At 48.6% G+C, this 40,912-nt stretch carries 39 protein-coding genes and 1 pseudogene; 5 read left to right on the top strand and 35 right to left on the bottom strand.

Translation table 11 applies throughout. From position 1 onward, the window contains the following. Positions 1-106: 106 nt before the first annotated feature. The 31 genes from IT084_RS15780 to IT084_RS15630 all read right to left on the bottom strand — a co-directional run bounded on the left by IT084_RS15780 (position 107) and on the right by IT084_RS15630 (position 30,288). Complete coding sequence (locus tag IT084_RS15780; protein ID WP_195713853.1) at positions 107-823, bottom strand: reverse transcriptase domain-containing protein; 717 nt, start codon at positions 821-823, stop codon at positions 107-109. A 1,103-nt stretch (positions 824-1,926) separates the two neighbouring features. After that, on the bottom strand, positions 1,927-2,592 hold the full coding sequence (locus IT084_RS15775; RefSeq protein ID WP_195713852.1) for a hypothetical protein: 666 nt from the start codon (positions 2,590-2,592) through the stop codon (positions 1,927-1,929). A 104-nt stretch (positions 2,593-2,696) separates the two neighbouring features. Beyond that, a complete protein-coding gene (locus IT084_RS15770) occupies positions 2,697-3,227 on the bottom strand; it encodes a hypothetical protein (RefSeq protein ID WP_195713851.1) in 531 nt (176 codons plus the stop codon). A 106-nt stretch (positions 3,228-3,333) separates the two neighbouring features. Next, the gene (locus tag IT084_RS15765) at positions 3,334-3,618 is read right to left on the bottom strand and encodes a hypothetical protein (protein WP_195713850.1); all 285 of its coding nucleotides are present in this window, start codon (positions 3,616-3,618) and stop codon (positions 3,334-3,336) included. A 46-nt stretch (positions 3,619-3,664) separates the two neighbouring features. After that, complete coding sequence (locus tag IT084_RS15760) at positions 3,665-4,078, bottom strand: hypothetical protein (protein ID WP_195713849.1); 414 nt, start codon at positions 4,076-4,078, stop codon at positions 3,665-3,667. 73 nt (positions 4,079-4,151) lie between these two features. Next, positions 4,152-4,490 (bottom strand): hypothetical protein, encoded by a 339-nt coding sequence (locus IT084_RS15755; protein WP_195713848.1) that lies wholly within the window; start codon positions 4,488-4,490, stop codon positions 4,152-4,154. Continuing rightward, positions 4,490-5,101 carry a hypothetical protein gene (locus IT084_RS15750; RefSeq protein WP_195713847.1) on the bottom strand — a complete coding sequence of 204 codons (612 nt, stop codon included), beginning with the start codon at positions 5,099-5,101 and terminating at the stop codon, positions 4,490-4,492. Before IT084_RS15750 ends, IT084_RS15755 begins: the two co-directional genes overlap by 1 nt. A 423-nt stretch (positions 5,102-5,524) precedes the next feature. Next, positions 5,525-5,776, bottom strand: a complete 252-nt coding sequence (locus tag IT084_RS15745) for a hypothetical protein (RefSeq protein WP_195713846.1) — start codon at positions 5,774-5,776, stop codon at positions 5,525-5,527. A 418-nt stretch (positions 5,777-6,194) separates the two neighbouring features. Continuing rightward, the gene (locus tag IT084_RS15740) at positions 6,195-6,833 is read right to left on the bottom strand and encodes a hypothetical protein (RefSeq protein WP_195713845.1); all 639 of its coding nucleotides are present in this window, start codon (positions 6,831-6,833) and stop codon (positions 6,195-6,197) included. A gap of 32 nt (positions 6,834-6,865) precedes the next feature. Then, the gene (locus IT084_RS15735) at positions 6,866-7,360 is read right to left on the bottom strand and encodes a hypothetical protein (RefSeq protein WP_195713844.1); all 495 of its coding nucleotides are present in this window, start codon (positions 7,358-7,360) and stop codon (positions 6,866-6,868) included. A gap of 33 nt (positions 7,361-7,393) precedes the next feature. Continuing rightward, complete coding sequence (nrdG, locus tag IT084_RS15730) at positions 7,394-8,191, bottom strand: anaerobic ribonucleoside-triphosphate reductase activating protein (RefSeq protein WP_195713843.1); 798 nt, start codon at positions 8,189-8,191, stop codon at positions 7,394-7,396. 291 nt (positions 8,192-8,482) lie between these two features. After that, a complete protein-coding gene (locus IT084_RS15725; RefSeq protein WP_195713842.1) occupies positions 8,483-10,189 on the bottom strand; it encodes an IS200/IS605 family accessory protein TnpB-related protein in 1,707 nt (568 codons plus the stop codon). A gap of 170 nt (positions 10,190-10,359) precedes the next feature. Beyond that, entirely contained in the window at positions 10,360-11,415 is a 1,056-nt protein-coding gene (locus IT084_RS15720) for a DUF3854 domain-containing protein (RefSeq protein ID WP_313885503.1), read from the bottom strand. Positions 11,416-11,507: 92 nt separating this feature from the next. Further along, complete coding sequence (locus tag IT084_RS15715) at positions 11,508-12,620, bottom strand: PD-(D/E)XK nuclease family protein (protein WP_195713840.1); 1,113 nt, start codon at positions 12,618-12,620, stop codon at positions 11,508-11,510. 12 nt (positions 12,621-12,632) lie between these two features. After that, entirely contained in the window at positions 12,633-15,041 is a 2,409-nt protein-coding gene (locus IT084_RS15710; protein WP_195713839.1) for a cobaltochelatase CobT-related protein, read from the bottom strand. Between the two features lie 13 nt (positions 15,042-15,054). Then, positions 15,055-16,473: an AAA family ATPase gene (locus IT084_RS15705; protein ID WP_195713838.1), complete on the bottom strand. Its 1,419-nt coding sequence runs from the start codon at positions 16,471-16,473 to the stop codon at positions 15,055-15,057. Between the two features lie 64 nt (positions 16,474-16,537). After that, positions 16,538-17,806, bottom strand: a complete 1,269-nt coding sequence (gene bet / locus IT084_RS15700) for a phage recombination protein Bet (RefSeq protein ID WP_195713837.1) — start codon at positions 17,804-17,806, stop codon at positions 16,538-16,540. Positions 17,807-18,023: 217 nt separating this feature from the next. Continuing rightward, on the bottom strand, positions 18,024-18,377 hold the full coding sequence (locus IT084_RS15695) for a hypothetical protein (protein WP_195713836.1): 354 nt from the start codon (positions 18,375-18,377) through the stop codon (positions 18,024-18,026). Between the two features lie 56 nt (positions 18,378-18,433). After that, on the bottom strand, positions 18,434-18,859 hold the full coding sequence (locus tag IT084_RS15690; protein ID WP_195713835.1) for a single-stranded DNA-binding protein: 426 nt from the start codon (positions 18,857-18,859) through the stop codon (positions 18,434-18,436). 43 nt (positions 18,860-18,902) lie between these two features. Then, entirely contained in the window at positions 18,903-19,172 is a 270-nt protein-coding gene (locus tag IT084_RS15685; RefSeq protein WP_195713834.1) for a hypothetical protein, read from the bottom strand. Positions 19,173-19,653: 481 nt separating this feature from the next. Next, the gene (gene iscB / locus IT084_RS15680; protein WP_195713833.1) at positions 19,654-20,907 is read right to left on the bottom strand and encodes an RNA-guided endonuclease IscB; all 1,254 of its coding nucleotides are present in this window, start codon (positions 20,905-20,907) and stop codon (positions 19,654-19,656) included. 347 nt (positions 20,908-21,254) lie between these two features. Then, positions 21,255-21,458 carry a hypothetical protein gene (locus IT084_RS15675; RefSeq protein ID WP_195713832.1) on the bottom strand — a complete coding sequence of 68 codons (204 nt, stop codon included), beginning with the start codon at positions 21,456-21,458 and terminating at the stop codon, positions 21,255-21,257. A 1,017-nt stretch (positions 21,459-22,475) separates the two neighbouring features. Continuing rightward, the gene (locus IT084_RS15670) at positions 22,476-23,141 is read right to left on the bottom strand and encodes a hypothetical protein (RefSeq protein ID WP_195713831.1); all 666 of its coding nucleotides are present in this window, start codon (positions 23,139-23,141) and stop codon (positions 22,476-22,478) included. A 43-nt stretch (positions 23,142-23,184) separates the two neighbouring features. Next, positions 23,185-24,030, bottom strand: a complete 846-nt coding sequence (locus IT084_RS15665) for a S1 RNA-binding domain-containing protein (RefSeq protein WP_195713830.1) — start codon at positions 24,028-24,030, stop codon at positions 23,185-23,187. A 101-nt stretch (positions 24,031-24,131) separates the two neighbouring features. Further along, positions 24,132-24,401 (bottom strand): stage V sporulation protein S, encoded by a 270-nt coding sequence (locus IT084_RS15660; protein WP_195713829.1) that lies wholly within the window; start codon positions 24,399-24,401, stop codon positions 24,132-24,134. A gap of 217 nt (positions 24,402-24,618) precedes the next feature. Then, positions 24,619-26,547 (bottom strand): VirD4-like conjugal transfer protein, CD1115 family, encoded by a 1,929-nt coding sequence (locus tag IT084_RS15655; protein WP_243277022.1) that lies wholly within the window; start codon positions 26,545-26,547, stop codon positions 24,619-24,621. Further along, entirely contained in the window at positions 26,528-27,448 is a 921-nt protein-coding gene (locus IT084_RS15650; protein ID WP_195713828.1) for a hypothetical protein, read from the bottom strand. The genes IT084_RS15655 and IT084_RS15650 overlap by 20 nt, the downstream gene beginning before the upstream one ends. A 316-nt stretch (positions 27,449-27,764) precedes the next feature. Beyond that, the gene (locus IT084_RS15645; protein WP_195713827.1) at positions 27,765-28,283 is read right to left on the bottom strand and encodes a hypothetical protein; all 519 of its coding nucleotides are present in this window, start codon (positions 28,281-28,283) and stop codon (positions 27,765-27,767) included. After that, a complete protein-coding gene (locus IT084_RS15640) occupies positions 28,216-28,710 on the bottom strand; it encodes a transcription termination/antitermination protein NusG (protein WP_195713826.1) in 495 nt (164 codons plus the stop codon). The genes IT084_RS15645 and IT084_RS15640 overlap by 68 nt, the downstream gene beginning before the upstream one ends. Then, the gene (locus IT084_RS15635) at positions 28,703-29,008 is read right to left on the bottom strand and encodes a hypothetical protein (RefSeq protein WP_195713825.1); all 306 of its coding nucleotides are present in this window, start codon (positions 29,006-29,008) and stop codon (positions 28,703-28,705) included. The genes IT084_RS15640 and IT084_RS15635 overlap by 8 nt, the downstream gene beginning before the upstream one ends. A 227-nt stretch (positions 29,009-29,235) precedes the next feature. Then, the gene (locus IT084_RS15630; protein WP_195713824.1) at positions 29,236-30,288 is read right to left on the bottom strand and encodes a ParM/StbA family protein; all 1,053 of its coding nucleotides are present in this window, start codon (positions 30,286-30,288) and stop codon (positions 29,236-29,238) included. An 804-nt stretch (positions 30,289-31,092) separates the two neighbouring features. On the opposite strand from IT084_RS15630, the gene IT084_RS19095 reads away from it, so the two are divergent. Then, on the top strand, positions 31,093-31,263 hold the full coding sequence (locus tag IT084_RS19095) for a DUF2892 domain-containing protein (RefSeq protein WP_195713823.1): 171 nt from the start codon (positions 31,093-31,095) through the stop codon (positions 31,261-31,263). Positions 31,264-31,287: 24 nt separating this feature from the next. On the opposite strand, the gene IT084_RS15620 is transcribed toward IT084_RS19095, so the two are convergent. Beyond that, positions 31,288-31,767 carry a ParM/StbA family protein gene (locus tag IT084_RS15620; RefSeq protein ID WP_313885502.1) on the bottom strand — a complete coding sequence of 160 codons (480 nt, stop codon included), beginning with the start codon at positions 31,765-31,767 and terminating at the stop codon, positions 31,288-31,290. A 651-nt stretch (positions 31,768-32,418) separates the two neighbouring features. On the opposite strand from IT084_RS15620, the pseudogene IT084_RS19090 reads away from it, so the two are divergent. The 3 genes and pseudogenes from IT084_RS19090 to IT084_RS15610 all read left to right on the top strand — a co-directional run. Further along, positions 32,419-33,912 (top strand): annotated as a pseudogene (locus tag IT084_RS19090) (DUF6531 domain-containing protein); the annotation flags it as partial. Between the two features lie 33 nt (positions 33,913-33,945). Next, the gene (locus IT084_RS15615) at positions 33,946-37,326 is read left to right on the top strand and encodes an RHS repeat-associated core domain-containing protein (protein ID WP_243277021.1); all 3,381 of its coding nucleotides are present in this window, start codon (positions 33,946-33,948) and stop codon (positions 37,324-37,326) included. 29 nt (positions 37,327-37,355) lie between these two features. Next, the gene (locus tag IT084_RS15610; RefSeq protein ID WP_195713821.1) at positions 37,356-37,622 is read left to right on the top strand and encodes a hypothetical protein; all 267 of its coding nucleotides are present in this window, start codon (positions 37,356-37,358) and stop codon (positions 37,620-37,622) included. 817 nt (positions 37,623-38,439) lie between these two features. Here the strand turns inward: IT084_RS15610 and IT084_RS15605 are convergent. The 3 genes from IT084_RS15605 to IT084_RS15595 all read right to left on the bottom strand — a co-directional run bounded on the left by IT084_RS15605 (position 38,440) and on the right by IT084_RS15595 (position 40,053). Continuing rightward, the gene (locus tag IT084_RS15605) at positions 38,440-39,609 is read right to left on the bottom strand and encodes an MBL fold metallo-hydrolase (protein ID WP_195713820.1); all 1,170 of its coding nucleotides are present in this window, start codon (positions 39,607-39,609) and stop codon (positions 38,440-38,442) included. A 12-nt stretch (positions 39,610-39,621) separates the two neighbouring features. Next, positions 39,622-39,822, bottom strand: coding sequence for a DUF3006 domain-containing protein (locus IT084_RS15600; protein WP_195713819.1), 201 nt, complete (start codon positions 39,820-39,822; stop codon positions 39,622-39,624). A gap of 81 nt (positions 39,823-39,903) precedes the next feature. Next, positions 39,904-40,053, bottom strand: a complete 150-nt coding sequence (locus IT084_RS15595) for an aspartyl-phosphate phosphatase Spo0E family protein (RefSeq protein ID WP_243277020.1) — start codon at positions 40,051-40,053, stop codon at positions 39,904-39,906. A 188-nt stretch (positions 40,054-40,241) separates the two neighbouring features. Here IT084_RS15595 and IT084_RS15590 point away from each other — a divergent pair. Next, a partial coding sequence (locus tag IT084_RS15590; protein WP_243277019.1) for a stalk domain-containing protein occupies positions 40,242-40,912 on the top strand: 671 nt, incomplete at its 3' end.

The raw sequence follows: 40,912 nt of genomic DNA, 5'->3' as shown, positions 1-40,912 counted from the left end.
GAAGTCTCAAAGATTATGCAAAGTAAATGAGACAGAAATCCTTATATTTAATGGTCTGTACGAGTTTACTTTGCATAATCATCTACTTTGCATAAGGAGGATTATGCTAAGCTTTGCATAATCCACCTTGTGGTGTGCCTAGTTCCGTGGTTGTTAGTTCGTCCATTACTCCAGCTTTGAGCATTTTCTTAATTATCATCAAAATTCTTCTGTCATGTATGCCCATATGCCAGAGTTGTTTGATTAATTTGGTGTGATTAATGTTGTCGAAGCAGCCTTTAATGTCCCCTTCAATTATCCAGTGGTATCCTGTTTTGTGGCATATATTAGTTGTTCTTTCAAGTGCCATGTGTGCGTCTCTCATAGGTCGGAATCCGTATGAGTGTTTAAAGAATTGTGCTTCCATGATTGGTTCAATGATGATACGCAGGATTTCCTGGACAATTCTATCAATGACCGCAGGTATGCTCAATGGTCTCTTTTCATTTTTTCCTGGTTTGGGTATCCACACTCTTCTGAGAAGGTGCGGTTTGTAGTCATCAAGTGCGTTTCTGACCATCTGAATGACTTCTGGATATTGTTGTTGCAGGATGTCTGGTATGATGACGCCGTCGGTTCCCGCTGTTTTACTGCCGTGGTTGGATTTAATGTTGTGTATGGCAGTGATGATTATTATTTCGGATTTTGCTAGTTCTAGTAGGTTTTTGAATTTAGGTAGTTTACCTTCTTCAAGTGCCTGTTTGGTTGTTGCGTATAGGTAGTCCAGGATAGATTGCATGTCTGATTCAGATTCCAGTTTCGGGTAGACTGATTCGTGAGCCATCGGCATCCCTCCTTTCGGAAGATGTCGTGGGTTAACCAGGTGTGCGCAACGGCTTCCCAGTCAGGCTCAATCATGTTACCGTCTGTTGCTTGACTATGCCCCTTGGCTCCACATTGGTTAGACGTTTCATTGCTACTACGGGCTGCTGCCCCCTGCATTCACCGGCCATTTCCTGCGCGGTTAGACTTCACTGCTTCGATTGGCTCCGTCTTGCAGGTTTCGTTGTACCGTGTTTCCTAGCCTTACATACGACTTTAGCCGCCTGCTCTGGTCCGGAGTTCAGCCTTTATCCACGGTTGGAGGATTAGGCACGTTTCCATATTGGAGAACGTCAGTTATGATAGCGGGCATTTCATAACTGTTCCCTCGCACTCTTTCGAGTGTGATAAGGTTCAATTTCCTTATCCGAATGTTTCGAACCGTACAAACGCAGGTTCCTATGATGAGTCGGCATGGTCGTTTTGTGGCGGCCCGGCTACTTCCCTAACCGCTTCTCAGGTCCGGTTTTCGCCGTCTTCACCGAGCTTCATACCCTGAATCACTTTCACCATCGAATTATCAGGGCATGTCGGAGTATTAGCCTTTCTACGTCGCCAACCTTCGACGCATCCGGGAGTTTCACCCGGCGATTCGGAAACACAGTTCATCAGGTTTGCACCTAATGCCTACTTTTATTCAGGCATTACTGCCTGCGTTGTGTAGGAACAACGCACACGCCCGCCCCATCCCCCCTTCGATTGGAATGGTTTGGGCCGCAAAGCCCGGTTAGTTTTTTATTCTAAAATTTTGCACATTTTGATTGGAATATGCAGTTATTTGAAGTCAATAGTTATTGGCTCACCGTTTGATATAGCATTTTTTACCAAGTTATCAAAGCAATGAAGGCAGAATCGTTTACCGGTTTTTCCTTTCTGTAAATAAACCGTCTCTTTCGTGCCAAACCTAATATCCCTACCACAAATATCACAACTTACCCAACTACGGGTTATTCTTTTTGTATATATTGCCTCTCCAATAGTTATCCGGTATATTTCGCCAGATGTAATGCTTTTAAAAAGAGCTATAGGGTCAATGATTGTAACCGCCCCCTTTTATTACGCATTTTAAACAGAATGGGCTATAGCTTTTTTGATCGCTTCCGCCGCTTCCCGGGGTGGCAAGAGTTCTTCCACGCCGGTACCTTTGATTCCGGGGGCAACATTGAAATCCACAGCATACAGTCTGTTGCCGGCCGGAACAAAATCCACGGCATATAGCGGGTGCCTGATTTTATCATTATAACTGTCTTTTTCTCTGGATAACACCTTGATTTCAACATCACCGCAGTTAGACCGCCAATCTGAGTGGCTGGTGCACTTAAGCCAAAATATCTTGTCCCCAACCTGGAGATAACGCCAGGTCAGGCCATGGCCGGAAGGTAATGCCGGAATATATTCAGTGGCCAGGTGGTCAGGGTACTGCTCCATGGCGTCACGCAGTGAGAGCAAGACCTTCCCTTCGCCGCGGTGCGCCCTTTCGTCAAGATAGACCACTACTGATGTAATATCAACATATCCTTGCCACACCTGTCGCTCGCGGTCGTATAAATCACGTACCCGACCGAAGGCCGGTACCCGCAAGCCCAATGACTTCAGGTATTCCAACATCTGAAGCCGGTCCATTCCACCAGTGGACCTGCGCTCAAAGACTATCTCGGCGTCGGAACCATCAAACCAGTGATCGTAGTAATCCCAAAAGTCTGAAACCAATTTAATTTTGGGTAATTCCATTTGGTTTTAGCCCCCAATAACGCACGGCCCCCTGGTGGGCCGCTGTGCCTTTCCTCCTTTTGGAAAAATTTTAGCGACCCGACCAGGCGGGTTAATCTCAATCATCAATAGTGGTAATCCAAGAACACCAGCGCGAACCGTTCAGGGTGTTCCGTGGCTTCCTTGAGTGTTCTCTGGGTGATTTTGGTGGAGTAGTCCGGCACGCTGTAAAAACAGCTGTCGGGACAGTATCTGCCGTACGCCAGTTGAACAGCGCTTGTGATAAGATAAACCCATGGACCGTTATTTTCCCATAACAGTCTGATCAGTTTTTCGCTCAGGTGCATGGTTGTCTCGGGTTTTTCTGTTAATTCGAGGTTCTTTAAATTTTCGAGGGCCGCCCGCAAGGGCATTTCCCTCCACTTGTTCAAAAGTTTGAGAAACAGTTCCCGGTCGTTGAGACCGAGGACAACGCCCCGGTTGGGAAATTCGTCGGCCCACCTGCCGGCGTCTTCTTCACGCCAGTCGTAAACCTGATCCTGGAAATATTCGGTTGCATATATTGCTTCACTTCTGGCTTCTTCAACCAGGTCTTCGACGTTTTCGACCGATGTTGTTTCCTCAAGTTCTACCAAGATACAGTGCAAATAGTGCATTTGCAGGAAGGCGGGCCCCGGTAACCCGCCTTCCCTCACCTCCTTTGGTTTGGTGAATTGGGGCGGACCGGGCCGCCTAAATTTTTAAATCTTGCTTTTGCTTAATCTATGAGCGGCTTTTTTGACCGCTTTTTTCAGCAACCTCTTCCCAATAAACCAGTAATTTATCCAAGTTTTTATTTAGTCCCAGTTTGTCTATGAAATCTGTGTTTTCGAGTTCTGGTACATAATGAACATGAATATATGATTGGTTCCAGCAACTCTCACCACGTAACTTCTCCAGGCGTTTTTCTTTATTATAGTATTCCTGAATCAACGTTTTGTTTTGTTCGGCAAGTTCTTTGGTCGCCACTACCGCAATCGGGTAGTCGTTTTTGCAAATTACGTACATTTTAGTTGCCCTCCCTAAACTTTATTGGATTTTGCTGTTTTTTGGGTTAAGCGCCCAGGTGCTTGGCGCACGCCATTGCAACCTGTGCCGCAAATTCAAATCCCCGGAATGTTTTGCCGAGGAATATTATTTCGCGCTCACCTTCGGGACTGATTATCTCAACATGAATGTAATGCCCCTCGTTGCTCCCGGTCACAGGAAAGCAGGCAATCCATCGGTATTGTGGAAATTCCTGCTCAGCACTGCGTCCTCTGTTGGTAAAAGAAATGCTGAAATACTCGTCGGGATAGCAGTTTTCTTCTTTGAGTCTTTCCTCCAGTTCATCGAAAATTTGCTGGATAGTTTTGTTGCCCACATAGCGCAAATAACCAGGTGTTTCATCAGGTTCGTAGATCGCAATCTCGATGGGTTCAACTGGCGGATTTTGAGCCAGATCAACGTATCTCGCGTATTTGATCATTTTTAGGGCGGCCACCGGCGCCGCCCCTTTTCACCTCCTTGGTGATTGGGCGGGCCGGGCCGCCTGCTGAATGTTATTCTTTTAACCGAGCTGCATTAATGTCCGGCCCCATATCCACCCAGGCGTCAAAGGCGCCGGGAAGAAACCGCATTTCTTCCACAGGCGCGGAGCGATAGGTGTTAACAACGGATAACAGCCCGGTTTTTTTGTCCCAGAAGACATTCGCCCCGGAGGGTAGAAGCCTCTGGTACTCTTCCAGGGAACTGAACAGTTCCCGTTTTTTCCCGGCGTCATATGCTGCATTGTCTGCAACTACTGATAACTGATACAGCGAAACAACGCTTTTGGAAGAATCCTTAAAATATTTATCAATGGCCCGCCGTGCTATTTTTTGGTACTTTGTCAGTGCCATTACATGCCACCTCCTGCAGCTTGCCGTTCGGGGCCGGCAAGCCTTTGCAGTTCGTCGATCACACCCTGCGACTGCCAACGCAGGATGCTTTGCCAGGCCCTGTCCAAACGCTCTGCGACAGCCTGCTTGAACAGCTTTGGAGACTTCAGCCGTTTTAAGGCCAAAGCCTTTCTTTCGGGGTCTTTGTCGTACCGGGCGAATTCCCGTTCCCGATTGAGGACCGCCCAGTATGCCACTTCGGGGATGGCATACTCCAGCACCGCCCAGTTGCAGTCCTCCTCGAAGCGGTACACGGCGTATCCTTTAACTGAGGTGTAGTAGTAATCGCTCCATGTTGCAGCTCCGTCAACGGCAAATTTGTCGTTGAACAGCTTCGGCACTGCCGACATGGGGGCCACCAGGATGTAACCGCCGTGTCCGGAGCAGCCGAACCACCAGGCGTGCCCGGGCAGGTCGGCCCGCACTTTTTTTTGATGATTAACGTCTCCCCACTGCAGCGCCCAGTGCCGAGCCCATTTCTGTGCGCTTTCGGGGGTGATTTTGTCTTCGGTAAATTTTAATTTTAGGTGGCGTACCCGACCCATACGGTCGTAGTACCCTACTCTCGTCATTTTCAAAACCGCGGCACGCGCGGCCCTCTGGCGGGGGCCGCCGTGCCTTCCCTCCTTTTAAGGTGAGTTTGGCGGCCTGACCAGGCGGGCAGCCCAGGATTCGCAATTCCTTTATTTTGGCCTTATCCCCAGCTTGGCCAACAAGTCCTCCAGATCATGGACATATCAATAGGGGCACTCCGGGCATCTGCGGCCGCGCTTTAGCCAGGCGCTGCAGTCGATGTGCGGGTTGAACTCCCCGCACGAGCCTTTTGCTTGGCGAACGGTCAACCACGCCGCCTCGGCCAGCTCGGTTAGAGCCGTTTCCAGCTCTTTAATAATTTCATTCTTTAGAAGGCACAGCAGGCCCCCGACGGCCTACTGCATCAATCACCTCCTGCGATTGATTTACAGGCCGGTCGGGCGGCCTTTGTTTTTTGTATTTTACAAACCGCTTTGCGCGCTGAATTTAACTGGCCTGTTGTTGACCTTGACATACCAGGTCAGGCCGCTTCTTGAGTCCCGGTAAGGGTGACTAACGGTTTTTACGAATCCTTCGGGAACTACGGTTGAAGCCTTCATCTTGGTGCCGAAAGGGTTGTTAAACACAATATCAACCTTACCGCCGGACCGGTGCGCAAGCTCCATGCCGTTAACCATTTCTTTCAGAAGCAAGTTATTTAGTTTTTGGGTCATTGAAACCACTCCTTAAATACTTCCCCCTGGGCAGGGGAAGTTAATTTCTCCCCTGCGGGGGACGTACCAAGGAACAACTGGACGGCTCCGGCCGCCCGAATCACCTCCTTTAAGTAGTTGATTAGAGCGGCCAGAAGCCACTGTATGTATTTTTGAACCCTTTGCGAGGGCGGAACAATGATTTTAACAGCACTATTAATGTGCCATAATTAAATCCTTTGCCCGGCGTACTTAAAAGCGCTGGTAATAGATAACTTTTGCCCGGCGTGCTTAGAAGCGCCGGTAATAGATAACTTACGTCCGGCGTACTTAGAAGCGCCGGCAATACATGACTAACAAACTTATAAAAATTGTTGTCTTGGTTAGATGGAGCCGTGCTCCAGCCTGCCCACTCAGGGAGTGGGCAGAAGCAACACAGCTACGAAGCATCTGTAGCGAGATTCTCGGACTTGCTTTCCGCATTAAGCTGCTCTCCAAGTTTGAAAAGCAGGTCCCAAAAATGATGGTATTCGCCTTCGTTGGAATAACCCGCGTCATATGTGTATGTCCTTGGCTCTTTAAGGTTATGGCCTTGATATTTGATGTATCTTCTGGCCTCTTCGAGGATGAAGAAGAAGGCAACATCCTCGTAATCTTCTTCTTCCCAGGCAAATACTACCGGCTCAACGCCGTAAACCTTGAAATAATCGCTGTAATCGCAAATCCAAACAGCATTTCCGTCTTTATCATGTACCTCGGTGTATTGTATTTCCCCGAATGGCTTAACGGGAATCGGTGGATCTTCTCCCCTGTCCTCGTAATACTGCTTGACAAGCTCTTCTTCATTTTTGAACCAAAGCTGGTAGTCGTCGGTATTATAAGTGAATACAAGCGGAAGATGATCATAAAAATCAGCAATATCGGGGCTGTATGGGATATGCCTGATTCTTTTTGTTTGGACAATGTGTATTGGGTGATGAGTTGCAAGATTATCCTTTGCGCCAGGGTAATGATTGGCGGCAAAAAGTTTAAGGAACTTTTCTTGTTCATCAGTTATTTGAACAGTGATTTTTTTCATACTTGGACCTCCCTTTTGGCTTTTTGCGTTTCTTAAGCTATTTTCCCCTGCTTGGCCAGAAAGTCAGCCTTTAACCTTATAAATTCAGTTTTTGGGATAGTTTTTAGAAAGCCTTTGTCCAGCTCCACCTCAGACTCAATGATAAATTTAGAGCCGAGCAGATAAAAAATCTTTTTGCCCGGGTACTCAATGAGTCCGAAGTCGTAATCCATAATTATGCTAGGACGAATAAATTTTAGATCGTTCTCTCTGCAAAACCTAACCCATTTATTATTAAGGTCCGAATCAATGAGTGCCGTGTACTGACCATATTCATTCGGCCCATCAAAATATTTTTTTAAGTGGTCCGGGGGGTTGTCCATGATCAGGCGACCAGGGACAAAGTGGATACCCTCAACGCTCTCTATAGACAGCAGGCGGCGAATTTGTTCCTGAATAGAATCGTCAAACCATTTCAGGTAGTCTCTGAGGCAGTCGCAGATCTTCCGGTAAGCGGCTGAACCCGATTGAATTTCGTAATAAAACATGTTTTTTACAAACCTCCTTTTGGTATTTGCTGTTTACCGGCATCTCCATAAAATTACTCTTCCTGCTTGTAAAGACGCTTGCACATCAATTAGCTGCTGGTTTGCGCTCCCCCTGAACGGCAGGGAAAGGTCGGCTTTGTCCTGTTCAAACCGCCCGTCCACCACCACGTCGGTAAGGGCGAGCAGTTGATTTACCGCCGGGTCCGGGTGGGTGAGCAGTTCTGCCCAAGTGTAACCGGTATAGACCCAGAGGTTGAGCCCTCTGTCTTTGATATATTGGGCCACTTCCAACAAATTCACAGCCTGGCAGAACGGCTCCCCGCCGGAGATGGTGATCCCGGAAACTAGGGGGCTCGACGGTATTGAAGCAACGACGTCCGCTATGTCCACTACAGTGCCTCCCTCGAAGTCCCAGGAGCCGGGGTTATGGCAGCCGGGACAACGGTGCGGGCACCCCTGTACGAAGATTACGTCCCGGAGGCCGGGGCCCTCGACAACCGATTCGTACACCAGCCCGTTGACCCGCAGCGTAACGCCGGTTTTTACGGGTGTGGTGTCGGTCATTGCATTGACGTTCGTGTGCATGACCCGATCCCGCAGTTCGGCCAGTTTGGCCGCGCCCCAGTTGTCGGTATTGGCGAGGTATCCGGTGATACGTCTTACCCTGCGAATAGGGGATTTTTCGTAGCTCTTAATTTCTATTTCACTCCCGCATTCGGTGAGGATAATTTTGGCGATTTTCTTTCCCTGCTGGGCGAAGGATTCTTTTTCCTCGGTTACCAGCTGTTCGACAAATTTGGGCTCAATTTTACCGTTAACGACTATTTGCAACTTTTACCAGGTTCAAAAAACTTAACTGTTTTAACCCAGTTAAGCGGCCCACCCCATGACCTGGATTTCGCTCCTTTCTGGATTGGATTTGTCTGCTCCTGAGGGTAGACTTTGCGACAGGGGGACCTCGGCCCCGGGAGTCCCACCCGGACGGGAGATGGAAAAATCCTGCTCCAGATAGGCGCAAGAACGCAAAGTTCTTGCGTAGACCATCTGGGGGGAGGTTAACCCCGCCTCCCGCGACCTGTTAGATACGGCCTACCGGTTTGTCCGTACTCCGGCTAAACGGGGTCACCTACTCAGCAAAGCTAACTGCTTCAAGTCGTGCCATGCGGAATAAAAAGATTCCTGCTTGAAACGGGTCAGCCCATTATAAACGGGAACCTTTCCGTCCAGCCGCTTAAAGAGCCACTTCACCTTTCGGGTCATTCCTTTTCCTTCCCCAGGTAAGGATTTGACTTTCAAGATAAGCTTTTCTTTAACCGCTTGAACCTTTTGCATTAACTCTTTTGTGATACGTTCTTTAAAACCGATGGCTCGCCGGGCTATGACTAATGCCGCAGCGTGGTGGACGATTATACCATAACGCTCCATGTACTTCCAGTAACCAATGGTTGACGTGTGCGCCGGCCAAACCAGCTTTACTCCTACGCCTTCTTTGCAGGCTTTACGCATAACAGCCTCGACCATCTTTCTGTACGGGAAGTTGGCCGCCATGCGGTTGAATCTTTTGTCCGTGTCCAGCCGGTCTTTGCCGAAACCCAGCTTTTCTAAGGCGATGGGTTTGCCTAAAGCTTTAGCAATGCCCACCACCACTTTGGCCAGCACGCCAATTAAGTATGTGCGCCGGTGCCTCCGGCTGTAAGCCAGTTCGGGTATTTTGATGTAAAGGAAACCGTTCGGGTGCGTTGTCACCTGGAATTCTCCGGTAAACTTGTGCAGGGCCTTCGGATATGGTACGGTAAAGCCTTCGGGCCAGGGTTCCGGCTGGCCGGTATATCCCACGTTAGCCAATGCTACGCCGTCGAGGTTGGTGTCCATGCCCAGGTAGCCCCGGTTGGGACTGGTCGCCGGTTTGAGTGTTGTTACAGTGAATGTTATATGTGCCCTGTACCGGTTGTCTTTACTTTTGATTATCTCCACGGTGTAGGAAGCGCCGGAAAACAGCATTTCCCACACTTTAAGCCGGTGCTTTTCCGGCAGCCACAGCCTGCCTTCTACCCGGGGCGCCCTGGTCATTACGGGCCTGCCCTTGCTGTCCGTGCCTTTCTGTTCGGACAGGTGGGAGATGGTCACAGAAAGGGCGAATTCCCCATCATGCCAGCTTACCTTGATATTTTGGTTGCCGCCTTTGCTCTTCTCCCCACGTGAATACAGCCGGTCTTGCCGGGACTGCCGCCACTCTTCGTTGCTAACCCTGCCTCTGCATACCTTTTTCCATAAAGAACGGCCACCAAAGACCACTGTGGGTATGGTGCCGTTATTTTGATGATTTTTTAGCTCGTCCAGTTTATCAGCCAGTTTCTTTACCCTTGCTTTGCGGCCTTGTACGGTACACCGGGCTTTTTCGATCTTTGCCGGGTCATTCTTTTCGATTGTTTTCTCCAGATTTTTTTCCGCCCAGCCGAGCTTTTTCTTGGCACGAGTCAGTTTGGTTACTGTTTCTTCGATTTCCATCGCCAACAGCTCTTTTGAGGACGACACGACCCATGCGGCTTTGGCTACGGCGTCTTTGGCGTATCTTCCGTTAAGAGCAAATTTCCCTTGGCCCTCACGTTCAATTTCATTCGCCTTAACCCCTTCTAACAGCCGGTTGAACGACCAGCGGGTACAGGCGCAAAAAAGGCGCATCTCGGTGTCCAGGGGCGTTTCATCTTCTTTACCGTAAGGGTCCGGGTAATAATCCCAAAATAAAGGAAACCACTCGCCACAGACGGTGTATTTTATGCTGTCGTCAGGCTCAGTCGGTTTCTTTTTATTCTTTCTCCGCTTTTTCATCTGAACCCACTCCTACAATCAAAACAGTTTTGATTAATCAACTATAGTCAGTCATTTTGTAGCTGTTACATACCATCTCTTTGGAGATATTTTACCAAACAAATGTTCGGTATCAATATTTTTAATATTTGAAAGGTTGATTTTGTGCCGTCCCGGTACCGGGGCGGCTGCTACCCGACCGAAACCTCCGTAGTTACCGTCCGCTTAATGGTAACCGGCACACCATCCACGATAAAGCTCACGGACATCACTTCTTTTTTGTGGAGCTTCAGTAGAACGTCGTCGATTCCCTTACCGTACTTGGAAGGCCATACAGCGTTTTGAGGAAAGTATCCCTGTTCCTTTAGGTGTGATATGAATTTTCTCAGCGCCCCGGCAACGTGCGGGTTGGTCCTGAAATCCGAATCGAAAGCTATGATGGGGTCTTTTATGCCCATCTCGGAAAGAATCTTTTCAGCTTCTTTCCATGAATTGACTCCCGGCACCCCGATAAACGGAGCGGACATCAGGCAGGAAGCTATATCAGCTTTTAGCGGGCCTTCCGTTACCCACACCCTGCCGGTGCCTCCAGTGTAATGGGCGGGAGCATGTGATGACGTGCCGTTTGGCATCCCGTGGGATGAGAACCAGACGTACTTGCCTTCGTCCAGCCTGATCTGCAGGGCCTGGATTCTTCCCTGCGGGTCTTTTACGGGGATGAAGTATCCCCTGGGCGCGATGAAGTCCCAGTATTCTCCGTATGGCCCTCTGCGGGTGTAAAATCCCGGAATCCCCTGAAGGCTTTTCCCCATCTCATTTAAGCGTTTCTGGATATACCCGGCCACTTTCCAGCGGTACTGAGAATTTTGGGGGACTGATTTGTACATGTTGTTGTGTATTTGAAGCTCGCTGAGGCCGCGCCTCAACAGGTCGTCCTTGTGTTTACTTTCCAGGGGCAACGCTTTCAGGAAGTAGGTATAGACCCTGTTTCTCAAGTCCACGCCCGCCAGGTTGTTTTTTTCGGATATTTCTCTGACAGGTTTTTCAACTGGTCTTATTCCCGCGTCATTGCAGAGTTCTTTATAAGCCTGTTTATTATCTATACTGCGGCATTTTGACCACATTGTAATCGCGTTGCCTTCCTCGCCGCAGCGGTGGCACTTATACTGCCCGGTACTGGCGTTAATGTAAAGGTGACCCTTGTTTGCGTGTTTGGCCGAGTCGCCGCAGAACGGGCAGCGATATATTTTTTCGTGCCCCGGGCCTTCTTTGATGTACGTTAACCCCAGTTTTTCGGCGACCCCGATTATGTCAAAATCCCGGATATCAATCCCTCCTGTCAGGAGGAAAGGCCGGCGGCCTTTCCTTCCGGGAGTTGGACATGCTTCAGCGCCGGGCTTTTGTTTTTCTTTTGGGCTCCGAGTTTTTTTATAACCTCTTCATTCCAGCCGAGTTTGCCCGCCTGGGTTGCCGTCAGGCTGAAATATTCAAACGGGTCTTTGTTTTCGCCGGTGATCCTGTCAAAGGCCGCCTTTAACGCTTTTGGGGGCCACTTCCAGTAGGATGATTCCTGCATGATAAATTGCCGGTTGCCCTCGACGGCCACCGGGCCGCAGGTCTCGACGTAACCCTTCATCAGGCGCTTCATGTTATCAAGCGCCGATTCAAGGCGGATTATTTCACCGCCGAGGGCCTGGGCTTCCTCGTAGGTCTTGATTTCCCCGGGGACCGGAAGTTCCCCGTTGACGCACTCATGCGAGTAGCCGCAGTAACGGCAGGCACCGCCCGGCCTGGTGGGAAAAAGCTCTCGGTGGTCGGCTCCGTGCTGGACCTGGTAAAGTTTATCCTGGATTTCCAGGGCCAGGGTCAAGGCCCACTCCCTTGCTTCTTCCATTTCTGATTTAGTGAATTCGTGTTCCGGGGTTTCCCTGGTACGAAGAAAAACAAGTTTACTCCGCACCGGCTTGTTATATTTTTGATACAGCGCCCACGAGTAAAGCCCCAATTGCTTTGTTTCAGTGGGGTGATATGACTTGTGGTTGGTCTTCCAGTCAACCAGCTGAACATAGCCCCCTTCGTCCCGGTTGAGGTCGATATACATTTGGATAACCGGCGAAAGCGGGTCATCCGGCAGCAAGGGAAGCTGAAGATGCTGTTCAATCTGGTTGTCAGGATGGAATTCCGCTAAAACCATATTTTGGTAGGTCAGCTGGAAGATTTCCTCGGGGTCAATTACCAGCGGCGCGTTGTCAACTACCATCTTGGACATGACTTTAAAAAAAAGCATATCTTTTTTGTTCAGGCGCATGGCCGCTTCAATCACGCTGTGAACTCCCTTGCCGTTGACCAGCGGCAGTGTGGGCGGTTCATTAACTTTTAAGCAATAATGCCGGTAAAACCCGGCGGGGCAGTCCTCGTACTTACTTAACCGGGAAAACGAAAATATTTCCATTACTGGCACCTCCTACAGACTACTTACAACCTTTTTAAGAACCCTGCCGATAACCTGGGGCAGGACCGAAACGTTGCTGACGTAGATGCAGTTGTTGTATATTTTCTGCGCCTGGGGCAGGTATGCAGGGCTCCCGAAATACAGCCCGATCACCCCGAGCCCCTGCCTTTCGGCTTCCCGGACGGCAAGGGCGGTGTCCCTGATCCCGGTTTTGCCGCGGTATTCTAAGTAAGCGGCAACGGGCATGCCGTCGGAAAGCACGATCAGGACTTTTTGCTGTTCGGGCCTTAAAAGGAGTTCCCTTGTGGCCACCCTAATGGAATAGCCGTCCCGGTTTTGATGCCGCGCGGCTATACCTGCGATGCTGTATCTCTTGTCATAGGGGTCATCGAAGGAAATAAACCTCTTGTGCACAACATCATTAATCACGCGTATTTCACTGGTAAATCCCGTTATATTGACCGGGATTTTAATAAGGGCTGAAGAACAGGTTTCGTAGAGCAGGCACGCGGATTTTCTTGCTTCGGCTATGTTTTTGCCGGTCATGCTCCCCGAGCAGTCCACCAGGAGATAAACCGCAAGCTTGGGGATGTCGTTGGGTTCCGAGGTCTTGCAGAAGACCCTGGGGTCTTTGACGTGCAGCTTCCAGAGGGAATTGCCGTGCACTTTTCCTTTGCGGAGGTTTCTTTCGAGGTAAGTGGTTTTATATTCGAGTATTTTTCTGATTTCTTCGGTTGTTTTGTTGATGTGCGGCCTGACATTTGAATATATCTGCTCATATATTTCTCTGCTGTGATCAGTGATTTTCAGGTCTTTTTCCAGCACAAATTCGCAGCCGCGGTGAATATCTCTTGATAATTCGCCGGTAATATTCTCGGGATCGATGTCCGGGATAACCATTTTAGCTTCAGCTTTTTCGGCGCGGGATGATGATGATTCAATAGTGGAGAGTTCCTCACCGGCTTCATTGACCAGTTCCGCGTATTCTCCCAAGTCTATACTGTCGTCACCGGAATCCCCAATATATTCATCTTCCCCTGATTCATCAAGGTTATCGTCCTCGGGCAGGTCATCATCAAGGTCATCGTCCGGATTACCTTCGAGCAGGTCATCGTCCGGGACTTCATCGGGGTCGTCACCTGAATCATCCTTTGGTAAACCACCGTCCGGTTCATCTTCCGGCAGATCGTCATGTGACTGGTCATCCGGGTCGCTTTTATGGGGCAGATCGTTGTCCGTATCATCATCCGGTGCGCTTTCCGGTTCATCACTGTCGTCATCATCCTCCCCGGCTTCACCACCAGGTTCGGTTTCTTCACCGTCCCCCTTGGCTTTATAACCGGGTTCGGTTTTCTCATCGTCCTCTCCGGTTTTACCACCAGTTTCCTCACCGTCGAAACCAGCTTCAGGGTCGTCTTCCGTTTCGTCCGTGCTTTCATCCGGTTCGCTTTCATCGTCGCCCGGCTCTGGTTTGCCTGGCGAATCAACACCCGATCTACTATTATCGGCATTTTCACCTGTCCCGTCATCCACTGATTCCCGGCCCGGCTCGTCTTTGGGCTTTTCCTCATCATGCTCTTTGTTATCCGTGTGATCCCATGTTTCATAATCTTTGGTGTCGGGAGCTTCTTCCGGGTTATCACCGGGTTCTCCATCGCCGCATGTCGCGTCGGGTTCATCCCGCATTTCCGGTTTTTCCTCCGGTTGTTCCCTTTTCGGGAGAGAGGGTTTTCTCCTGGGGTCCAGTTTACCCTCGGGAGCCTTTTCCGGTTTTGGCGACCCCAGTGTGGCCGGCAGCGGCGGCGGAGCATATGACTCCAGGAAGTCATGTATAATGCTGAAAATTTCCCGGGCGCACTCGCAAACCGTTTCGGTGTCCGGCCCAAGGCGGCCCCTGTCGATGTGCGGGGCACACCTGTAAATCAATTCAGCTATTTCGGACTGCTCCTCGATTTGCGCCGGCAATCTGCCCACGACCGCGTAGCAGATCAGGCCGCCCATAAGCGCTTTTGGCCCGGTTCCCCAGTCCCTGGTTTTAAGGAAGATGTAGTCATTAATAAATCTAAACCAGAGCATGGTTCCGGGATATAAATTGGACATGCAGCGCTCAATCCGGGCGTCCTCAATGATGTTGACCAGGTGAGCCATCAACCGGCTGTGCCTGGTGGCCTGATCCCAGGCGCTTTTCGAGGTGAACCTTATGTGCGCGGATTCATGAGCTACCGACGCCTTCATTGCTATCCAGCATTCGGCCCCGGTAGCAGGAACGCCGGGTACAATTTCACCTTCAGTCAACCGGAGGATGATGTTTTTTAAATCGGTGCAAGGGGTGTCGCCAAACATCAATGTAAGTTTGCCCCTTGCCGAGAGAACGCGGGCCAGCGCCTGTAATCTGGCCCGCTTGAGTTCTATTTGAGACATTTGATTTCCCCCTCTAACGGAGATGGGCTTCGATGATATCTTTTATCCTGTCCGCCTCGTACCGGTCGCTGATGCCGTCGGTCAGCACGGAGGCGGCAACGTATCTTAGCGTGCCGCAGCCGTCCATCTCCTCCATGGCTATCCGGAAAAGGGAACGGACGGAAAGGACTCTTTCGGAAAGGTCGCCGTTTTCCACGCCCTGGGCAAGGGAACTGAAAATTTCTGAGAGCTTTACGGCCGTGCTTTCCCTGCAGTTCGTCTCGTTTTGAATCAACTCGGCGAGTTTTTCCGAGCCGAGGTGAGGCACTTGTACGGAACGGAACCGGTCCTGAAATGCCTCGTTTAAACTTTTTGTGCCGCTGTAGCCGAAGTTCATACAGCCGACCAGCCTGAAGTTGGGCGGGGCCTGAATGATCCCGTAGCCCGGAACCGACAGGGTTTTCTGCCAGTCAAGAAGGCCGTGGAGGAGGGAAGTGACCTCGGGGATGAGCATGTTGATCTCGTCCACAATAATCATCTCCCCTTTTTCAACGGCTTTCAGGAATATGCCAGGCTCAAACCCCACTTTCATCTGGGCTCCCTTAAGCCGCTGAATGAGAGTGTCGGGTTCAATGCCCGCCGTTTTACAGGCCACCCTCAGCTTGGCTTCGGTGATGATGTCCACATCTTCCACCGGGACCAGGGTCCTGGCCCCCAGGAGAGCTTCGGCATTGATGTCGATACCACCGAAAACCTTGTTCACGGGTAACATCAGGATGGCCGCAAGCGTCTCGGCCATGGTGGATTTACCGGAACCCTTGGGGCCGATCAGGAGCGGAGCTTCCCACCTGCTGCCGTTCTCACCATACACAAGCGCGGATACCGCGCTTATGAGTTCATTGCCGGACGGGATGTATTTGGGTTTGGGAATCCTCATCCGCTGCTCGTCGGTGAGGATCTTCTCCTGGTTTTCGCGGAAGGCGAGCACTTTTTTCAGCACCCTCGCGGGGAGGTTGAACCGCGTTAGCCAGTGCGCGTCGTCCGGGACATCAAGGACCGCTTCAGGGTCCGCGGGGACATCTTCTTCCACGAGTTCCAGCAGCTCAAAATCTCCCGGCCTGCCGAGGATTTCCTCCGTCAAATCTCTAATGATCTGGCAGGGAGCCACCTGGCTAACTACAAGCTCGGCTTCCACGGGCGGGTCAACTTTAAGGGCCATAATTACAGCCCCCATGTGCCAGCACGGTTTATTTTCCTTGGCGGAAGGGCACCCCTCATCGTGATAGATAGTGAGGGGTGATGGACTGGCCGCAATGATAGCCCGGCCCGGGATGTTTTGGTGGATTTTGTACTCCATGTACACCCTGCCGTCCCTTCCAAGGCCAAAGCCTCTGATGAGACGACGTTTTTCGTCGTCAAGGGCGGTTTTTACGTTTCTGGGCCAAATTTTCAATAATATCAACCTCCCGGTGAAAAAATGAGGGTGGTTTAAACAAACCACCCTCTTGGGACCGTGATCAAGCTGCGGCTTCCGTTTTGATTTCACTGATGTAAATAAAGTTGCCGTTGGTCTCGGAAACCATTTCGCCTTTTATCGTAATGGTGTCATTTACGCCGACTTTGGCCAGGACATTTTTATTACTGCCGCGGGCCACGAGTATATATTTTTCGTCCCCCCTTTCAGCCCGCGCCCAGACGACATCTTCGAGCTGTCCGTCGAAGCTCTTGCGACCGGTCTGCGGACTGGAGGTTACAGTTACAGTTACATCGCCGGCGGCGTCTTCTCCGGCCTTTTCTTCCTCCCGTGGTTTATCCGTGGTCAGCTTCTCCAGCATTACAGGTTTCATTTTGTCATTTTTAACCTCGCCCTGGACTTTGATGATGTCCCTGGGTTTTAACGCCGTGAAGCTCCTCCCTACCAGGGTGTATGTTTTCTCGGCGGTTGGATCGAACGCCAAAATTTCCTGGTACTGCCCAAAGGTCGGGTGTTCCAGGGTTTTGGGCAACTCAAGGATGATCAGCTCGCCTTCAAACCTGGTAATTTCGTCTTGCGGTGCCTTGTTCTCCGAAGTTTCCTGATTATTGGGGGCTTCCTTCGGAGTATTTGGGGCCGGTTCAGTTTTGCCGGACTGCCTATCAACAGTTTTTCCGGGAGTTGCTGAATTGTCCTCGGTTGGAGCGCTTTCAGTTTTGCCGGACTGCTCATCTTTCCTGCGGGTATTCTTTTTGCCATTTTTTTCTTCAGGTATATCTTCTTCGCTCTGCATCAGTTCTTCAGGAATATATATTCCGGCCAGTTCCGACGCGAAAGCCATGCGCAGCGCGGCAGCTTCAGCGCATTTCTTCAGCATAGTCTCGGGCATCGACGCCCAGAGGCCGACAGGCTTGCCTTCCTTTGTCTGGCAGTATTCCCTGTAGGCAATCACTTCTCTGGCGGGGTGGTCCCAGTCTTTGCGGTAGACTTCCGCTACCGCCCTGACCAGCTGGCCTTTTTCGTTATAGATCACGTCCCTTTTGATTCCGGCCAGCTTGCCGGACCGGTCGGCGGCGATACGGAAGCCGTCAATGCCGACTATTATCACATTCACTTTCTCCCACTTACCGGACTCGTTTCTGCGGTTGCGCGTAAGGAGGTGAATGGTTCCGTCGAGGGGGTTGAGCCCCATCTTGCTGGCCCGGTACAGGAAGCGCTTGAGTTCGTCGTCGTTTATGGCTTCTTTACCCACCGTTTTCCTGATCAGCTCGACCTCTTCCGGGGTAAAACCGAACAGCTCTTTTTCGCTCATATTTGGCCTCCTTGATATTTTTTTGAATTAAGGGGAAGGAGCAGGGTTGCTACCCCGCCCCTTTATGCCTGGTGAACTACCCCTCCCTTCACTTCACTCAGGAAGAGGCTTCCTGCTTCATCGAGGGGATCTCTCCAGCAAGCGTAATTTCGGGCGATTCCAGCCCTAGCAGCCTTTCATCCCCGCTCTTGCGGATGGGGACTTCCCGGCAGGAGAGTTAAAATACGGTGAACTTGTCGTCCCGCATCCGCTTTTCAGCAGGCGGGACCCTTTCAAACCCCGGTACGGGTACCAGTGCGAAAACTCGGCCCGGGAACGCCTGGGCGGCTATAATGCTGCCCACAATAATGGCACCCGGATTTTCGGCTTCCAGTTGGGCCAGGGCCTCCGCGCTTGCGGAGTCGGGCACGAACCGTGTTCTGACTAACTCGGCCCCACTGGGGTGAGTACCCGCGGGTTGTTCCACCGGGCGAGCGTTAATTAAAATGCCACAGGGCGGAACCTGGTAGGCCTCGCCGGTTACGCTCTGGAATGTGATGGGATGCGGGGTGGTGTTGATGATTTGTTTCATATTTGGCCTCCTAGAAAATTTTTGAATTAGAGCAAGGAGCAGGGTTTACCCGCTCCTTAGAACGGTATTTCGTCGAGGTTTATTTCGCTTTCGCCGAAAGGAGCGCTGTTACCGGGTTCTTCTTCCGGCCACGGCGGGGGTTCAATGCCACTGTCACCTTTCTTGCCGTTGGGCAGGAACACGACCCGGTTGGCTACAATCTCCGCGGCCCTGCGGCGAATGCCCTGGCTGTCCTCATAGGAGCGGATTTGCAGCCTGCCTTCAACTGCCGCCGGTGCCCCTTTGGAGAGGTACTTCGCGCAGTTTTCAGCCTGCTCGCGCCACACCACAATGTCGATGAAATCGGTCTGTTTTTCCCCGCTTTCATCCTTGTAGCCGCGGTCCACCGCCAGGGTGAAACGTGTTACCGGAGTGCCGTTGGGAGTGTGCTTGAGCTCGGGGTCAGCCGTTATCCTGCCAATGCCGATCCACTTTTGAAACATAGAACATACCTCCTTTTTGTTTTATGGAACCAAGCAAAGGTTTTTACTCCAGCGGAACAGTTTCGTTACCGTTGCCCAGGATTTTTACAACACCGGGAACCAGCTCGATGACCATCCGGGTGTTTTTTGGCATGCTGAACACGGCGTTCTTGACCTCGGCGTTGTCGCCTGCCTTAACCTCGACCCGCACGTAGCCGGGCCAAGGCGTAAGGGCGGCTGAAACGATCTCCTTGCAGCGCCTGGCCGCTGCTTTAAGATTTCGCAGGGTGGCGTTTTCCTTGCCCACCCCGGTGTAGACCGCGTATGTTGGCATTTTAAAAACCTCCTTTAAGATTACCCCCGGTTTTTAATCCCAGGGCGAGTAGAGAAAGACTGTGCTGCGCAGACTCCAGTGGAGCACGCTGAACACTTGATTTTCGCAGCGGGCAATCTTTTTGGCATTCACGAGCCTTGGAGCAATTATCTAGACTGCCCTTAACATTGCGCCAATCACATACAAAGGCGGCCGGTTTTTCGGACTTGAATATGGCATCACCTCATAAACGAATAATTTTTGGCTTAAAAACAGAAAAACCCCGGATAAATAAATTCGGGGTTTTTAGACGATGATAATGATTAATTAATGATCTGAACCTGCTTCTGGTTTGGTTTCATGCTGTCGGTAGGCAGGTAAAAACGTTTGTTTCTGGAATGTAGCAACTGAAGCGCCGACAGGTTGGATTTCCTGGAAGCTTGCAATTGTTTTTTAAGCGCGGCAATTACATAAGGGAATCACGGCGTGGATACCCCCGAACTCATTCGGAGGAGGAAACGCCGTTGTTCACCTCCCATATCAAGGTATCAGCGTTTTGAATCTTTTTGAGCTTGTTTATGCTTGCCCCGTTGTACAACTCCCGACCGGTAGGATCCACTATACGCACAGTCCTACGACTAAACAGGGTATTGATGTACCCTACGATTTTTCGGTCACTTCGGGTACGATATAATACCAGGTCGTATTTCTGGAATCTTACACCGGACTTATTAATCAAGTATCTGTTGGCGTTGGCCGGTTGCCTTACGCCTCCTTTACCGGGGTTGGCACGGTGTAACTGCCGGTTTTTACGTCTGACATAGCGACCACAAAGTACGTGGATATCACAGGGCTGAAGTTCAATACCATAAGCTTCGCAGACTGCGGCCAGCGCATCGTTGGCGTGTGTTTTGGTCAGGCCGTGATTTTCCCTGAAGGCTGCTACCTGTTCCGCCGTTACAAATTTGATGTGTTCCGCTGGTTTCCACAGTGCGCGCATCACGTTGACTCTGGCCGTCCACCGGTAATTCTCCAGCAGAACTTCAAACGGGATTTTCTTTTCTACCGCCTTTTTGTAGCACTCGCCGCAGAGGGTGATCAGGTTCTTGGGTCTCTGAGACTTACCACGGAAACGGTAAAGTTTGCGGTTAATTTTGCTTCCGCACAGGACGCAGGCGTAGCCGTCCCGTTCGAGGACGTACTCTCTTACGTCGAAATACCCTTTCTGTGGACCGTTTTGGTACTGGACGCCCTTTATGGAAGGGTTCTCCATCTTCTGAAAGTCGAACTTGTTCAGCTCTATCGCCCAGCCGGATACAGGGAGAATACCCTCGACCAGTCTCCGCAGTTTATCGTGTTCGTGCTTTAACTGCCGGATAGACGGGGCTACCCAGCCTTCTGGTTTTTTGCGGTTTAAATACCTCGGCTGGCGGTACCTGGTCTTGCGGTGGCGCCGGTTCCGGCGGTAGTTCCTGCGTTCGGTGAGTTTTTCCGATATGTCTGGACGGCATTTCACCTCTACCTGAAACAGCACTTTGCCGTCGCTCCGAACAGCGGCCACTCCTTGGGTAAGTCCGGGGTCTTGTCCGGCATAAACCGGCTGCACCGCTTCGGATGTTTCGATGGTTAGCTGAATAGTGAAGGGCACTATTCTTACTACTCTGGCTTCGTCCGCTTTAAGCAGGTGTCTCGCTCTGGCCGGTTTTGTCGGCATGAGCGGCCTGCCGCTTTTAGAAAGCACGTAGACATACGTCACTTAGATGACCTCCTCTACGCTGGAGTTATTGTGCCCGTCGCCCATGTTGAAAGGGTTTTTGTGTCCGGGACACCGCCCCTACCCCGCAGGGCTTTTAATCCCGAACCACAGTTGCCTGGAGCTCGGGCTATACTCCGGGGTGTGATGGCCCTCTCAACGTAGCCCGGTTACACCGGGCTTGAGCTAGTCAACCCGGGGCCTGCAGAATTCTTGCAAGCCCCCTATTTTAGTAGGGGGTAGTTGACTTCCCACTCACCGGCCCCGGCGGCCAGTGAGTGACCGCCGTTTATCCCCGGCGCGGGAAAATATAAAACCAGTAATAGCTGATTTAGCCCCTTAAAAATAACTCAAGAACTGCCGGTATGGGATAAATAAAGTTCTTCATAAATTTTATCTACCTCCTCGTCTTCGAGGTCGTCCCATATACTTTGTTCGTACTTAACCCCCAAACCGGCTTTCAGTTCCCTTTCGCCTTCGGCTACCCGGGCCATCTCATCAGGTGTAAGTTCCTCTTCTTCGCAGGTCATTTCTAAGTCTTTGAGTGCTAACATATCCTCGGATTCTGTTTTTACCTCATACCTCCGTAACGCACATTCCTTATTGCATTTTTTGGCCTCAGAGCAATTATCGAGACTGCCCTTTACGTATCGCCAATCACATACAAAAACAGCTGACAATACACATTACCCCCTGAACTGATGATTGGTTGACAACGGTACGCGTGTACCCTTTATAACCCCCCTTTCATTTTGGTGAACATTTAAGAACATTTTTTTAAAATAAAACAAAAAAGTCCCAACCAGCCCCTGACTTTTTAAGGGGTTCCAGGTGGGACTTTTGGTCTATGTTGATTAATTTGAGTATACCGCCAATACACTTAGATGTCAATATTAAACCGTAAGGTAAAGCACATTTTTTTACCGGAACATTTATTTTGCCCGAAAAACAAAAAGCCCCATTGCAGCCTTTTGATTTCAAAGGCACAATAGGACTTTGGGACAAATTAAAACACCCTCCAAAAGGGCGCAGTTAGACCACGATTATTAACCCTGAACCCGGCGTACTTGAAAGCGCTGGTAATTTTACGCTTTAGCCCGGCCAACTTAGAAGGGCCGGTAACGTTTCTCATGTCCAGCGTACTTGAAAGCGCTGGCAATACACCGTTAAAAAATTGAAAAACCTAAGAAAACAATTAATATCACCGGAGGTGTGTCACTGGAATTTCCCGGCTTTAGCTGTGGGAGAAAAGCGACGCACGCTCCTTTTCTCCTTGCGGAGCCCCGTAAGGGGCTGGTAACGCGGCTTGCGCCGTCTCTCCTCGCCAATGTTATCTTAGCTTGTTAGGCCCAGCACACTGCTCGTAAAACCCCTACTCGCTGTTTAATGCTGGGCGACAGGGCAAGGGGCTGGAGAAGCACCCCAGGGTGTCATGACTAAGATAACGTAGCCAGTTAAGGCTTAGGCTGGTCATAGTAGGGCTTTTACAAGCCCCGGGCTTTAGCCGTGGGGTCTATGACCGGGGAGACTTACGACCTTACCATAATTGTACAAAACAAATATTCCTCCTGTCAACAGGCAAATTGAACAACTTTTTCCTGACTTCCATCGGGCAGGCGAAAGGCGAGGTACAACGGTTTATCCATGAGATCCCTGTCCGTTGTTATCCTGTAATCCATGTCGAGGTTGAGCTTTGTTAATTCTTCAGCAACAACGATCAACCTGGGCACGTTTGGCAATTTGGAAGGCAGCATACTGACAGCGTCCCCTTTCCTGATTACCAGGACGGGGTAAGGTTTTCCGTAAAGATTTATCAGGCCCGTGAACGGTTCAGGCCCCAGGGTGGCCGAACAGGGCATAACGAGGCGCATTTTTATATAGAGTTGGGCGAATGCCATCTGCCGGAGGGCTGTTTCAAGGTCAAGGTACGGGTTTAGGGAATACACGTTCAACTTGTGCTTTCCGTTGAGTTTGTACCGCGCAATTATTCTCTGCCTGGCCAATTTTTTGAGTTTCCTGCGTCCCTCTTTGTTTGGCCAGAGGTTTTCAAGCTGGAAGCTGGCAGCCGTGCCGCATGATTTGAGGATGTTCAAAAGCATTATTTCCCGCGGCGTCGGGAAACGGGGTTCTATGATGTGGTCGTTGATCGTGCTGGCTTTGTAGTAATTAAGCAAAGAAAAAGGGGATAATTCGGGGAATAACTCCTGCATGTCATTGACGCAAAGAGCGCCGGTCACCTCCCAATAAGGTTTTATGAAAAAAAATAGGGGCCGTGCGCCCCTATTTTTTTCTTACCAGCCGGATCACTTTGCCGTTGATTTTACCGGCACCGTTTTCCATGCTAATCTTATCAATTTGCATGGCCACGGTGTCGCCCCGTTTAATCTCAAAGCGGTTGGTTTTCAGGTGTCGGCAAAGGGCGTTTACACCCGGTTCCAGTTCAACGAATATCCCGTACCGGGTGATACCAGTGACGGTGCCACGGTAAAAGCCATTTTTCTCATACCGCCTGGCGGCCTCCGGCCAGGGATTGGGGATGAGTTCCTTGATGGAGACGATGACCCGCTCGTTTTCCTGGTCAAGCTCGATGATTTTTACCTTGAATTTGTCCCCGGGTTGAATAATGTCGAAAATTTCATCAACCCAGCCGTGGGAGATTTCGTAGATGGGCAGGTAAGCCTCAATACCGTCAAATTCCACGATTACGGAATTGTCATAAACCCGGCTGGCTACGGCATCGACCGTCATGCCCACACTGATATTGGGCCATGCCTGGGCAGCCAGGCGTTCCAGCGCTGCCCTGCGGGAAGCAATAAAGCGCTCGTTTTCCACGTCGATACCTATGACGATGAAGGGTACTTCCTGACCGATATATTTCAGCAATCGCCCACGGTTGACAGCCTTGGTGTCGCTGATCTTGATACCGGACTCGGTTAAAGGGATAATTCCCTTTACTCTCTCCTCGGCCACCACAAGGCAAAGGATTTTTTCTTTTTCGCCGTCTTTTTTGTGCAGTACCTGCTCCTCTACGCCGGTGGCCGGCCACCTCAAGATACTCCTGTTCTGACGGGAACTGTAAACCTGGGGCCATACATCACGCACAAATTCCTTTTGGGTTGTTTCCATGAAAATTCCTCCTTTGGTAATTTTAGTTAATATCCCCCACTTGTAGAAGTGGGGGCTTCAGTGCACATGTTTTCATAGAGAAATTCGCGTCCTGTATCTTGCTATGCTACTCGAACAAGAAGCTGAATAGCCGTAACATCGCGGTCGAGAATTTTGATATTTTGAAAACCGGGAATTATTTTCAGGTCCATATCCAGCGTGGCAGACATGCCGCGGGCAATGACTATGCCTTTAACGGCCTGGTTGACCGCGCCTGCGCCTACTGCCTGGATAGTGACCTCGCCGCCGTTTTCTTTGAGGGTTAAAAAGATAGCACCAGCCAATTTTTTTGGATTGGTCTTACCTGAAACTTTAAGAATTTTTGGGGTCATAGTAAAAATCTCTCCTTTGGTTAATTGGTTTTGTGATCAGCATTGCAGTGCATTTTTCCCGAGAAAAAACCTCCAGACCGGGACATTCTTCCTTATAGTGCCAGACACAGCGGAGATATTGGTTGTATGCCTTGACTGATCGGATTTTTTTTAATACCCCCCTTTCCTTCTGATTTGCCCTGCGGGTTTAAAACAAAAAACCCGCGGCTAACGCGGGTCACAACCAAAAGGCATTACTATCACCTTTCCTGCACACAACATTTTCCTCGGTAATCTCTCCGTCCGAATCTTCCACCATAGAGAGGTCTTCTTTAGAGTCAGGATTATCTGTCACTTCCGGGGCTTTTGTTGTTTCCCCGGTAGTCCCGGCTTCTTCCGGAGTTTCCCCTATCTTCCCCCACTCAATTTCAATCTCAGGGAGCGGTTCAGTTTTCCAGGACGGTCGGTACTCGGAAATATCCTGTTCTTCCAGTTCGGAAGCAAGGGGATGTTCGGTATAAGCCAGCTTGTCGATCATTAATGGGTCTCTGCCTCTAATTATGAGGACGGCTTTTGACTCGTCCATTTTCAGGGCTTCACCCATGGTCATAAGGGGCCGGGCTTTTGGCCCCTTGGTCACGCGGGCCTTTATAAAACTGCCGGTAGTTCGACTAATTGATTTTTGTTCCACCGTGCCGGTGTCCAGGGATTCGGACAGGTACTTCGCTGTTTCGTTGTCGTTAGCTCCCAGGAACAGGCGACTGTCGCAGCAGGAGATGATTTCCTGCCATGCGTCCTGCGGGTAGCGGTTTTTGAGCTGGGGCAGTGACTGGGTGATGATGGTGCAGGATATGCCCCGGGAACGCATGGTGGCGATACGCTTTTTAAAGTCCGGTATGGCGCCGATGTTGCAGAACTCATCCAGCAGGAAATTGATATTGACCGGGCACCTGCCCCCGCTTTTGTCCCCCAGCCTGGTTAATTTGATGAACAGGAAGCTGTAGAACAGGGATGAGAGGAAGTCAAAGGTGGAGTCGGTATCCGACACCACGCAGTAGTAAGCGCATTTCTCCTTGCCCGGAGCTTCCAGGTTGATGTCGCTGGTTTCGGTAAGCTGCCTGACGTAATCGTTCTGGAATACCTGCAGGCGGGTGCCGAGGCCCTGGACAACGCCGCCCTTAACTGTGCCGGACGCCTGGGAGTAGATGTTGTAGGGAGCCTTGGCCGGGTGATTCTCGTCCAGCGACTTGAAGGTCAAGTCGAGGTGGTCAGTATCGCCGGAGGCGAGAAGGGTGTAAATGGAGTAGATGTTGCGCTTCTCCGGCGGGTACTCCATGATGACGTACAGCGTGAGAGCTTTTAACAGGTTCTGCTCCGCCCTGTCCCAGAAGGGGTCACCACCCATTTTCTTGATACCGGGGACGGCGGTGTTGGCGATGACGATTTCGGTAAACATCTGGGCCTCTATGTCGTTGGTCACCTCGGACAGGGGGTTCCACCGGTCGGAATGGAGCATGTCTATAAGGTTGAACACCCTGACGTTATATCCATGTTTTTGAAAGAACCGGATGGTCAACCGGGCAATTTCGGACTTGGGGTCGGTTATGACAACCGACTCGTGATTTACAACTGCCTGCATACAGTTGGGCAGAATAACGCTCCACGTTTTACCCGTGCCGGGCGCCCCAAACACTGTTATGTTGCGGTTGAGACGGCCCTTGTTATGGAGGCGTACCGGTGTCCCCTCATAAGCGCCGAGAAGAATACCGGGGCCGTGGCCAAGCTCAAGGGTTTTGGGGATTTCCTCCGGCTCCATCCACCGGGCGGTGCCGCAGGTGGGATCGTCAATAAAGCGGGCTTTTTTGGGGGAAACCTTCTCGGCCAGCTCGGGGACCCTGATGTAGATGAACAGAGCTGTGATGCCAAGAAGGAATCCGACGACGATGTTGAGGATGACCCAGGCCGGCATTACTCCCGCGCGGGGAACGGTAATGGCAGCCTTCAGGGGGTTGCCGTACAATTCCATGCCCAAGGGGATGTTTTTAAGCAGGACAGCAAATGAACCCAACAGCCAGGCGTCAAGGATATAAATGCCGGTAAGGATGAGGATTGATTTTACCTTCCGGCTTGTTAGGACGCGTTTTGTTTTATGAAGCATTGCTTGCATTTTGGTCGCTCTCCTTCGGGTCGGGAATTACGTGTTGTTTTACCCCGGGAAACTGGGCGGCGAATTGCGCGGCCTGGCTTTCCAGGCAGGCGATGATTATTTCCCTGCCCTCTCTTTTTTTGGTATAGCTGAGGTAATCCGCAAGGTGCTCTTTTTTGACCAGGTCGTTATAAATGAGTACCGAGACCAGGGTATTCCCCTTTTCGTAATCGGCGAATGGCCTGTTGCTGGGGATAAAGCCATGGAACTTATTTTGAATAATCTGGTTTAGGCTTTCCATACTGTTTAACAGGTTTAAACCGAAGGGAAACGGCAGAAGTAATAGTTCGTTGATTGACCTGCCGGAATAGGTGCCGAATTTCCTCATGCTTTCGGGTTTGGGGCAAAAAATAATGGCCTTGGAGATGCCGTGCTCGATGAGCCTGTCCAGTTCGCTTTTTATGCCCCTGACGGTGCTTTTCTTGGGATCACTGCTGAGCATGTAAACCGCATAGCCTTTGCCGTTGTTGCTGACATAGCAGTTTATAAAGGCGGAATTACTTATCCCTTTTTCTTTTTTGATTTCCCGGCTGGTCATGAAGTGCCAGTTTTTCAGGCCAAAGTAAATCCTGGCCACATTTTCTTTTTGTTTACGTTGCCATGGTTCGCGTATCCGGACCGGGGTGAGGTTATCCTCCTGACCGGAAATCTCACAAAATACTTTCGCACCCAATGGGGTGGCCTGTATATGTCGTCCTGTTCTGATAAGATAACCACGATCTATGAGTTTGCTGATTCTTTTGTAGTGGTAGTTATCGACACCGTAAATCTCCTGGGCCTGCTTTGACGATATTACGCCACATTTAATTACGGCCTCCAACAACTGAAGATCCCGTTCTGTTAACCTCTTTTCGGGTGGCAATTTTATCCCTCCCAACTGGAAAATTTTCAGGGTAAAAAATAAGACCGAAAAGGTCGTTGCTGGTTGATCAAGAAATACTTTTTGTACCTTGTTCCTGGTCAAGGGTATGAAAAATTGACCCTGGCAAAGCCTCCAGACTATGACCATACTTGGACATGAAAAAATCAAGGCCCATTTTGGATATATATAACCCTTGATTTTGCTGGTTTTTATGCTGTTTTTATACCGTCTAAAATAGGGGGTATTTTTCGTATCTAACGCGTTTGTATCCAAAAATCGAGTTTTTAGACGTTTATAGAAATTTTTCTTTCCTATGTTAATAGCGATTTGCTAATTTGGATACGAACGTTTGTACGTCCACGTCATAATCAAGTACAAAGATTTCCGTGCGGGGTCGTTCCTTATCCATCTTCCCTGCTACCATAAATGTCATATGCTGGTAACTATCATCCGGGATAATTTTCATGTATCGAATTGCATTTATTACTATTGAGAACGCGCGGTTATCCACGTCCCATGCCCCGGAGTAAGGTGAGTAAACCTCAATTATAATCAGGGCCGACTTAAAACGGATGTTTATATCCAGAAGCGCCCGCCTGATCTTGTTTATCCATCTCATTTTGGTTACTTTTGTTACTAACTTATCCCGGGGAAGACATTCGTCAACCGTAATTCTGAGAATACCGTTTTCAACCCAGGCCGTAGCACCGTCCACCGGTTCAATTAATCCCATGTCTTCCGCTTCTTCTTTTATTGCCTGTTCAATATCAAGCATTGCAGCTTCCAGCTTGTTGTAAGCCTTTCTCAGCAGGGACAAGTTGGTCATTGTCTGCATTGATAATTACCTCCCCATTAAAAAAACTAACTTTACTTCGCCTGGCTCCGGCCCGAACTATAATACCTTCCACACCTTCCAGCGGCCCCGAGCAAATAATCACTTCATCCCCTTTTTTGAATACAGGTCCTGGCTTACTTCCGTTATTGTTAATGCTTAACAGCCTGTTCATTTCTGCATCAAGGACCTTACCGATCACCCTACATCGTGAGTTGCAGCCAATTAAATAAAACTCCGGCCAGGTATCTGCCTGTACAAAAACATAACCGGGAATAATTGGAGCACCATCTTTTTCCGGAATTGCTATTTCGCCTATGTTTAAACCGCTGGCCCTCTGTTTTTCCAGGTATTTCTTGACTTTTTTTTCATGAGCTGTTGTAACTTGTACCGCATACCACTGCATTAAATATTCCCCCCTTTCAAACATCGAGCATCCTGCCAACCGCTCTGGCAAGGCGCGGGTCCACTTCGGGCAGTTGTGGCTTTTCAATGTTCTCCTGTTCGGTTGCTATTCCCGAAATAAACGCATTATTGATCTTGTTATTGATTTCAATAATGGCGTCTTTAATCTCGTTCAGTTCCTGATTTAAGATGTTGATTTTACTGTTAATCTCACCAATCTGGCAGTAGAGATTTAACGCCAGCCTTATTACCGCTTGCTTGTCCTGCTCCTGCCATATCCAGTGGTCATCCGGCAGGCGGAGGCTGATCACCCTGGTTTTCAAAACTATCACCTCCAGATGTATACACTCGGAAAGCCGTGCCCCGTAAGGCATTGAGCCCTTAAAAAACCTACGGGTGTAAACAAAAGTGTTTACACCCGTAAGGCCGCTATTTACAAGGCTTGCGGCCACATTTTTGGAGGTGGTTGTATACACTACCGCTATTGATCGCCCGGCGGGTGTATACAACCACCCTTGTTTGGGCTGATCTAAGCCTTGATTTTCAAGGGTTACGCGGTGTTTACACCCGGTGTATACACTTGCCCTTCATTTTTACCCTCAAACCCTTGCAGTTCCTGGCTTTCCGGGTGTATACACCCTCCGGCCAGTCTATAGAACCCCATCGCGTTGGCCCACTGGGGGTCTGAAACTACTTCAGCTTGTGGGAGCATGGTTTTTATTTCATCTTGGAACTCCAGTGCGCCGCCTCCACACAGAAGCACACCGCGCAGCAGGTCCGCCTTTTCCGACCAAGCCGCCAGTATGGACTGCGCCAGCGCTTTACCCACTTCACGGCGGGCGTAGTCTATCATTACCCCTGTATTTACAGGGCGGCCCTGGACGGTTATCTCTCGTTCACCATTAACCCATAGCTCAAATGCGTTGACGGGGGACAGAGGAATGCCGGTCGCCTCCGTAATTTTGTTCCGGAACAGTTTGACCGCCGTGGATACAGCGGTGTCCAGGGACAGGGTGTATGACTTCAGTAGCACAACATCCTCCGGCAGGCACTCGACCAGAATACAGTCGGTGGTGCAGAATCCAATGTCAATTACACCCAGCAATCCTTTACCGGGAAGGTTCTTTTGGGCATACAGCGCACCCACCGCCTGCGGAAGGACTTTTACCGACGTAAAGCTGATATATTTCTCCGGCTCTCCGTCCACGGAAACATGGGCGCTAACCGACCGGAGAAAATTTTCGGTTTCCTGTTTGCGCAGGCGGTAATAATCCAGCGGCAACCCGACCGCAAGGTGAACTTGTTTTTCGGCTCCAGTAAGATACGCGGCAGTCAGGGCATAGAGTATGGTTTCATCCTGTTTAAATTTGTCCCGTGACAGGGATACCCGGGCGGCACGCCCTTCCTTACGGGCCAATTCCCCCACAAAAACCGCCTGCTTGTGTATTTCACCGGGTTTCCGGTATTCAAGGACATGGCCGTAGGATTTCCCGTAGTTTAAACCGCTTTCCTGAGCAGGGGCCAGTACGGAAGGAAAAATGGCGCGGTTTTTTTCGGAAATAGCTTTTGTATATCCGTAGCCAAGATCAATTGAGATAAACAAAATATCATCTCCCTTCGCAGTTTTGGTTTCTCAAAGAAAAAGCGCAGTCGTTTGTTGACCGCGCTGTAATGTATATACAGCCAAATGTTTTTTCTACGCAATGTAGATAACAGAGTTTACCACGCCTCTTGGCGCTACGGCCGGCCTCTTTTAAAACGGGGCCGCACACGGAGAGCAGCTCCATTTTGGGTTCGGTCACCACCAGATTGGCAAAGCACCCGCTATGCGCTATGCGAAGAAGGTTGGGAATGAATAGGGCTGGTTGACTTACCCGCCCCAGGAGCGCCGTCCATGAGGATGTGCTCACTCCCTTCGCGCGCATGATGACCTCTCTCTTAATGCCCCCTTTCTCCCTGTCCAGCAGAAGCCCTTCTGATGACCTGTGAGCCCTATACGGGATGGTTCGGCAAATTGGGCCGAGCCGTGCAGTGTTGCGCGGTATCATTTTTTGCGATGTTCACAGCTTAAACGTGTTTGTTCTGATATTTTAATCACAGAAAAAACCGCAGAAAACTGACGGCTTATGTGGTGGGAGGAATGCAGCTTTTCTGCTTTCTCTCCTTTCCAAGCAATTTTTTTGTTTTTCATAGCGGTTGTTATGTCGACACAAGAAAACCCGGTTTTACAAAACGAACACCCAACTTAAAGTCACCTGATACTACGGCCAGTGAAAGGGGGCGCTGCGCATTGGCCGGGAAGCGGACCGGGTAGGTTGCAGTTACGGGAAATACGACTGGACTGCGGAATTTAGCATAAATGTAAAGAGGTTTCTTAATAATAAGGGTAATAAGGAAGGTGACGAAAATGGATATAGATTGGAAACGAAATCTAGGTAATACTGATAGAGTAATTAGAACAGCTATAGGGATATTGCTACTTATCCTGGTCTTTGCTAAAGTTATTACCGGTTTATGGGCCACCGTTGCTATAATATTTGCCTTGTTCCAATTTATCGAGGCGTTTTTTGCTTACTGAATTGTTTATGATCTTCTGGGTTGGTCAACCCGTAAAAAAGAAGTGGAAGAAGTTTAGCGGAACATAATTAACATAATTCGTAGTTTTATGGCCTACGTCAATAAGAGTAACCAGGCCCGAATCGGGCAAATCATCTACGGTCAAAAGGGCACCTGCTCCCTGGGGGTATATAATTACTTCTCCAAAGCTGATCCGTACAGGATTTTTGCCGTCCAGCGTGACCACTGCGTGTAAATTTTCAAGATGATGTTTTAATTTTTCTTTCTGTGATCGGTAATAGGCCACCGGTAATCCGGCCACTAATGCTGTGTCCACCCCCGCACCAAGTAACGTGGCTGCAGTTAACATCAACACGTCGTGGTTGGGATGTTTGTGTTTCTCCCGCTCCAGCGTGAAGCTTGCCGCGTGGCCCTCGTGAAGCGCCAGGTCGCCAACGAAGTGGCGGGACGTTTTGCCGTCCACAGTGCGTATTTCAACCGTATGGCCTGTGCCGTTTTGTGAAATGTCGGCGAGGGATAAGCTTCTGTGCGGGGCAACACGGAAGGTATTTTGATACGTTTTTCCAGGGAAACGGCTTTTACATGGCTGTAGCCCACGTCAATTGCTATTTTCATGATATCACTCTCCTTATAAATTAAGACATAAAAAAAGCGCGGTATTTACGCTAACAGGATAGCATAAAACCGCACTTTTTTATTGTTATGGATAGGTGGACATAAGTACTCACTTTAGCGTCATGATATAAAATAGGACCATTATTACATTTCTTAACAGCCATGTCTGGTGCTATAATTACATGTTTAAATAGCATAAATTAGAAAAGCCAAGCTACAAAAACAACTAAAGGAATAGTCCGGCTCGCCCACCGTTATAATAACCCATCCACGAAGGTGTATCGGCGTTAATCCTGTTTATCCCAACGACAGCAAGTTTTTTATCTACTATTTAGTGCCGCTTACTTTATACTTGGTTTAATTGAAAACTTAGATTACCGTTAATGGTAGCTTAAAACCTTCGATTGCAATGGAAATATAGGACTTTTTACTTATTTGTCAGATTATGTTTTTATGATAAAGTAAAGTAAAATTAACCCATTTTAGTTAAAATTTTGGTCGAATATTGTTGAATATTGTGAATTAAAGAAAGAGTGATTTTATGTTTTTAAATCTATTTAAAAGAGCATTAATTTTTTGTGTTTCCTTGTTACTACTATTAAATTACAACGCAAAAATTGCATCATCTGACGAATGGGGTGAACCTATAACTTATGGGAGTACAAACAGAGAGAAAATATTAACAACAGAATTCAGTGATAATAAATATCAAAAAATATTGGTTAAGTTTAATACAGTTAACGAATATGACAGGTATACATATATAGGCTGGGATGGAGCGCATAATTACCACCACTCTGCAAATTATGGAGGAATAACTTTTGTAACTAATTTTGGATATGATTATAGTTATTATTTCTATACAAAAATTTTTGTCAATGGTTCTCAGGTTTTCTATGAAATCTACGGTAGGAGTTACGGTATTTTCGCAGACCCCGTTCCATTTGATCAGTATTGGGTCATAGATGCAAATGAGCAGTCACTTAAAATATCTAAACTTGACGGTGAAACTGTATATGAAGGACCACCACACACAATTACAGGAAAAATAACTTCACAAGGTCACCCAGGCACCGTATCGGTAGCTCAAGACAATAATTCTGATCCGGACCTACTTGCTTCTCTTGGGAAAGCCTTCTATTGTTTCTTTGGAAATGATCCAGTTAACCTCTCCACGGGGAACTTTATATTAGAATCAAATGATATTAAAATTCCTTCACAAATTCCCATGGAATTAACACGGTTTTATAACTCCATTGATGATTACTCAGGTCCCCTTGGTAAAGGATGGACACATAATTACAATACTCACCTTGTGTTCAACGACGATGATTCGATAAGTGTATTTTATCCAGACGGGCACGTTATCAAATTTGATTATGATGGTTCACAATATATAAGACCCGGTGGTTGCTTTGAAATATTATCTCAAGATGTAGATAGAAATTATATCCTAGAGTTCAAAGATCAAACAAAATATATATATGATACCACTGGTAAATTGATTCAGATTAAAGATAAAAACAATAATATTCTTTTATTGACCTACACTGGAGATCTTCTGACTTCAGTAACAGATCAAGCCAACAGAAGCCTTAATTTTAGTTATGATGCTGAAAAACGTTTGACGCAGATAACTGATCCTGCCGGGAGAACTGTCACATATGAATTTGATGATAACAATAATCTTTCGAGTGTAAAAGATATTAATAACGGCATCACTGAGTATTTATATGATTCAAACGGCCTTACAGATATCATTGATCCCAGAGGCAATAATACGCTAAATAATCAATATGATGATAACAGCAGAGTTATTAGACAGACTGATGGCAAAGGGAATATTACCCAGTATAGCTACGACTCTGAGAATAAAACAACAACCATGGTAGACCCTAAAGGAAACACCGTAGTCATTAACTATGATGATAAGTATCGAATAGTTGGTATTACCTACCCGGATGGAACTGGTGAATCGTTTTCATATGACAATAATAACTGCCGTATTTCAATTACCGATAAAAATAACAATACTACTAGATTCACATACGATGATATGTGCAATTTATTGAGCAGGACAGATCCGGACCCTCTCAACTACACCACAACGTTTGTGTACGACAGTCTGAATAACCCCGTTCGGGTTACGGACGCTGCCGGGAACGTCACGGATTACACTTATGATGAAAAAGGCAATCTGCTTTCCGTAAGCAAGGAAGTATACGGCGGGACAGCAACAACCACGTTTGCATATAATGGGCATGGACAGGTTATAAGTGTTACAGATCCAAACAACAACACTATTTCGGTGGCTTACGACGTTTACGGTAACAGGACTGCCGTTATTGATCCGCTTGGCAATACCACCACCTATACTTACGATATAATTGGACGTAAACTGACGGAGACCGGTCCCAGGGGCAACGAACCGGGCGCTGATCCGGAATTATATCGCTACAGCTATACCTATGACCAGGCGGGCAACGTTCTTACGGTAACTGACCCGTTAGGCAATGTGACAACCAACACCTACGATGCCAACAACAACCTTGTCAGCACCACCGACCCCATGGGTAACACGACCACATTCACTTACGACGAGAACAATAAGCTGGTCACAAAGACGGACCCGCTCGGCAACACTACCACATATCAGTACGACGCCAGTGGCAACCTGAGCTCCATAACCGACGCTAACGGCCATACCACCAGTTATAATTACGACTTCCTGGAAAGGCTTATATCAACCACCTACCCGGACGGCAGCACCGAAAATCTCACTCTGGATGGAAACGGTAATATAATTGCGATAACCGATGGCAGGGGTAACACAACGAGTTACGAATACGACGTACTGAACCGTCTGGTCAAGATAACTGACCCGGCAGGCGGTACGGTAACTATGCAATATGACCCTGTGGGCAATAAGATAAGCTTTACTGACCAGCGCGGAAACACCACGACATATACCTATGACCAGGCTTCCAGGCTGCTTTCCGCCACTGACCCGTTAAATCACACTACCAACTACACATACGATCTGGCAGGCAACTTACTGGCAGAAACAAACCCCAAAGAAGCCAGCCGGACCTATACCTATGACGCTGCCAACCGCCTGGCCAAAACCACCGACCCGCTGGGCCATGAAAGCAGCGTAGAGTACGACAGCGCCGGCAACGTCATCACCCGCATCAACGCCAACGGGGCCGTTACAACATTTTCATATGACGCCCTCAACAGGCTGCTATCAATCACCGACGCCCGGGGTAACACCACGGAATATACTTACGATGGAAACAGCAACCTGACTGGAATCACCGATGCCAATGGAAACATTACATCTTACACTTACGACCGGTTAGATCGTTTACAATCAATAACAAATCCCCTGGGGCAGACCACTGAATTCGCATACGACCCGGTAGGCAACCGAGTTGCCAGGACCAAGCCCGACGGGAACACCATTAACTACACCTATGACGTAAACAACCAGTTAGTAAGGATTACTTATCCCGATTCAAGCCAGGTCAGCTTCAGTTACGACGCCAACGGCAACCGGACAAAAATGATCGATACCCGGGGAACCACCACCTACAGCTATGACAGCCTTGACCGGCTCACCTCGGTAACAAGGGACGTTTACTCTATCGGATATAACTACGACTTGGCTAGCAACATCACGGGCATCGCCTACCCTGATGGATTAAATGTAAACTATACGTATAACAAGCTTAACCAGCTACAATCAGTATCGGACGCCGTATATACCGCGACTTTCACCTACGATGAACTGGGCAATATAACTGGAGAAGAACTACCCAACGGAGTTACGGTAAGCTATCAATACGACGATAACGGACGGCTGGTTTCACTGCGGCACGTCAAGGGTGACACGGTTCTGGCCGGCTTTGAATACACCCTGGACAACGTGGGTAACAGGCTGAGTGTCACCGATGAAAATGGGCGTACAACCAGGTACACATATGACGACCTCAATCAATTAACTGAAGTTCAATATCCGGATAACAGTTCAGTTACCTACACCTACGACCCGGTGGGCAACCGTCTCAGTGCCGTCGGAGTGAGCTACACTTACGACAGCGCCAACAGGCTGATTCAGGCGGACGGCGTCCCTTACGGCTACGACGCCAACGGGAACCTTGTATCCGTGGGAGAATCGGTATATTACGATTACGACTACGAAAACCGGCTGGTACGCTTTGCAGACGGCACAAACACATACCAATACACCTACGATGGTGACGGCAATCGCCTGACCCAGACAGTCAGCGGAGCGGTATATGGGAGTTACAGTTATATTTACGACATCAATGCAAGACTTCCGCTCCTGTTGGTAAAAAAAGACAGTGAAGGAAACGCCAACAACTACCTTTACGCTGCAGGGCTATACGGGCGTATTGGTCCCGAGGGAAGGCTTTACTACCATTCCGACTGCCTGGGCAGCGTATCGGTGGTAAGCGATGTCTACGGTGAGGCGCTCAACCGCTACACCTATGACCCGTTTGGCAACCCGCTTACAGTTACCGAGACTGTGGCCAACATGTTCCGGTTCACCGGCGAGCCATACGACCCCAGCGGGTTGATATTCCTACGGACCAGGTACTACGACCCGTCCATGGGCAGGTTTCTCACTCCGGACACGCTGATGGGGGAGATGGACGACCCGCTGTCGCAGAACTTATATGTGTACTGCGGCAACAACCCAATAGTTTATATAGATCCGTCGGGGCATATCAAAATCTGCCAATGGAATGATATAGGGAAAGGTTTGTGGGCCTCCGGCGGTGAAGCCGTAAGAGAACTGTTATCAACACCAGGCGCATTATGGGAACTGTCAAAAGCAATTTATCATAAGGAATTATCATTGAATGATTTAATACTCGCTTTGCGAAGTACTGGTGCCGATATAGCCGGGACAGTTGACTATATATTGAAACACTCGGATAGTGTGTGGTTCGGGAACCCATCCGACAAAGAAGTGTACGAGTACGGCAGAAACCTGGGGCACGTATTACAAATAGCCGCCGGTAGTGGTGCCGCATTAAAAGTTATTTCTAAAACGGTCCCAATAACGACGAAAGCACTAGGAAACAGTTTGGGTAAAACTAAGGGCGCGGGTAAAGCTACCTGGGGGATGTGGAGTGACTTAGAAAAAGTAACTTATAGAGGTCGGGAATATACAAGCATAAATGGACGATTATTTACAAGAGAAGCAGTAGATAGAATGACCCCAACAGGATACGGAACGGCTGCAGGAGGTTATCCAGCAAGAGGTATTCCTCCAAGTGTTGTGGAAGATGTAATAACTAATGGCGCAAGTCGACAAGTTGCTGTAAATAATGAAGTCAGAACTATCTTTGAACTGAATGATATTAGGGTTGTTACTGCTGAGAAAGGAAGAATAGTAATAACAACATATCCTTATTAAAAATTAAAAGTGTTTCGGAGGGAATGTTCATGAACGAGCATAGTCAAAGGCTAATAGAAAGAATCTTAGAAGCATTTGAGTTGTATGAGAAGAAAAAAATAACAGCTAAAGAGCTTGTATTGAATGTTGAAGGAAATTGTAATGCACTAGAAGAAAAAGCTCTAGTAAGCATGTGTAAAAAAATTTTATCTAAGATTGATGACGCTATTCACCTTTACAATGAAAATGAAGGAAGGAATTTCCTCTTAAAGGAATTCAAATTGTTCAAGGAAGCTATCTTAAATCACAATAGATGAGCTAAAATCATTCTATCAGCTGTTTGCGAGACTCTTAATATACCACAAAACTGCGTGAATGAGCGGTTGTAAGGCTAACCCCTTCAGCCGCATCATATTCAGAAAACTTAATATGGCAAAACTGCAGAATAACAATTTTTCAGCAAGCTAAAAATTAGGGCCAACGGAAACCAACCCGTTGGCCTTTTCCATGCCCGGAAAAGAGTATCTTACGCAGGTACGTCCACCTATTGATGAAATGAAACGGACAAGTAAATGATGTTGACTATCATGAATAACCATAGCAAACAATGATTCGTGTGTTTGGCAAGATAAAAATGTAGCAAACGCAAATCCAAGGTTTCTTCTTCGCCCCGGAGAACAATGTTCACCATCAATTTTGAACGTAAGCTTTTTCCTAATCTTTTATTTACTTCATTGGTTAAAATAAAATCCGGTGGTATATGCAGTTTCATTTCCAGGGGATTACCGTCTTCTTTGGCAGAATATATTGCATAAACCTGTTGTTCAGCCGGACTATAAATGAAAATAATTCCCTTATAATACAATTTTAATCTATAACCGGCCGCATCCTGCCGGTCTTCTATTATTTGACATGCTCGATTACTTAAAACGTGCGCTAAAAAAAGCCTGGCTGCGTGTGGAAGGCTTATGTAATACCCGTTGCAAGTACATCTCTGCAGCACGGGGACTTATATACACAAACTTGGGAAGCGTATAAATCTTTTTCATATTGATCGCCTTCAAGGAATTATTCTGAAGTAGCGATTCCTGGCAATTTACTGAGAGAAAACTCCTAAATTATCTCCGGCCAGGATTAAGGGTTGCATCTTTTACAAGGAACATACCCGGCACTGACAGCCTCATCCCGTGTTTTGAAATAAACCCTGTTATATTCCGCAGGCAGTGTTGAACACGATGGAAGGTGAAACTTCTTGCTGTTCTTGTTGCCTATGTACCCGCCTGCGCTTCCCGCTAGCGCTACAGGCGCTACCGGTGCAACTGTGCTGCCGGTGTCCGGCGCCCTCGGCTTGATAGTGCTGCCCAGCTTTTCTACGGTGATGTTCTTCCCGTTGGATGTAAAAACCACGGTGCCGTCCCGGTCGGTCCGGTAGACATGGACTCCGGCATTCGTCAGTTTAGCAAGCGTCTCTTTATGCGGGTGGCCGTAGTCGTTCCCCGTGCCAACAGAAATCACCGCATATTTCGGGGCCACCGCTTTCAGGAAAGCCCGGGTAGTGGAACTGCTGCTGCCGTGGTGCCCCACTTTAAGCACGTTAGCTTTCAGGTCTACCCCGGAGGCCAGCATTTCTTCTTCCGACTGGGCTTCGGCATCACCGGTTAGAAGGAACGCCGTACTACCGTACTGTATCCTTGTTACGGCGGACCAGTTGTTCAGGTCCTCGTAATTGGAACTGCACGGGGCGACAAAGTTAACTTTCAGGCTGCCCTGGTCCAGTATTGTAACACCGGCTTTTGCGGTGAAAATTTTCAAACCCTTATCTTTTACGGCCAGCAGGACATCCTCGAATGTTTTAGTGGTTGTGGTCGCTCGGGGCATGTATACCTGGCCAATATTAAATGCCCGGATTACGTTGTCCAGGCCGCCAATGTGGTCTTCGTGGGGGTGCGTTCCCACCAGGTAGTCAATTTTCTTAACCCCCTGCTTTTGCAGGTATTCTACCACTGCCGGGCCATCGTCGTTGTTGCCGGCATCCACCAGCATATTCCTGCCGTCCGGAAATTGCACCAAAATTGAATCTGCCTGGCCCACGTCCAGAAAGTGGACTTTAACCCTGCTCTCTAAAGGCTGAGAATTTAACTGCCTGCTTTCCTGGTTAACGGGTTGTGATACTGATGGAATGGCTGAGGCTTTTGATTCTGTGTTTGTAGCGGGTTGATCCGATGTGCTTGTATTTGAACTGCTGCAACCTGTAAGGACGGTTAGCAGGAAAGCCAGAATCAGGATGAAAATATTTCGCTTCATACCGCCACCCCCCTAATCGTTAAAAATCTCATCTGCCAGTTGCTTGTTGGCTTTAGCTCTGACATCGGTGGCTTCCCTGTCCAGGGTTATTTGTATATTGATTACGTCCCCTTCCCGGGCGTTAGGGGGAATCAGGAATTTGGGAATGTTAAAGATCTTCTGGCCAAATTCGATGACGGCCCAATCTTCTTCAAAACGGTCTATGATTAACATCTCAATGTCCCCTTTAAACAATTTTTTCCTGGGTACTTTTTCTTTTCCAGGGAGCCGAAATCCTGCCATTTGGAATTGGTTTTATACCCTGCTTTTTGCACGAAAATACTCGACAACCAGCTTGTCCACTTTCTGGCTGGCCGCCAGGAGCTTTTCTTTGTCTCCAGGGTTGATGGATAATAATTCCCTTCTGGCTTTTTCCAGTCGTAGAATTACCCTGCCAAGTTCCATCAAAATATCCCTCCTTATACCAAATTGCACCAAGCTCAATTAAACCACTTTTAATAAAGTACATCAAGGAAAAATATTGTCACATTCTGTCTATATTGTCAATAATAAGGGTAAATAATGATGTCCAATATAATTTCTGATATAATTTATCTAAAATATTTTTTATCGAGGAGGCACCTATTCTAATTATGAAAAAACTGATATTGTTAATTGGCGCTTTAATATTTGCGGCCACCATGCTACCCGGTAGCCTGCTGGCCGCCCCGGTTGAAAAGGTTGTTTTCCAGCCGGGTAGCAACAAGTACATAATCAATGGTCCTGAATTTACAATGGATGCAGTACCATTCATTTTCGGGGGCAGAACTTATGTCCCGCTGAGGTTCCTGGCCAGCGCGCTGGGAGCGGAAGAAGGGCTTACTGAATGGGATAAATCGACGGGCATGGTGCGTTTTGCTTTCCGAAGCGATAGTTTTATGGATATCATTTTGCAAACTGGCCAACACAATTTAACAATTAACTATTTGGATGCTGGATCAAATGAGATTTTAAGTAGTGAGACAATAGCCATGGATGCAGTACCGGTTTTGCGGAACGGGCGGGTTTACCTCCCAGCTCGCTGGGTAGCCGAAGCCCATGGTTTCATAACTGAATGGGACAGCGTTAACCAAAAAGTATTGATTTATGCACCTACTGACATTAAGGAGTCCCCAACTGGCGGTGTGAGTGTTGACACACGGCAAGTTAAGATTGCCACAAACTGGCTTAATTTAGATATGCAGATTCCTGTGATCTCGGGCATGACCAATAAGGCATTGCAGGAGAAAATAAATAAAGAAATAATGGATAAGGCCATGCATAC

It is taken from the genome of Desulfallas sp. Bu1-1 (genome assembly GCF_015594625.1).
Lineage (GTDB): Bacteria > Bacillota > Desulfotomaculia > Desulfotomaculales > Desulfallaceae > JADNRQ01.
Note: the sequence above shows the minus strand (reverse complement) of the source record. Positions and strands in the feature narration are given on the sequence as shown.

Coding starts and splice junctions, on each gene's coding strand:
- IT084_RS15760 (WP_195713849.1), bottom strand. CDS start 4,078: ATGATCAAATACGCGAGATACGTTGATCTGGCTCAAAATCCGCCAGTT.
- IT084_RS15715 (WP_195713840.1), bottom strand. CDS start 12,620: ATGGAAATATTTTCGTTTTCCCGGTTAAGTAAGTACGAGGACTGCCCC.
- IT084_RS15690 (WP_195713835.1), bottom strand. CDS start 18,859: ATGTTTCAAAAGTGGATCGGCATTGGCAGGATAACGGCTGACCCCGAG.
- IT084_RS15655 (WP_243277022.1), bottom strand. CDS start 26,547: ATGCAAGCAATGCTTCATAAAACAAAACGCGTCCTAACAAGCCGGAAG.
- IT084_RS15610 (WP_195713821.1), top strand. CDS start 37,356: ATGAACGAGCATAGTCAAAGGCTAATAGAAAGAATCTTAGAAGCATTT.
- IT084_RS15745 (WP_195713846.1), bottom strand. CDS start 5,776: ATGACCCAAAAACTAAATAACTTGCTTCTGAAAGAAATGGTTAACGGC.
- IT084_RS15640 (WP_195713826.1), bottom strand. CDS start 28,710: ATGTTTGAAAGGGGGGAATATTTAATGCAGTGGTATGCGGTACAAGTT.
- IT084_RS15740 (WP_195713845.1), bottom strand. CDS start 6,833: ATGAAAAAAATCACTGTTCAAATAACTGATGAACAAGAAAAGTTCCTT.
- IT084_RS15605 (WP_195713820.1), bottom strand. CDS start 39,609: ATGAAGCGAAATATTTTCATCCTGATTCTGGCTTTCCTGCTAACCGTC.
- IT084_RS15695 (WP_195713836.1), bottom strand. CDS start 18,377: ATGAAACAAATCATCAACACCACCCCGCATCCCATCACATTCCAGAGC.
- IT084_RS15600 (WP_195713819.1), bottom strand. CDS start 39,822: ATGTTAATCATAGACCGTTTTGAAGAAGATTGGGCCGTCATCGAATTT.
- IT084_RS15735 (WP_195713844.1), bottom strand. CDS start 7,360: ATGTTTTATTACGAAATTCAATCGGGTTCAGCCGCTTACCGGAAGATC.
- IT084_RS15710 (WP_195713839.1), bottom strand. CDS start 15,041: ATGTCTCAAATAGAACTCAAGCGGGCCAGATTACAGGCGCTGGCCCGC.
- IT084_RS15595 (WP_243277020.1), bottom strand. CDS start 40,053: ATGGAACTTGGCAGGGTAATTCTACGACTGGAAAAAGCCAGAAGGGAA.
- IT084_RS15780 (WP_195713853.1), bottom strand. CDS start 823: ATGGCTCACGAATCAGTCTACCCGAAACTGGAATCTGAATCAGACATG.
- IT084_RS15770 (WP_195713851.1), bottom strand. CDS start 3,227: ATGCACTATTTGCACTGTATCTTGGTAGAACTTGAGGAAACAACATCG.
- IT084_RS15765 (WP_195713850.1), bottom strand. CDS start 3,618: ATGTACGTAATTTGCAAAAACGACTACCCGATTGCGGTAGTGGCGACC.
- IT084_RS15665 (WP_195713830.1), bottom strand. CDS start 24,030: ATGGAAACAACCCAAAAGGAATTTGTGCGTGATGTATGGCCCCAGGTT.
- IT084_RS15755 (WP_195713848.1), bottom strand. CDS start 4,490: ATGGCACTGACAAAGTACCAAAAAATAGCACGGCGGGCCATTGATAAA.
- IT084_RS15675 (WP_195713832.1), bottom strand. CDS start 21,458: ATGTTAGCACTCAAAGACTTAGAAATGACCTGCGAAGAAGAGGAACTT.
- IT084_RS15775 (WP_195713852.1), bottom strand. CDS start 2,592: ATGGAATTACCCAAAATTAAATTGGTTTCAGACTTTTGGGATTACTAC.
- IT084_RS15725 (WP_195713842.1), bottom strand. CDS start 10,189: ATGAAAAAGCGGAGAAAGAATAAAAAGAAACCGACTGAGCCTGACGAC.
- IT084_RS15645 (WP_195713827.1), bottom strand. CDS start 28,283: ATGCAGACAATGACCAACTTGTCCCTGCTGAGAAAGGCTTACAACAAG.
- IT084_RS15660 (WP_195713829.1), bottom strand. CDS start 24,401: ATGACCCCAAAAATTCTTAAAGTTTCAGGTAAGACCAATCCAAAAAAA.
- IT084_RS15750 (WP_195713847.1), bottom strand. CDS start 5,101: ATGACGAGAGTAGGGTACTACGACCGTATGGGTCGGGTACGCCACCTA.
- IT084_RS15685 (WP_195713834.1), bottom strand. CDS start 19,172: ATGCCAACATACGCGGTCTACACCGGGGTGGGCAAGGAAAACGCCACC.
- bet (WP_195713837.1), bottom strand. CDS start 17,806: ATGAGCGAAAAAGAGCTGTTCGGTTTTACCCCGGAAGAGGTCGAGCTG.
- IT084_RS19095 (WP_195713823.1), top strand. CDS start 31,093: ATGGATATAGATTGGAAACGAAATCTAGGTAATACTGATAGAGTAATT.